Source organism: Croceivirga sp. JEA036 (assembly GCF_011882165.1).
In the GTDB taxonomy this organism is placed as follows: domain Bacteria; phylum Bacteroidota; class Bacteroidia; order Flavobacteriales; family Flavobacteriaceae; genus Croceivirga.
Genome location: NZ_JAATON010000003.1, coordinates 230,685 through 288,355, shown reverse-complemented (window position 1 = coordinate 288,355; position 57,671 = coordinate 230,685). Strand labels below are relative to the sequence as shown.

53 protein-coding genes (2 of these 53 cut by a window edge) are annotated in these 57,671 nt (G+C 36.6%); 33 read left to right on the top strand and 20 right to left on the bottom strand.

Annotated elements, in window-relative coordinates; all coding sequences use genetic code 11:
* Nucleotides 1-870, top strand: partial view of a catalase/peroxidase HPI gene (katG, locus tag HCO57_RS09730; protein WP_167988870.1) — the 3' portion only. Its footprint begins 1,365 nt before the window's first position; the window shows 870 of its 2,235 coding nt (coding positions 1,366-2,235); the start codon falls outside the window, past its left edge; it ends in the stop codon at nt 868-870.
* Between the two features lie 53 nt (nt 871-923).
* Here the strand turns inward: katG and HCO57_RS09725 are convergent, their stop codons facing one another.
* Complete coding sequence (locus HCO57_RS09725; protein ID WP_167988869.1) at nt 924-2,990, bottom strand: TonB-dependent receptor family protein; 2,067 nt, start codon at nt 2,988-2,990, stop codon at nt 924-926.
* A 38-nt stretch (nt 2,991-3,028) separates the two neighbouring features.
* Here HCO57_RS09725 and HCO57_RS09720 point away from each other — a divergent pair, with 38 nt between their 5' ends.
* Nucleotides 3,029-3,790 carry an exodeoxyribonuclease III gene (locus tag HCO57_RS09720; protein ID WP_167988868.1) on the top strand — a complete coding sequence of 254 codons (762 nt, stop codon included), beginning with the start codon at nt 3,029-3,031 and terminating at the stop codon, nt 3,788-3,790.
* Nucleotides 3,791-3,863: 73 nt separating this feature from the next.
* Nucleotides 3,864-4,904 (top strand): aldo/keto reductase, encoded by a 1,041-nt coding sequence (locus HCO57_RS09715; RefSeq protein WP_167988867.1) that lies wholly within the window; start codon nt 3,864-3,866, stop codon nt 4,902-4,904.
* On the opposite strand, the gene HCO57_RS09710 is transcribed toward HCO57_RS09715, so the two are convergent.
* Complete coding sequence (locus HCO57_RS09710; RefSeq protein ID WP_167988866.1) at nt 4,901-5,380, bottom strand: Lrp/AsnC family transcriptional regulator; 480 nt, start codon at nt 5,378-5,380, stop codon at nt 4,901-4,903. The two genes, HCO57_RS09715 and HCO57_RS09710, sit on opposite strands and share 4 nt — an antisense overlap.
* 472 nt (nt 5,381-5,852) lie before the next feature.
* Between HCO57_RS09710 and HCO57_RS09705 the strand changes: the two genes are divergently transcribed.
* Together HCO57_RS09705 and HCO57_RS09700 are read left to right on the top strand one after the other, a co-directional pair.
* A complete protein-coding gene (locus HCO57_RS09705; RefSeq protein ID WP_167988865.1) occupies nt 5,853-8,816 on the top strand; it encodes a TonB-dependent receptor in 2,964 nt (987 codons plus the stop codon).
* A 25-nt stretch (nt 8,817-8,841) separates the two neighbouring features.
* A complete protein-coding gene (locus HCO57_RS09700; RefSeq protein ID WP_167988864.1) occupies nt 8,842-9,345 on the top strand; it encodes a hypothetical protein in 504 nt (167 codons plus the stop codon).
* A 102-nt stretch (nt 9,346-9,447) separates the two neighbouring features.
* Here HCO57_RS09700 and radA read toward each other — a convergent pair whose 3' ends face one another.
* The 5 genes from radA to panC are packed head-to-tail and all read right to left on the bottom strand — an operon-like array spanning nt 9,448 to nt 14,206.
* Nucleotides 9,448-10,809 (bottom strand): DNA repair protein RadA, encoded by a 1,362-nt coding sequence (radA, locus tag HCO57_RS09695; protein ID WP_167988863.1) that lies wholly within the window; start codon nt 10,807-10,809, stop codon nt 9,448-9,450.
* 45 nt (nt 10,810-10,854) lie between these two features.
* Nucleotides 10,855-11,997, bottom strand: a complete 1,143-nt coding sequence (locus HCO57_RS09690; RefSeq protein ID WP_167988862.1) for an alpha/beta hydrolase — start codon at nt 11,995-11,997, stop codon at nt 10,855-10,857.
* Between the two features lie 29 nt (nt 11,998-12,026).
* The gene (locus HCO57_RS09685) at nt 12,027-12,992 is read right to left on the bottom strand and encodes a lysylphosphatidylglycerol synthase transmembrane domain-containing protein (protein ID WP_136950503.1); all 966 of its coding nucleotides are present in this window, start codon (nt 12,990-12,992) and stop codon (nt 12,027-12,029) included.
* A 1-nt stretch (nt 12,993) separates the two neighbouring features.
* Nucleotides 12,994-13,344 (bottom strand): aspartate 1-decarboxylase, encoded by a 351-nt coding sequence (gene panD / locus HCO57_RS09680; RefSeq protein ID WP_136950504.1) that lies wholly within the window; start codon nt 13,342-13,344, stop codon nt 12,994-12,996.
* Between the two features lie 13 nt (nt 13,345-13,357).
* Complete coding sequence (gene panC / locus HCO57_RS09675; protein ID WP_167988861.1) at nt 13,358-14,206, bottom strand: pantoate--beta-alanine ligase; 849 nt, start codon at nt 14,204-14,206, stop codon at nt 13,358-13,360.
* Between the two features lie 102 nt (nt 14,207-14,308).
* On the opposite strand from panC, the gene HCO57_RS09670 reads away from it, so the two are divergent.
* The 6 genes from HCO57_RS09670 (at nt 14,309) to HCO57_RS09645 (ending at nt 24,037) form a co-directional block, all read left to right on the top strand.
* Nucleotides 14,309-15,118, top strand: a complete 810-nt coding sequence (locus HCO57_RS09670) for a glycogen/starch synthase (RefSeq protein ID WP_136950506.1) — start codon at nt 14,309-14,311, stop codon at nt 15,116-15,118.
* 8 nt (nt 15,119-15,126) lie between these two features.
* Entirely contained in the window at nt 15,127-17,031 is a 1,905-nt protein-coding gene (locus HCO57_RS09665; protein ID WP_136950507.1) for a DUF4270 domain-containing protein, read from the top strand.
* A 125-nt stretch (nt 17,032-17,156) separates the two neighbouring features.
* Entirely contained in the window at nt 17,157-19,004 is a 1,848-nt protein-coding gene (gene glmS / locus HCO57_RS09660) for a glutamine--fructose-6-phosphate transaminase (isomerizing) (RefSeq protein ID WP_136950508.1), read from the top strand.
* Nucleotides 19,005-19,206: 202 nt separating this feature from the next.
* Nucleotides 19,207-22,020 (top strand): TonB-dependent receptor, encoded by a 2,814-nt coding sequence (locus HCO57_RS09655; RefSeq protein WP_167988860.1) that lies wholly within the window; start codon nt 19,207-19,209, stop codon nt 22,018-22,020.
* 171 nt (nt 22,021-22,191) lie between these two features.
* Nucleotides 22,192-23,700 carry a F0F1 ATP synthase subunit beta gene (gene atpD, locus HCO57_RS09650; RefSeq protein WP_136950510.1) on the top strand — a complete coding sequence of 503 codons (1,509 nt, stop codon included), beginning with the start codon at nt 22,192-22,194 and terminating at the stop codon, nt 23,698-23,700.
* Between the two features lie 58 nt (nt 23,701-23,758).
* The gene (locus tag HCO57_RS09645; protein WP_136950511.1) at nt 23,759-24,037 is read left to right on the top strand and encodes a F0F1 ATP synthase subunit epsilon; all 279 of its coding nucleotides are present in this window, start codon (nt 23,759-23,761) and stop codon (nt 24,035-24,037) included.
* A 52-nt stretch (nt 24,038-24,089) separates the two neighbouring features.
* On the opposite strand, the gene HCO57_RS09640 is transcribed toward HCO57_RS09645, so the two are convergent.
* Nucleotides 24,090-24,617 (bottom strand): GNAT family N-acetyltransferase, encoded by a 528-nt coding sequence (locus tag HCO57_RS09640; protein ID WP_167988859.1) that lies wholly within the window; start codon nt 24,615-24,617, stop codon nt 24,090-24,092.
* Between the two features lie 27 nt (nt 24,618-24,644).
* On the opposite strand from HCO57_RS09640, the gene HCO57_RS09635 reads away from it, so the two are divergent.
* The 8 genes from HCO57_RS09635 (at nt 24,645) to HCO57_RS09600 (ending at nt 32,349) form a co-directional block, all read left to right on the top strand.
* Complete coding sequence (locus tag HCO57_RS09635; RefSeq protein WP_167988858.1) at nt 24,645-25,772, top strand: aminotransferase class I/II-fold pyridoxal phosphate-dependent enzyme; 1,128 nt, start codon at nt 24,645-24,647, stop codon at nt 25,770-25,772.
* A complete protein-coding gene (locus HCO57_RS09630) occupies nt 25,765-26,151 on the top strand; it encodes a DUF2007 domain-containing protein (RefSeq protein WP_136950514.1) in 387 nt (128 codons plus the stop codon). Before HCO57_RS09635 ends, HCO57_RS09630 begins: the two co-directional genes overlap by 8 nt.
* Nucleotides 26,148-26,762 carry a dethiobiotin synthase gene (gene bioD / locus HCO57_RS09625; RefSeq protein WP_167988857.1) on the top strand — a complete coding sequence of 205 codons (615 nt, stop codon included), beginning with the start codon at nt 26,148-26,150 and terminating at the stop codon, nt 26,760-26,762. The genes HCO57_RS09630 and bioD overlap by 4 nt, the downstream gene beginning before the upstream one ends.
* Nucleotides 26,762-27,742: a glycosyl transferase family 90 gene (locus tag HCO57_RS09620; RefSeq protein ID WP_167988856.1), complete on the top strand. Its 981-nt coding sequence runs from the start codon at nt 26,762-26,764 to the stop codon at nt 27,740-27,742. The genes bioD and HCO57_RS09620 overlap by 1 nt, the downstream gene beginning before the upstream one ends.
* Before the next feature lie 74 nt (nt 27,743-27,816).
* Complete coding sequence (gene bioA, locus HCO57_RS09615; protein WP_167988855.1) at nt 27,817-29,082, top strand: adenosylmethionine--8-amino-7-oxononanoate transaminase; 1,266 nt, start codon at nt 27,817-27,819, stop codon at nt 29,080-29,082.
* A 3-nt stretch (nt 29,083-29,085) separates the two neighbouring features.
* Nucleotides 29,086-30,240 carry a beta-ketoacyl synthase N-terminal-like domain-containing protein gene (locus HCO57_RS09610; protein WP_167988854.1) on the top strand — a complete coding sequence of 385 codons (1,155 nt, stop codon included), beginning with the start codon at nt 29,086-29,088 and terminating at the stop codon, nt 30,238-30,240.
* Between the two features lie 94 nt (nt 30,241-30,334).
* Nucleotides 30,335-31,435 (top strand): biotin synthase BioB, encoded by a 1,101-nt coding sequence (gene bioB, locus HCO57_RS09605; protein ID WP_167988853.1) that lies wholly within the window; start codon nt 30,335-30,337, stop codon nt 31,433-31,435.
* Nucleotides 31,436-31,491: 56 nt separating this feature from the next.
* Complete coding sequence (locus HCO57_RS09600; protein ID WP_167988852.1) at nt 31,492-32,349, top strand: cupin-like domain-containing protein; 858 nt, start codon at nt 31,492-31,494, stop codon at nt 32,347-32,349.
* Nucleotides 32,350-32,367: 18 nt separating this feature from the next.
* Here HCO57_RS09600 and HCO57_RS09595 read toward each other — a convergent pair whose 3' ends face one another.
* The 3 genes from HCO57_RS09595 to HCO57_RS09585 are packed head-to-tail and all read right to left on the bottom strand — an operon-like array spanning nt 32,368 to nt 36,822.
* Nucleotides 32,368-34,800, bottom strand: a complete 2,433-nt coding sequence (locus HCO57_RS09595; protein WP_167988851.1) for an ABC transporter permease — start codon at nt 34,798-34,800, stop codon at nt 32,368-32,370.
* A 24-nt stretch (nt 34,801-34,824) separates the two neighbouring features.
* Nucleotides 34,825-35,520, bottom strand: coding sequence for an ABC transporter ATP-binding protein (locus HCO57_RS09590; RefSeq protein ID WP_167988850.1), 696 nt, complete (start codon nt 35,518-35,520; stop codon nt 34,825-34,827).
* A 54-nt stretch (nt 35,521-35,574) separates the two neighbouring features.
* Nucleotides 35,575-36,822: an efflux RND transporter periplasmic adaptor subunit gene (locus HCO57_RS09585; RefSeq protein ID WP_167988849.1), complete on the bottom strand. Its 1,248-nt coding sequence runs from the start codon at nt 36,820-36,822 to the stop codon at nt 35,575-35,577.
* Nucleotides 36,823-36,980: 158 nt separating this feature from the next.
* Between HCO57_RS09585 and HCO57_RS09580 the strand changes: the two genes are divergently transcribed.
* Nucleotides 36,981-38,339 (top strand): sigma-54-dependent transcriptional regulator, encoded by a 1,359-nt coding sequence (locus HCO57_RS09580; protein WP_136950523.1) that lies wholly within the window; start codon nt 36,981-36,983, stop codon nt 38,337-38,339.
* A gap of 7 nt (nt 38,340-38,346) precedes the next feature.
* On the top strand, nt 38,347-39,678 hold the full coding sequence (locus HCO57_RS09575; RefSeq protein WP_136950524.1) for a sensor histidine kinase: 1,332 nt from the start codon (nt 38,347-38,349) through the stop codon (nt 39,676-39,678).
* Here the strand turns inward: HCO57_RS09575 and HCO57_RS09570 are convergent.
* From HCO57_RS09570 to HCO57_RS09560, 3 genes are all read right to left on the bottom strand, one after another.
* The gene (locus tag HCO57_RS09570) at nt 39,659-40,129 is read right to left on the bottom strand and encodes a regulatory protein RecX (protein WP_167988848.1); all 471 of its coding nucleotides are present in this window, start codon (nt 40,127-40,129) and stop codon (nt 39,659-39,661) included. The two genes, HCO57_RS09575 and HCO57_RS09570, sit on opposite strands and share 20 nt — an antisense overlap.
* A 57-nt stretch (nt 40,130-40,186) precedes the next feature.
* Complete coding sequence (locus tag HCO57_RS09565; RefSeq protein ID WP_136950526.1) at nt 40,187-41,734, bottom strand: ribonuclease E/G; 1,548 nt, start codon at nt 41,732-41,734, stop codon at nt 40,187-40,189.
* A 254-nt stretch (nt 41,735-41,988) separates the two neighbouring features.
* Nucleotides 41,989-42,279 carry an HU family DNA-binding protein gene (locus HCO57_RS09560; protein ID WP_136950527.1) on the bottom strand — a complete coding sequence of 97 codons (291 nt, stop codon included), beginning with the start codon at nt 42,277-42,279 and terminating at the stop codon, nt 41,989-41,991.
* Nucleotides 42,280-42,398: 119 nt separating this feature from the next.
* Between HCO57_RS09560 and mutY the strand changes: the two genes are divergently transcribed.
* From mutY to gldD, 4 genes are read left to right on the top strand one after another with little or no spacing between them, the layout of a single operon-like run.
* Nucleotides 42,399-43,430, top strand: a complete 1,032-nt coding sequence (gene mutY / locus HCO57_RS09555) for an A/G-specific adenine glycosylase (protein ID WP_167988847.1) — start codon at nt 42,399-42,401, stop codon at nt 43,428-43,430.
* 14 nt (nt 43,431-43,444) lie between these two features.
* A complete protein-coding gene (locus HCO57_RS09550) occupies nt 43,445-43,915 on the top strand; it encodes a single-stranded DNA-binding protein (protein WP_136950529.1) in 471 nt (156 codons plus the stop codon).
* Between the two features lie 10 nt (nt 43,916-43,925).
* Nucleotides 43,926-45,260 (top strand): gliding motility-associated protein GldE, encoded by a 1,335-nt coding sequence (locus HCO57_RS09545; protein WP_167988846.1) that lies wholly within the window; start codon nt 43,926-43,928, stop codon nt 45,258-45,260.
* Nucleotides 45,250-45,801: a gliding motility lipoprotein GldD gene (gldD, locus tag HCO57_RS09540; protein ID WP_136950531.1), complete on the top strand. Its 552-nt coding sequence runs from the start codon at nt 45,250-45,252 to the stop codon at nt 45,799-45,801. The genes HCO57_RS09545 and gldD overlap by 11 nt, the downstream gene beginning before the upstream one ends.
* Before the next feature lie 2 nt (nt 45,802-45,803).
* Here gldD and HCO57_RS09535 read toward each other — a convergent pair whose 3' ends face one another.
* The 4 genes from HCO57_RS09535 to HCO57_RS09520 form a co-directional block, all read right to left on the bottom strand.
* Complete coding sequence (locus tag HCO57_RS09535) at nt 45,804-46,226, bottom strand: hypothetical protein (protein WP_167988845.1); 423 nt, start codon at nt 46,224-46,226, stop codon at nt 45,804-45,806.
* 193 nt (nt 46,227-46,419) lie between these two features.
* Nucleotides 46,420-47,073 (bottom strand): NAD(P)-dependent oxidoreductase, encoded by a 654-nt coding sequence (locus tag HCO57_RS09530; protein WP_167988844.1) that lies wholly within the window; start codon nt 47,071-47,073, stop codon nt 46,420-46,422.
* A gap of 66 nt (nt 47,074-47,139) precedes the next feature.
* A complete protein-coding gene (locus HCO57_RS09525; protein ID WP_167988843.1) occupies nt 47,140-49,212 on the bottom strand; it encodes a M16 family metallopeptidase in 2,073 nt (690 codons plus the stop codon).
* A gap of 7 nt (nt 49,213-49,219) precedes the next feature.
* Complete coding sequence (locus HCO57_RS09520; RefSeq protein ID WP_136950536.1) at nt 49,220-50,542, bottom strand: M16 family metallopeptidase; 1,323 nt, start codon at nt 50,540-50,542, stop codon at nt 49,220-49,222.
* A 134-nt stretch (nt 50,543-50,676) separates the two neighbouring features.
* On the opposite strand from HCO57_RS09520, the gene HCO57_RS09515 reads away from it, so the two are divergent.
* The 3 genes from HCO57_RS09515 to rpmA all read left to right on the top strand — a co-directional run bounded on the left by HCO57_RS09515 (nt 50,677) and on the right by rpmA (nt 52,169).
* Complete coding sequence (locus HCO57_RS09515; RefSeq protein WP_167988842.1) at nt 50,677-51,129, top strand: DUF4199 domain-containing protein; 453 nt, start codon at nt 50,677-50,679, stop codon at nt 51,127-51,129.
* Between the two features lie 97 nt (nt 51,130-51,226).
* Nucleotides 51,227-51,865: a 50S ribosomal protein L21 gene (gene rplU / locus HCO57_RS09510; RefSeq protein WP_167988841.1), complete on the top strand. Its 639-nt coding sequence runs from the start codon at nt 51,227-51,229 to the stop codon at nt 51,863-51,865.
* 43 nt (nt 51,866-51,908) lie between these two features.
* A complete protein-coding gene (gene rpmA / locus HCO57_RS09505) occupies nt 51,909-52,169 on the top strand; it encodes a 50S ribosomal protein L27 (protein WP_136950539.1) in 261 nt (86 codons plus the stop codon).
* A 119-nt stretch (nt 52,170-52,288) separates the two neighbouring features.
* Here the strand turns inward: rpmA and HCO57_RS09500 are convergent, their stop codons facing one another.
* Both HCO57_RS09500 and ahcY read right to left on the bottom strand, forming a co-directional pair.
* The gene (locus HCO57_RS09500) at nt 52,289-53,392 is read right to left on the bottom strand and encodes an SDR family oxidoreductase (protein WP_167988840.1); all 1,104 of its coding nucleotides are present in this window, start codon (nt 53,390-53,392) and stop codon (nt 52,289-52,291) included.
* Between the two features lie 75 nt (nt 53,393-53,467).
* Nucleotides 53,468-54,784 (bottom strand): adenosylhomocysteinase, encoded by a 1,317-nt coding sequence (ahcY, locus tag HCO57_RS09495; protein WP_010516405.1) that lies wholly within the window; start codon nt 54,782-54,784, stop codon nt 53,468-53,470.
* 64 nt (nt 54,785-54,848) lie between these two features.
* Between ahcY and HCO57_RS09490 the strand changes: the two genes are divergently transcribed.
* The 5 genes in view from HCO57_RS09490 to HCO57_RS09470 are tightly spaced (at most 38 nt apart) and all read left to right on the top strand, a layout consistent with a single transcriptional unit that may run on beyond the window.
* Nucleotides 54,849-55,490 (top strand): 4'-phosphopantetheinyl transferase family protein, encoded by a 642-nt coding sequence (locus HCO57_RS09490; RefSeq protein ID WP_167989107.1) that lies wholly within the window; start codon nt 54,849-54,851, stop codon nt 55,488-55,490.
* A gap of 38 nt (nt 55,491-55,528) precedes the next feature.
* On the top strand, nt 55,529-55,789 hold the full coding sequence (locus tag HCO57_RS09485) for a YkoF family thiamine/hydroxymethylpyrimidine-binding protein (RefSeq protein WP_136950541.1): 261 nt from the start codon (nt 55,529-55,531) through the stop codon (nt 55,787-55,789).
* Entirely contained in the window at nt 55,773-56,405 is a 633-nt protein-coding gene (gene pnuC / locus HCO57_RS09480) for a nicotinamide riboside transporter PnuC (protein WP_209066130.1), read from the top strand. Before HCO57_RS09485 ends, pnuC begins: the two co-directional genes overlap by 17 nt.
* Complete coding sequence (locus HCO57_RS09475; protein WP_167988839.1) at nt 56,366-56,929, top strand: AAA family ATPase; 564 nt, start codon at nt 56,366-56,368, stop codon at nt 56,927-56,929. The genes pnuC and HCO57_RS09475 overlap by 40 nt, the downstream gene beginning before the upstream one ends.
* Nucleotides 56,926-57,671, top strand: the start of a protein-coding gene (locus tag HCO57_RS09470) for a DUF4301 family protein (protein WP_167988838.1). It continues 796 nt past the right edge of the window; 746 of the gene's 1,542 nt are visible here — the first part of the coding sequence; the start codon lies at nt 56,926-56,928; its stop codon lies off the right edge, out of view. The genes HCO57_RS09475 and HCO57_RS09470 overlap by 4 nt, the downstream gene beginning before the upstream one ends.

Here is a 57,671-nt window from a genome sequence, read left to right as displayed (position 1 = left end):
AATGGTGATGATGTAGCACAGTTAAAAAAGAATATTCTAGCCTCTGAACTTTCTGTATCAGAATTAGTGAGCACGGCTTGGGCTTCTGCAAGTACATTCCGTGGTTCTGATAAGCGTGGAGGAGCAAATGGTGCACGCATCCGTTTTGAGCCACAAAAAAGTTGGAAAGCGAATAACCCAGAGCAGTTAAGTAAAGTCTTGGAGGTTTTAAGTAAAATTCAGTCTGACTTTAATGATGCTCAATCTGGTGATAAGAAAGTATCTTTAGCAGACCTTATTGTTTTGGGTGGTGCAGCAGGTGTAGAACAGGCGGCAAAAGATGCAGGCTATGCTATAGAAGTGCCATTTAAGCCAGGAAGAATGGATGCTCTAGAAGAACAAACAGATTCGGAATCTTTTGAGGCCTTAGAGCCAATTGCTGATGGTTTTAGAAACTATTACAATCCTAAATTTGATGCAGCTCCTGAAGAATTATTAGTAGATAAAGCACAATTACTAACCTTAACTGCTCCAGAAATGACAGTTTTAGTAGGTGGTATGCGTAGCATGAATGCCAATTTTGATGGTTCTAATCACGGAGTGTTCACAGACCAGCCTGGTACGCTAAGTAATGATTTCTTTGTTAATCTTTTAGACATGGCAACCACATGGAGTGCGGCAGATGACAGCGAGCAGGTGTTCCATGGTAAAGATAGAAGAACTGGAGATGTTAAATGGACAGGTACTAGAGCGGATTTGATATTTGGTTCTAATTCTGAGTTAAGAGCATTGGCAGAGGTGTATGCTACAGATGATGCTAAAGAAAAGTTTGTTCACGATTTTGTTGCAGCGTGGAACAAAGTCATGAATTTAGACAGATTTAAGGCCTAAGAATTTTTAGGTATTTAAAATTAAAAGCGACCTGTTAATCTAGGTCGCTTTTTTTATAAGCTATACTTGACATGTAAGCCAATATAAAAATTGCGACCATTGCCTGGATAAAAATACCTGGGCTGATTGCCACCAAAACCAACGGCATTAATTAACACAGATTGGGCATAATTGGTGTCAAAAATATTATTTATACCAACGTTAAATTGGGTTTCTAAAATAGGACTTAGTTTGGGGGTAAAGTAAATTTTAGTGTGGAAGATGTTATAAGCATCACTATAAACGGTATTTGCATCGTCTAAAGGTATTTCTGCCACGTAATTGTGATTTAGATACCATCCAAACTTATGTAAATGTTGTAAGCTAAAACCTGTGTTTAGTCGGTGTTTGGGTACGCCTGTTAGGGCGTTTCCATTATAATTAATACCATCATTCACAAATTCGTTAAACTGATGTAGACTTAGGGTGTAGTTGGCATACGGCTGTAAGTCCCACTTTGGTGCTAATGTTAAATTGGATTTAAGGTCTAGTTCTATGCCCTTATGCGTCGTTTTCCCTGCGTTTTTACCAATAAATTGGTCTTCTCCTACCCGTTCTGCTACTAAAAGATTCTCCACTTTCATAAGATAGGCATTGGCGGACAGATGAATTCTTTTCTTTAAAAGCGATTGTTGCAATCCAATTTCATAGTTCCAACCAGTTTCTTGAGCAATATCCGGATTTATCACTCCATCTGGGGTTAAAGTTTCTTCTAAGTTTGGATTAGAAAACCCACGGCTTACATTGGCAAAAATTGAACCATTCGTCAAAGTATATTGCAAGCCAAAACTTGGATTAAATATGGGGTCAAATTTGCGCTCCGCAGAGCTATTTGTACCATCGGTTACAAAGCGGTCGTTAAAATCGTAAGACGTGATGTTAACGGATAATCCTACTTGTGCCGTTAATTTATCAGATAGCGGATAATTATAGTTTGCAAAGCCAAACCATTGCGTTCTAAACTCTTTATTTTCACTTAGTTTATCGCCTTGTAAACTGCCGTTATCGTTGTTCTCCCGGTATAAATTTTCAAAGGTTTCCCAAAAATATTCGTCCTTATAAAGTTCAGTTCCAAAACTAAAGTTACCCCCTAAGGCTTTCCCTTTAAAAACGGAACGTAAACCAAATCCGCTAGTAAATTCATCTAAAATATTAAAAGGTCTTGGCTCAAAATGGTCTAAATACGTATAAAAAATACTGGTGCTATTAGTTAGCATAGGGTTAAAACTATAGGTGTAGTTTACTCCCGCTAAAGTATATTTGTTAGCCTCAAAGCCCTGAGCAGCATTCCAGTTGGCAGCTGCAATTTCAGGATTATTTTCAAAATCCGTTTTATTTATGGAGCTAGGAATCTGGGCTACATAGTCTATGTAATTCACCAAAACATCTAGTTTGCTCTTTTTATTAAGTAAAACGCCAAGGTTTACTAAAATACCATCACGGTCAAAAGAATTATTCTGTCTATATCCGTTGGTGCCAATACTATTGTAGCTCACATTTAGGTGCAATTTATCGGTTTGCTGGCTTAAACTTATATTTTCTTTTAATAATTGATAAGAACCTAAAGTAGTGCTGCTTTTAAGTTCAGAATTACCAGCATTTGGAGCTTTACTATTTAAAATTATAGCGCCACCTAAATTAGCGCCATAACTGCCACCTTTGGGTCCTTTTATAACTTCAATATGGCCTAAGGTTGCTAAATCATAAGCTTCTATAGAAGAAAACCCACTACCATTTGTTACAGGAATATTGTTATAGTACAACCGTAATTTATCCGTCCCATATAGTGTTCTAGCGCCAATTCCCCGCATGGTAATGCGGTTAGTATTCAAAGCTCCAGAAAGTACATGGACCCCGGGAATCTGATTTAATACTTGCGGAGCGTCTAAAGGGCCAAAAGCATCAATTTGTGCTGAGGTTATGCTGCTAGAGGGGGTAATACCATAAGCATTTTTAATGGTGAGCGATTTAGATAAAATAACTTCGTCTAAAAAGGTGATAGAATCTTGTTGAGCGCTAAGTTGTTGCCCAGTGAAAAGCAATACAACTATCGGTAATATCCATGGAAAATAAACTTTCATCGGTATAAAAATGGCTATTTTTAAAGCAAATTTAGAGGATGAAGATAGTATCTTATAACGTAAACGGCATACGTGCAGCATTAAATAAAGGTTTTTTAGATTGGTTGGCAACGGTAGACCCAGATGTGGTATGCTTGCAAGAGACTAAAGCCATGAAAGAGCAATTAGACCTGGGCTTGTTTGCAGAGGCGGGTTATGAGCATAACTATTGGTTTAGCGCCCAAAAAAAAGGGTATAGCGGTGTGGCTTTACTCTGTAAAAAACAACCAGACCACATAGAGTACGGCACAGGTATAGACTATATGGATTTTGAAGGTAGAAACATAAGAGCAGATTTTGGAGATATTTCTGTTATGAGTATGTACTTACCTTCCGGAACCAATATAGCACGCTTAGATCATAAATTAATGTACATGGCAGATTTTCAAAAGTATGCAGATACACTTAGGAAAACACATCCTAATTTAGTGGTTTGTGGGGATTACAATATTTGTCACCAACCAATTGATATTCATGACCCAGTGCGTAACAAAAATGTTTCTGGATTTTTACCTGTAGAAAGGGAGTGGATAGGAGATTTTATAGCAAGCGGTTTTATAGATAGTTTTAGAGAATTTAACCCAGAGCCAGATAATTATACCTGGTGGAGCTACCGAGCAAACGCTAGGGCTAATAACAAAGGCTGGAGATTAGATTACGGAATGGTGAACGATTCTTTAAAAGACAGACTAAAGCGTTCTGTAATTTTATCAGAAGCTAAACACAGTGACCATTGCCCTATTTTATTAGAAATAGATTAGAAATAACAATGTTTTAAAAGGTTTTAGGGCGATGTTGTCCTAATTTTACCCATTTAGAATTTATTAGACCAAGATGAAGTATACCAGATTACCCAATACCAATATTAGAGTAAGTAAAATTTGTTTAGGGACTATGACCTGGGGCAGGCAAAATTCTGAAGAAGAAGGTCACGCCCAAATGGATTTTGCATTAGATAAGGGGGTCAATTTTTTTGATACGGCAGAACTATATCCAGTGCCAGCCAAAAAAGAGTTGTATGCGGTTACAGAAGAAATAATCGGTAGATGGTTTGTGAAAACAGGCAATAGGGAAAAGGTAGTACTGGCAACTAAAATTGCGGGAAATGGGGATTATACAAAATTCATTAGAACTACAGGTTTTGCTAAAGACGCTTTAATTACGGCGGTTGAAGGCAGTTTAAAGCGCTTGCAAACAGATTATATAGATTTATATCAATTACATTGGCCAGAACGCGATACCAACTATTTTGGTAAACGTGGTTATGATGCAGACCAGCACGATTTTTGGGAGGACAATATTCATCAAGTATTAGAAACGTTGAGGGATTTGGTACGACAAGGTAAAATTAGAGAAGTTGGTATCTCTAATGAAACGCCTTGGGGCGCCATGCGTTACTTAGAAGAGAGTAAGGTGCATCAGGATTTACCGCGCATGCAAACCATACAGAATCCGTACAATTTACTTAACCGATTGTTTGAAGTTGGTCTATCAGAAGTTGCCATGAGAGAACGTATAGGGCTTTTGGCATACTCACCTTTGGGTTTTGGTACCCTAAGTGGTAAATATCTAGGAGAAGTGCCACCAAGAAAGGGACGGGTAACTTTATTTCCGCAATACAATAGATATAGCAATGAGAATGCTGTTGCGGCTACCAGAAAATATGCTGCTTTAGCAGAAGAACATGGGTTGTCTTTAGCGCAAATGGCATTAGCTTTTGTGAACACAAGACCGTTCTTAACCAGTAATATTATTGGTGCAACATCTTTAGAACAGCTAGATGAAAACATAGCTTCTATTAACATAACCCTACCCAATACCGTTTTAGAGGGGATAGAAGAAATACACAATACAATTCCAAACCCTTCGCCTTAAGAAAATAATGCGTTGTCAGGGGAAAAAGAGATATGTCTAGACAGTTTCTCTTCCAAGGAAAGAAAGGAATCTATTTTTTTAATGCCTTTTATAGTGAGAATTTCTTGCTGATAAACGTTTCTAAAATGGATGTTGTCTTGCGTATGTACCTTTACCAAAACATCATACTTGCCATTAATATGATGAATTTTAACTACTTCTTTTATGGTGGCTAATTGGTCTATCACTTTAATATAATCTACAGGGTTGTTTAGATGGAGCATTAAAAAAGTGGTCATTTTGCAATTTATAGCAGCATAATCTAGTTCTAGTGTTGCTCCTTTTATAAAGCCCATCTCAGTCATTTTTTTTACCCGAGCATGTACTGTGCCAGATGAAATGATAAGTTTTTTAGCAATTTCTGTATAAGGCATTTGCGCATTTTTTGTAAGGAAGTCAACTATTTGGTAGTCTATGTGGTCCATTTTCTGTTTCATATGGCGTAATAGGTTGATGATTAATGTGCTAGGCTATTAAAGATACGCGCCTTTGTAATAAAATGACAGATGCAACTATTAAAAATCAACGGTATAAATTAACACATCGTTAATAAAAAACCGTTTAAATCTCATATTCATAAAAAAGCCATTTTTAATAATAAATACCAGTATTGCAATTTGTTGACAGGTATTCTCTAAATCATTTTAAAATTTGCAGAAATAACTGTAAAAACTAAAAATATAGTAGTTTTTTACATTGTTGCTAAGGTTAAAAAAGGCACTAGATAAATATGTTAATTTTTTAATATTCAAAACGCTAACTAAATTGGCACTAATCAGTTATGCGATTGTATGATTGAGGTTTTGAGTTTCCGGAACTTGAATTCAATGAAGAATTTCCCCCTTGATTAAAAGAGTAATCAGATAGGGAGTATGGCTTCATGAAATAACCTTAAAAATCCGAAAACTTATGAAACAACTTCTCTATTTCTTAACTATCTTATTATTCAATTTTACGGCGCAAGCGCAAGAAATTACCGTTTCTGGGCGTGTGGTAGATGATACAGGTCTTCCTGTGCCAGGGGCAAATGTTATTTTAAAAGGAACCACACAAGGGACAACTACAGACTTTGAAGGTAACTATAGTATTGGGGTGCCAGCAACTGGAGTCCTAGTTTTTTCTGGGCTAGGTTTTGAAACCAAAAGTGTCCCCATTGCTAATAAAAAAACCATAAATGTAACGCTTGCAACTAGTGCCCAACAATTGGCAGAGGCAATAGTGGTGGGCACTAGAGGACAGGCAAGAACAAAATTAGAAACTACAGCACCCGTAGATGTCATCAGTATCAGCAAACAACAAATTAATATGCCACAGTTAGATGTAGCTCAGATGCTTGTGGCCTCTGCTCCGTCTTTTACAGCGGTTCGTTCACAAGGAGGAGATTTGAGTACAGCTGTAAATCCGCCACAGTTAAGAGGGCTAGGACCCAATCAACTATTGGTGTTAGTAAACGGTAAAAGAAGGCATAGTGGGGCGCAGTTAATTGGTTCTGCTACTGGTTCTGCAGCCAATTCTGTAGATATGGATTTTATACCTACCGATGCTATAGACCGTATAGAGGTTTTAAGAGATGGAGCATCAGCACAATATGGTTCTGATGCTATTGCTGGGGTTATTAACCTAGTTACTAAAAAGGGAACTAATAAGTTTACTGCAAATTATTCATTAGGTTTTTACACCAATAATAATCCAGATTTGAGCGATTCTAATTTAAGTGAATCTGACCAAGCTTTGTTAGAAGATACAGATGGTTTAGATGGATTTACACATCAGTTAGGGGCCAATTATGGTATAGGCTTTGAAAATGGAGGTTATTTTAACATAACTGGTTTATATCGTCAAAACGAAGCGGCAATAAGGCCAAACATTAGTGGGGCAACACCTTATGGTTCTTCTTATTTAAATAATGAAAGAACAGATGCCCAAGGCAATATTATCATTACGAATCCAGAATTACTGGCCGCTCAAGCTGCTGGAAACGATGCTTTAGCAGCGGAACTAAGAACGGACGCTGGTTTATTAGCAGCAAGAGGGTTAACCGCAAGAGATATATCTACATTTGCTGGTTTATCTGCTTCGGTTTTGGGTACAGTAGCGTACAACCTAGAGATTCCACTTTCTAGTACATCAGAATCTAACTTTTATTCTTTTGGGGATTTTGGGTACAAGAACACAGATGGTTTTGGCTGTTTCTACAGAAGGTCTGCACAAACAGACCGGTTTAGTTATGATTTATATCCTAATGGCTTTAGACCACAGATGATTATAACACAAACTAACTTAGGATTAACGGCTGGGGTAGATGGTAAACTGGGCGATTGGGATTTTGATTTTAGCAACACTTTTGGTACAAACAAGCAAAACTATGGGCAATTTAATACGTTCAATGCTAGTTTGGGAGCAGAGTCACCAACAGAGATGGATTTAGGTACGCACTCATTTACCCAGAACACCTTAAATTTTGACTTGTCTCGATATTTTCCTGAGTTTTTAGCAGGTCTTAATATTGCGATGGGAGCAGAGGTTAGGATAGAAAATTACGTGATTGAAAGAGGGCAGCCAGAAAGTTTTGCTGCTGGCGATGAAGGTGTGTTTTATGCAGCAGAAGACGACCAGTTGCTTATAGGTCCAGATGGCTTTCCGCTAGAAGATTTGAGCGGCAATCCCATTGTAGATGAAAACGGAAATCCTTTAGTTTTGTCCACGGCAGATGCTAGTTCTTATCCGGTTTTACAATACAGTCCAAACTGTCAGTGTTTTAGAGGTTTTGCTCCAGAAAATGAGGCTAATGAATTTAGGTCGGTAACGGGTTTGTATTTTGATGCAGAATTAGATGTTACGGACAATTGGCTTTTAAGTGGTGCATTACGTACTGAACAATATTCAGATTTTGGTGGAGTGTTTACAGGTAAATTGGCTACCCGTTATTCTATCACGGATGATTTGGCAATAAGAGGTTCTTTTAGTAATGGTTTTAGGGCTCCTTCGCTTCAAGAGTTAAACTACTCGCACACCTTTACATTCTTTGTGGACTTAGACCCTTTTGATGGTACACTTTATCCTAATAATAGTGCGGTAGCAAAAGCTATTGGTATTGGCCAATTAGAAGAAGAAAGGTCTACCAATGTTTCCCTAGGTATAACAGCTAAACTATTTAAAAAGTTAGATTTGAGTATAGACGCTTATTCAATAAGTATTAAAGACCGTTTATTTTCAACAGGTAACTTTAGTGCGGCAGATGCTCCTGTATTAGAACCTTTGATTGGTTCTGGTTTGGCTAGTTTTAGAATTAATGGAGGGGACGTAAGTACAAAAGGAGTAGAAATTGTAGCCAATTATAATGATCGTTTAGGAGAAGGAATGTTGAACCTAAATCTTTCTGCCATATTTTCTGAGCGTACATTTGATGGTGCTAATGTTCCCGATTTAAATACCAATTTATCAGACCAAGAATTAGAAGATTTATACATTGACCGTGCTGTAATTGGCTCTTTTGAAAAAGGAGTGCCTAACACCAATTTTATAGCAACGGCTACATATAGTTTTGGTAAGTGGTCTGCCATGTTAAGAGGTAACTATATAGGAGAAATCTCTAGATTGGATGATGGTTTAGGTACTTTAACAGATGTTAATTTCCCTAATGTCGGAGAACAAGGGTATTCTGATCAAACTTTTTCTGCACAATTTACCACAGATTTAGGAATCACTTTTGCAGCTTCAAAGAATTTATCCTTTACACTAACAGGTCAAAACATTTTTAACAATTATCCTGATTTATACAGAGCAGAAGAGCGTGGTTTCTATTTGTATGGTAATGGACAGCAAGGTTCTCTAGGCGCTAACTACTTAGTTAGGGCGACATTGAGTTTATAATTGATACAACTAAAAGAATAACAACATGAAACAATCATATATAAAAAAAATAATCGCGTTAATAATTCTAATTGCAGCGTTTATATCCTGTGACTTGGAGCGTCTAGAGCCAGCTTTGAAAACTGCAGATGGCGGTGGTACAGTAGAAACTTTTATGGCGTATACTATTGAGGCAACAGACCCAGAGGGTTCTAATGTATATGGAAGAGTCGTTTTTTGGAAAACGGATTTAGACCAAACTTTGGTACAAATTTCTTTATATAACACAATAGATGAGATGTTGCATCCGGCGGTGTTGGTAGAAGGTGCCGTGGGTATGGGAACTACGAGCCTTTTACCATTAGACAATGTAAATGGTAGTACAGGTGAACTAGCAGAGAATAAATTTTTCCTGATTGCGGATACGTCTTTTTACGATTCAATTTCTGGGTTAGATGCCCATGTAAGTATAGCGCTTAGTCCTACAGACACAACCATTGTGGCGGCTGGGGATATTGGTATAAATGCAGATCCAGTAGCATCTAATTAAAAAAGAAACCAAACTAAACCAAGTTTTTAAGACTGACTAGGATTTTTGAGTTAGTTTAAGAGTCGGGTTGATTAGCGGTAGCTATAAACTCGACTCTTTGTATTAAAATAGCTCCTTAACTAATTCTTCTATTTTAGAAATTAGTCGTACAGTAACCTTGGTGTTTTTTAAACTTATTTTATTGGCTTTAGAAACAAAAATAGTAGTGAACCCAAGTTTTTCTGCTTCTAAAATTCGTTGGTCTACGCGCTGCACGGGGCGTATTTCCCCCGCTAAACCAACTTCTGCCGCAAAACATACCCCTTGTGCTATTGCAATATCTGCATTGCTAGATAAAATGGATGCAATCACCGCTAAATCTATAGCAGGGTCATCAACAGAAATGCCGCCAGTAATGTTTAAAAATACATCTTTAGCGGCGAGTTTAAAGCCAGCTCTTTTTTCTAAAACAGCCAACAACATGTTCAATCGTTTTACATTAAAGCCTGTTGCAGAACGTTGTGGCGTTCCGTATACGGCACTGCTCACTAAGGCCTGTATTTCTATGAGTAAGGGGCGCATGCCCTCTACGGTGGCGGCAATAGCCGTACCACTCAATTCACCATTAGTATTAGAAATTAAAATTTCTGAGGGGTTATTTACTTCACGTAGGCCGCTGCCTTGCATTTCATAAATACCTAATTCTGCTGTGGAGCCAAACCGATTTTTTAAGGAACGTAGAATTCTGTACACGTAATTTCTATCGCCTTCAAACTGCAAAACAGTATCTACCATATGTTCTAGAATCTTTGGTCCTGCTATAGTTCCGTCTTTTGTAATATGGCCAACAAGTAATACCGGGGTGCTACTTTCTTTAGCAAATTTTATGAGTTCTGCGGTGCATTCTCTAATTTGAGATATGCTCCCAGCGGCAGATTCTATATAGTCTGTATGCAAAGTTTGTATAGAGTCTATAATGACTAAATCTGGCTCAACCGCAGCTATTTGTTGAAATATATGCTGTGTTTTAGTTTCTGTTAGTATAAAGCAGTTTTCCGCTTGTTTATTTATGCGGTCCGCACGCATTTTTATCTGTTTCTGGCTTTCTTCACCAGAAACGTATAGCACCTTGTAATTTAATTGCAGGGCAACTTGTAGTAGCAAGGTACTTTTGCCAATGCCGGGCTCTCCCCCTAAAAGGGTTAAAGATCCAGGAACTAGTCCGCCACCTAAAACTCGGTTAAATTCTTTATCCTTGGTGTCTAAGCGTACTTCTTTTTCGTTGCTAATTTCTGTAACCCGTAGCGGTCTAGCTGTTTTTTGTAGGGTCGTAGATGTGCCGGATTTCCAACTGGGCTTGCTTTCTTTTTGTACAACTTCTTCTACAACAGTATTCCATTCTTTGCAAGAAGTACATTGACCAATCCATTTTGCGAATTGGGCACCACAATTTTGGCAGAAATAAGCGGTTTTGGTCTTAGCCATTAGCTGTTCTAAAGTTAATTGTAGCTAAGATACGCCTAATGCTTTTTAATAGCCAAAATCGGCTTTAATCGCATCTATTTTTTCTAAAGCCATGTCCTTGGTAAGGAAATCAATTTCGTTCATTAAAAACGATTTTTCAAAAGCCTTCATGGCTTTTTTGGGTTCGCCTTTAAGTTCTAATGCTTCTCCCTCCATATAAAAACCTAGCATAGTCTCTGGATATTGGTCTTTTGCAATTTTAGATAAAGCTTCTAACGACTCAAAGTCGTCTTTTTTAAGTGATGCGGCATATATCGCCATGATATCATTCAATTCGTAATCCCTTTGGTAACCTAACAGTTTTTCTATTAGCTCGTACTTGTTGGTAAGATAGTTTATGGCTGGGTCTTCAGATTTTAATATTTGCTCTTTATATTCTTTAGGGGTTATAGGTCTAAAAGTTTTAAAAGTAGTATCAAAAGCTTCTGCTAGACCATAAGAAACAATAGATACATGGTCTGCATCTTCATACTCTGCAAAGGAATAATGTAAACTTTCTTTGTCTATGGAAGCTACGGCATTGTTTAATTGAAGCAAGCGGTTACGGTCATCTGTCTTTTCCTTTTCTAAAATAAGATGATAGAATAATTCTTGGTCTAATGCTGACAGTCTGGCGGGTACTCTACTTTCCATTTCTGTTGCGAGGACAGGAGAAATGATGGTGTAAGAATTAAATAGGGAGCGGTCCTTAAATAAAAAATAATTGCCAAAATTTGCTGTGATATCATAACCCATAAACATTTTGAATGGAGCTATGCTGTACGAATTTTCTAAATATGGAATAAGCTCCGTTCCTAAAAATTCATAAAATTGTTTGCCTTTATCTGTGGGTAGACCCGAACTTTGATCAAAGTCACAATCTTCCCAGCGAATATCATTTTCTGATTGATGTACGCCTACCACAATACTTTGGGGCATACGGTGTTGATTACTGTAAAATTTGGTGTTGGCAACAACCAAATCAAACAAATAATCAGCGTCCAAGACCACAATTAAAGGGTATTTTTTGTCTTCGGTGTAATCTTCAGGGAAGTAATAAGACACATCTCTGCGTTCTTGTAGTTTAAATGATTCAAAAATTTCCTTTTTTACTTGTGCATTTGTAGCCATACAAAAAAGAAGAAAAAGCGTAAGTAGTGATTTGGACATGGTAAACAGCTTCTGATAACTGCAATTAGCTATCTATTTCTGTTCAATAACGGCAATAGCACAAAGGATATTGCACCAAAAACAACTACCATTAAAGTTTGGGCTATCCACATAATCCATCCAAAGGTATTCCCAGCTATTGCGCTTACTCCAAATAGGCTTAAGGAGCCACTTACAGCAATTGGGTAAAGGCCAATGCCTCCGTTGGTGGTAGACATCGCAAACGCGCCTCCAACAAAAGCGACAAGTAATTGAGATATACTAAGGTCAGCAGTTTCTAAAACAGTAAATTTTATGACCCAAAACATGGCTACGTAGCAGAACCAAATAAGAAAGGTGTAGAAAATAAATAACCACTTATTTTCCATTTTTAAGATACTTGTGATTCCATCTAAAAGCCCATTTAAGAATCCATTTATTTTCTTTGCAAAAGGGGAACTAGATTTTTTTAAAATTCTAATTACTATTACTAAACTAACTATACCTAGGACTAATACTGCAAGCCCAATGATTATGCCCATACCACTTTGGTTTAAGTAGCCAAGTATAATATTGGTTTGTAATAAAAGGGCAGTAAAAATTACCAGAAGAAGCATAATTAAATCAATTACGCGCTCGGTAACAATAGTGCCAAAACCTTTTTCAAAAGGAACATTTTCATAGGTGGTGAGCGCTGTGGCCCGTAAAACCTCTCCAGACCTTGGAATGCCTAAATTGGCAAAGTAAGATAAGAATACAATTAAAACATTGTTGTATAGCTTAGGTTGGTAGCCTAGTGGTTTTAAAAGGTAATTCCAGCGAATAGCCCTAGCTATATGGCTAATAATTCCTATTAAAATAGAAACGCCAATCCAGAATGGATTTGCATTGGTAATACTAGTAACAATAGTTTTGCGGTCCTCTAAAGATGTACTTTGGTAGGAGTACCAAACCAAAAATAGTCCCAAGGCAATTGGGACTATTAGTTTCAATGTTTTTTTTAATTGTGGAGACAAACTAATTCAATAGGTTGTTTGCTTCATTAGGGAACACCAAAGACGGATTAAAAGTTTTAGCTTCTTCTATATCCATCCAAGAATAGGTTATTAAAATCAGAATATCGCCTTGTGCTACTTTTCTGGCAGCGGCACCGTTGAGCGTTATTTCACCAGAACCCCTAGGCCCTGGAATGGCATAGGTTTCTAGTCTTTCTCCATTATTGTTATTTACAATTTGTACCTTTTCTCCACGAATAATATTAGCGGCATCCATAAGGTCTTCATCAATAGTTATACTACCAATATAGTTTAGGTCTGCACCAGTTACTTTTACTCTGTGGATTTTAGATTTAACAACTTCTACTTGCATGGGGCAAAATTACTTAATTTAGGGCCAGATTATCTATAAGTCTAACCTCCTCCGCATAAACGGCAATAAAGGCCCTATATTTTGTGTTTTCTTGTATTTTTTTAATTGGGGTTAACGTGTCTTCATCTGTAATTTCAAAATACTCTAATGTAAAATCGGAGTTGTTTTCATAAAGATTAGTGACACTTTCCTTTATTTCTTGTACACTTTTCGTGCCAAATTTAGATTTGGCAGTTATTAGACTGTTGTATATAAAGTTTGCTTTTTCTCTAGTCGCTTTTGTCAGTCTTTCATTTCTGGAGCTTCTGGCAAGACCGTGTAATTCTCTAGAAATGGGGCAAGGAATAATTTTTACAGGTAATTCTTTAAGGGCAACTAATTTTTTAATGATTTGGAGTTGCTGAAAATCTTTTTCTCCAAAATAGGCCTTGTTAGGTTCAACGGTACGTAGTAAAAGCTCTACTATTGTTGCTACACCGTTAAAGTGCCCAGACCTAAAAGCACCTTCCATTACCTTTTCAAGACCATTAAACTCATACGTTTTAGAGGTAATGTCTCCATCATAAATATTTTCTCTAGTAGGCGTGAATAAAATTATGTCCGCAGATAATGAAGCAAGCAGTTCAATATCTTTTTCAAGGGTTCTTGGATATTTTTCTAAATCTGTGAGATTATCAAACTGGGTAGGATTAACAAAGATGCTAACCACGGTAATGTCATTGTCTTTAAGAGACTCGGCTACTAAGGATAAATGACCTTCATGCAACGCCCCCATGGTAGGTACAAAGCCAATTGTTTGTTGGTCTTCCTTATATTTTTTTAACTGTGCAGAAAGCACATTTTTATCTTGTATTACCTGCATTTTTAATATTAAAAGCGGCCAAAAATACTACAAATACAGCTATTTTGCATAAATTTTGTACTTTTGCAGCTACGTTTTGTCAGATGAACCAAAATTCAATTTATGACCGGTAAAAAGATATTATTCGTATCTTCAGAATTAATACCCTATCTTCCAGAGAATCAAGTTTCAAAAATGTCTTATGAGGCACCTAGAATGGTTAACAGTAATGGTGGCCAGATTAGGATATTCATGCCAAGGTATGGAAACATTAATGAAAGAAGGCATCAATTACACGAAGTAATTAGGCTTTCTGGGATGAACTTGGTAATCAACGATATGGATATGCCTTTAATAATTAAGGTAGCATCCATCCCAAAAGAAAGAATACAAGTTTACTTTATAGATAACGACGAGTATTTCAAAAGAAAAGCTACGTTTAAAGACAAAGAAGGGAACTTATTTCCCGATAACGATGAGCGCGCTATTTTCTTTGCAAAAGGAGTCGTGGAGACAGTTAAGAAACTAAACTGGTCACCAGATATTATTCATGTTCACGGTTGGATGGCCTCTCTACTGCCTTTATACCTTAAAGAATATTACGCAGACGAGCCTATTTTTATGGATAGCAAAATTGTAACTTCTGTTTACGAACAAGGCTATGAGGGCGCTTTGGATGCTCAAATGATAGATAAGGTTGCTTTTGATGGGATAGATAAAAGTAAGATTGAAGCTATTTCTGAACCCGTCTATAATAATTTGTTAAAGGTAGCAGTGGATTATTCTGATGCAGTTATTTTAGCCTCAGAAGCTGTTCCAGAGACATTAACGGAGCATATTTCTAAACTAGATAAGCCTGTATTGCCATACGTTTCTTTCCAAGAAACAGAAGAGGCGTACGCGGATTTCTATAACAATCAAGTGCTAAAATAAAACCGTATATGGGTTTGCAGAAAAAGGGTTTCCTGGCGATAGCTGGGTTGTTTTTTATGTTTGTATTTGTTGCTTCTTGTGAAGAAGAAATAGATACCATTGGTGAAGGTGTTGTTGCGGGTGAGCCATTTACAACAGGCAAGGTGAGTTTTGATGTTTTTGCCAAGAATAGAAAAATAACGGCAGTACAAACTAATAAACTTCCCGTATATCAAGCTGGTGTGTATAAAGACCCTTTGTTTGGGGAAAGACAAGCGGTAATCACTTCTCAAGTGTCACTGTCTACTACAAACCCTACTTTTGGTACTGTTGTTCAAAGTTCTGAAGCCCTTACAGATTTATCTGGGAATAGAGATACTATTGCAGAAGCGGAAGAAGTTACCTCTGTTTATTTGTACTTGCCTTATTTGCAAGTTCCAGCATTAACAAATGACAGGGATGGTGATGGGGTGCCAGATGAATTGGATGAGGACCCAACGGACCCGAACAGTAATAGTGATGACGACGAAGTTTCGGATATTCAAGAACGTGCCAATGGCACAAATCCGTTGGATAGTGATACGGACGGTGATGGTATCTTGGATGGGGTAGATGAGGACATCATCAGTAATAATTTTCAGAATGAGTATGCTTTGGATAGTATTTTCACCAATGAATTTAAGACTTGGGAAAACAGCAAACAATTAGTTGGTAAGAAGTTTAACTTAAAGGTGGAACGTTCTAGCTTCTTTTTAAGAGATTTGGATCCTAATGCCAATTTTGAAGAAGCACAACCGTACTATAGCAATACAGATATTACTTCTTTTGTAGAAGGGGCAGCTTTATTTGATGGAGAAGTGACTATAGATAATAAAGAGATTATAACTGCATTTGAAGACGATAATCCAGAAACTACAGAGGTAGATGAAAGTAAACAAATAGCTTCTCGTTTAAATCCAGGAGTTTACGTGGAGCTGGATAAGGATTTCTTTCAAACTAATATTATAGACAAAGAGGGGAGTTCAGAGCTTTCTAATCAGGCTAATTTTAGAGACTTTTTGCGTGGATTGCACTTTACAGTAACGCCATCTAGTGATACAGAAGACATGTTGTTGCTTTTTGATATGACTCAAGCTAACATCACCATTAATTATGATTACCAAGATTACGATACAGAATCAGAAACGGAAATTACCTCTAGTAGTAGTTATGTGATAAATTTTTTACAGAATGCTAACGGAATTATTTCTGGCAACGCGGTAAACACTTTTGTAGATCAGCCGTTAGAAGCAGATGTGGCTACACATTTAGATGCATCTGTAGAGAATGCAGAAAGATTGGTGCTTAAAGGTGGTTCCGGTGCTTTTTCTCAAATTCGCTTATTTGGTAATCAGGTAGATGAGGCTACAGGAAAAGTGACTAATGGAGAGGAATTCATAAACCAGATAAAAGCTAATAATTGGATTATTAATGAGGCTAATTTGGTTTTTTATGTTGACCAAAACACGATAAATCAAAAGGGAGGCATCATAAATCCACCTCGTTTATATGTGTACAATTCTGTAACAAACCAGCCTATACATGATTTAACAGATGCTGCTACATCTCAATCTAATTTAGGAAGGTATCCAAATTATGATGGTGTTTTAGAGCAGGATGCTGTTGGGAACGGAATAAAATATACGGTAAAGATTACAGACCATATAAATGATATAATCGTGAGAGACTCTGCAAATGTAGTATTGAATGTTGCATTAACTTCAGATTTATCAATCACGGGGGTAAGAGAAGATATTGTAGAGGGTGAATCTGTAGATTTGCCTGTTATGTCTGCTATAAATCCATTAGGAACTATCCTATACGGCAGCAACGTTCCTGCGCAAGATGAAGCTAAAAAATTAAAGTTAGAAGTCTTTTATACTACAGCGAATTAAGTAAGGTTGGCATACCATTGCTCCGATTTTAGCGTTAAATCATCTAAAAACACTAAGTAAACGCCTAAGGTGCATTACTTTTGGGGTGAAACACTAATCATTATATTAATTAACAGACTACAGTTATGTGTGGAATTGTTGGGTATATTGGGCATAGAGAAGCCTATCCAATTATCATTAAAGGATTACAACGACTAGAATATAGAGGCTATGATAGTGCCGGGATTGTGCTTTATGATGAAGCTGGAACTAAATTAGCTAAAACAAAAGGTAAAGTAGAGGATCTTAAGAAAAAGGCAGAAGATACTATTTCTACTACCGGTAAATTAGGTTTAGGCCATACAAGATGGGCAACACATGGTGTCCCAAATGATACCAATTCTCACCCGCATTATTCTAATTCTGGCAATCTTTGTATCATTCATAATGGAATCATAGAGAACTATGAGTCTATCAAAAAGGAATTAATTAAAAGGGGATACACCTTTACATCTGATACGGACACTGAGGTTTTAGTAAATCTTATAGAGGAAGTTAAAAAAACAGAAGATGTAAAGCTTGGAAAAGCAGTACAGATTGCCCTTAATCAAGTGGTTGGAGCTTATGCTATTGCGGTCTTTGATGTAAATAAGCCAGATGAAATTGTTGTAGCTAAATTAGGAAGTCCTTTAGCTATTGGTATTGGCGAAAACGAATATTTCGTAGCTTCTGATGCAAGTCCATTTATAGAGTATACTAATAACGCTGTGTATTTAGAAGATGAGGAAATGGCTATTATTAGATTGGGCAAAGAAATTAAGCTAAGAAAAATTAAAGATGATGCAATTGCATATCCTAATATTCTAGAACTTCAATTAAATATAGAAGAAATAGAAAAAGGAGGTTACGACCATTTTATGCTTAAGGAAATTTATGAACAACCGAGAGCCATCCAAGACACATACAGGGGTAGGCTTTTGGCGGACCAAGGCATAATAAGAATGGCTGGTATTGACCAGAATTTAGAGAAATTCCTGAAGGCTGATAGAATTATTATTGTTGCTTGTGGAACCTCTTGGCATGCTGGTTTGGTTGCAGAGTATATTTTTGAAGATTTGGCGCGTATACCAGTAGAGGTAGAGTATGCTTCAGAATTTAGATATAGAAATCCTGTTATCACGGAGAAAGACGTGTTAATTGCTATTTCTCAATCTGGAGAAACCGCAGATACATTGGCGGCAATTAAAATGGCAAAAGAGCGTGGAGCTTTTGTATTTGGGGTGTGTAATGTGGTTGGTTCCTCAATCGCAAGGGAAACACACGCAGGTGCGTATACCCATGCAGGGCCAGAAATAGGAGTGGCATCTACTAAGGCGTTTACTACACAAATAACCATATTGTCTCTAATAGCCCTAAAATTAGCGAAAGAGAAAGGTGTAATGTCAGACTCTAAATTTCATGAATATCTTACACAGTTAGAGAACGTTCCTGCAAAAGTTGAGCGTGCGCTAAAATCTAATGATGCTATTGAAGAAATTGCTGCAGTTTATAAGGATAGCCCAAATTGCCTGTATTTAGGACGGGGTTTTAATTTTCCAGTGGCTTTAGAGGGCGCTTTAAAGCTTAAAGAAATTAGTTATATACATGCAGAAGGTTACCCGGCAGCAGAAATGAAGCACGGTCCTATTGCTTTGATTGATGAACAAATGCCAGTAGTTGTAATTGCTACGAAGCAGGGGCATTATGAGAAAGTAGTAAGTAATATTCAAGAGATAAAATCTAGAAAAGGGAAGATAATAGCTGTTGTTTTTGAAGGAGATAAAGTAGTTAAAGAAATTGCAGACCACGTGATTGAAGTTCCGGAGACAGAGGAGTTCTTGTCGCCCCTGTTAACTACAATTCCATTGCAATTGCTTTCTTATCATATTGCTTTAATGAGAGGTTGTAATGTGGATCAACCCAGAAACTTAGCAAAATCCGTTACGGTAGAGTAATAAGGAATAAATGTTAAAATTATAGAGCCGCCAATTTTGGCGGCTTTTTTTATGGATTTACCACTATAACCTGTGAATATTTAGCAAATAAGTATTATGCATGCATAATTTTTTGGAATTTTCATTGTAGGGAAATCAAAAAAATGTATCTTCCATCCGATAAATTAACTTTTTATTAAAATTTAACTCAAATACTAGACGAATGAGAAAAATCCTATTCGCATTAGCAATGCTCATTGGTGGGGTAGTATCCGCACAGACTACTGTGACGGGTACTGTTGTAGACCAAAATAATGAGCCTGTTCCCGGAGCTAATATTGTTGTCGTAGGAAAAGCAGAAGGAGCTGTTACTGATTTTGACGGTAACTTTACGTTGAATGCCTCTATTAATCCGCCATTTCAACTTAAAATTACCAGCGTCGGTTTTACTGATGCTACAACTCAAGTAACGCAAAACAACCAAAACCTAACCATTACCATTAATGAGAGTTCTACTTTGTTAGACGAGATTGTAATTTCCGCATCTAGAACTCCAGAAAGAATTTTTGAATCCCCAGTATCTGTAGAACGGTTCGGATTAAAAGAAATTAAGAATACCACCGCAGAATCCTTTTATGGAGGCTTGCAAAATTTAAAAGGGGTAGATATCAATACGAATAGTTTAACCTTTCAATCTGTAAACACAAGAGGTTTTGCCACGTTTGCAAATAACCGTTTTTTACAATTAGTAGATGGTATGGATAACACTGCACCAGGTTTAAACTTTGTATTAGGTAACCTTACAGGAATGTCAGAATTAGATGTTCAAAGTGTAGAGATATTACCAGGTGCATCATCCGCATTGTACGGAGCAGGTGCATTCAACGGTATCTTATTTATGAGAAGTAAGAATCCGTTCGATTTTCAAGGTATTAGTGCATATATAAAAACTGGGATTACCTCTCAGGAAGCAGCAGGTGATAATGAATACTATGACATAGGTATCCGTGCAGCACACGCTTTTAGTGATAAGGTGGCAGTAAAGGCTAACATCTCTTTTTTACAAGGAGAAGATTGGCATGCGAACAATTATATCGATTTAAATAACCCGGGTGCTGACCGTTCAAACCCAGCCTATGATGGTCTAAATGTTTACGGCGACGAAGTTGGAGACACCTTTAACTTAGATAGGATAGCAGATTTACCTAGTGGCACTTTAGGCTCAGTATCTGTAACAAGAACTGGTTATGAAGAGCGTGATTTGGCCAACTATAACGCGCAAAGTGTTAAGTCTGATTTTGCAGTTCATTTAAGGCCTTGGGCAAATGACTTTGAAATTATTTTAAATAGCAGAATTGGTAGGGGTACTACAATCTATCAAGGAGCTAACAGATATTCTGTTGCAGGGTTTAAAATGCAGCAGCATAAAATCGAATTAAAAAATGATAACTTCTTTTTAAGAGGATACATTGTTTCTGAGAACTCAGGCGATGCCTATGATACTCGATTTGCTGCAATTAACATAAATAGAAGGTGGAAATCTGATGAAGATTGGTTTAGGCAATATCTAAATACCTTTATCGGAGCAAAATTAGGAATTGGTACGGGGGTGCAGTTGTCTGATGAGGTGGCGCATGCCGCGGCAAGAGCTGCTGCAGATACTGGTCGTTTAATTCCTGGCACTCCTGAGTTTCAAAGTGCTTTCAATGCGGTTACCAATGACGGAGATTTAACCACTGGGGCTAAGTTTATAGATAATACTAAATTTCGCCATGTTAATGGTAACTACAATTTTGCACATTTAATCAATGATTGGGCAGACATCCAAGTTGGTGGTTCATTTAGAGAGTATGAATTAAGTTCTAATGGAACCATTTTTACGGATTTCGATGGACCTATTACGTATAATGAATTTGGAGCTTATGCGCAATTGCAAAAGAAAATGGCAGACGAGCGTATTAAGTTGACCTTGTCTGCAAGGTATGATAAGAACGAATTTTTTGACGGATTTTTATCGCCAAGAGCAGGTATATCAGCTACCTTAGGTGAAAATAGAAACCATAATATTAGAGCATCTATTCAACAAGGTTTCCGTAATCCAACAACTCAGGATTTATTCATTGGCTTAGATGCGGGTAGAGCAATTTTAGTGGGTTCTGCTCCAAATAATTTAGATCGTGATGTAAGAACATACACGCTAGATCCAAATAACAGTGGGGCATTATTAACTGGTTCTCCAACGGTTACAATTTCTGGACGTTCGGCATACGAAAACTCTTTTACTGCAAGTTCTGTTCTGCGTTTTGCTGAAACTCAAAATCCTTTAGATTTAGAAATAGCAAATCCCGAAATTATTAAACCAGAAGAGATTACAGCCATAGAATTAGGTTACAGAACCCAATTGGGTAAATTTACCATTGATTTAAGTGGTTATTATAATAGCTATAAAAACTTCATATCCAATGTAAATACAGTGGTTCCTTTTTATGGAGATGTAGCATTAACACAAACAATACCTGAAAGTATAGATTCAAATAAAACACCTTTAGCAATTGCGGCTATTGCAAATAATGATTGGCAAGTATATCAAACCTATACAAACTCAGATGTAGATATTAATTCTTGGGGAGCTACTATCGGTGTTGATACTAAGATTTTTGGGAATTATGATTTAGGAGTAAATTATACCTATGCAGATTTAGATTTTGATAAAGCTGCTAATCCAGATTTTAGAACAAACTTTAACACACCAGAACACAAGTTTAAAGCTTCTTTTGGAAATACAGAGTTGTTCAAAAACTTTGGATTTGGTATTAACTACAGATGGAGTGATTCTTTTTTCTGGGAAGCTAGTTTTGCTGACGGAGAGGTGCCTTCTTATTCTGTGTTAGATGCACAAATTAATTACAGTGTTCCTTCTATAAAATCTGTTTTTAAAGCAGGTGGTAGTAACATTTTAGGTGAAGAATATTTTACGGCTTTTGGTAGTGGTAACATAGGTTCTATTTTCTATGTTTCTTGGACCATAAACCCATAATTATAATAACACTAACTAAATATTTATAAGGGCATCTGTAATGATGCCCTTTTTTGTTTGCAAAAAAGGAATTGGAAGTTTCTATATAAGAACGGAATACCATATCTTTGCGCCCGAAAAAAATACCGTTCTTCTTCATTAAGAAGATGAATTAATTGAAATACTGAAGTAATGTCTAAAGTTACAGGAAAAGTTGCCCAGATTATTGGCCCGGTTATCGATGTAGAGTTTGAGTCCGGAACAGAAATCCCAAAAATCTACGATTCATTAGAGGTAAAGAAGCCAGATGGATCACTTTTGGTGTTGGAAGTACAATCTCATATCGGTGAAAATACTGTTAGAACCATCTCTATGGATTCTACAGATGGTTTAAGCCGTGGTGTAGATGTGGTTGCTACAGGTAGTGCCATTCAAATGCCAATAGGTGAGGATGTATATGGTCGACTATTTAATGTGATTGGAGATCCTATTGATGGTCTTCAAGAGTTGCCAAAAAGTGGTGATAACGGGCTTCCTATTCACCGTGAGGCTCCTAAGTTTGAAGATTTATCAACTTCCACTGAAGTTTTATTTACAGGAATCAAAGTAATCGACTTAATTGAGCCATACGCAAAGGGTGGTAAAATTGGTTTGTTCGGTGGTGCTGGTGTTGGTAAAACAGTATTGATTCAGGAATTAATTAATAACATTGCTAAAGGTCACGGTGGTCTTTCTGTATTTGCTGGTGTAGGCGAGCGTACAAGAGAGGGTAACGACCTTTTAAGAGAGATGTTAGAGTCTGGTATTATTAAATACGGTGATGATTTCTTGCACTCTATGGAAGAAGGCGGATGGGATTTAGCCAAAGTAGATAAGGAAGCAATGAAAGAATCTAAGGCTACCTTCGTATTTGGTCAGATGAACGAACCACCTGGTGCACGTGCACGTGTGGCACTTTCTGGTCTTACTATTGCGGAGTATTTCCGTGATGGAGCTGGTGACGGTCAAGGAAAAGACGTACTATTCTTTGTTGATAATATTTTCCGTTTTACACAAGCGGGTTCAGAGGTATCTGCACTTTTAGGTAGGATGCCTTCTGCAGTAGGTTACCAACCAACTTTGGCTACAGAGATGGGTGCTATGCAAGAGCGTATTACTTCTACCAAAAGAGGTTCTATTACATCTGTACAAGCGGTTTACGTACCTGCGGATGATTTAACGGATCCTGCACCTGCAACAACATTTGCTCACTTAGATGCTACTACAGTACTTTCTAGAAAGATTGCAGAGTTGGGTATTTATCCTGCGGTAGACCCATTAGATTCTACATCTAGAATTCTTACGCCAGAAATTTTAGGTAAAGACCATTACGGTTGTGCACAACGTGTAAAAGAGTTGTTGCAACGTTATAAAGAGTTACAAGACATAATTGCTATTCTTGGTATGGAAGAACTTTCAGAAGAGGATAAACTGGCAGTAGGTAGAGCTAGACGTGTACAACGTTTCTTATCTCAGCCTTTCCACGTAGCAGAGCAGTTTACTGGTATTCCTGGAGTGTTAGTAGATATCAAGGAAACCATAAAAGGATTTAACATGATTATGGACGGTGAACTAGACCATTTGCCAGAATCAGCGTTTAACTTAAAGGGTACCATAGAAGAAGCTATTGAGGCTGGCGAGAAAATGTTAGCAGAGGCTTAATATTTGGTTTAGATTATAGTGCTAACTAAAATAACGCCCAACTTTTAATATAATTAAGATGTATTTAGAAATAGTTTCTCCAGAAGCAACCTTATTTTCAGGTGACGTAACATCCGTTACTGTACCAGGCATAAATGGCGAGTTTCAAATGTTAGCAAACCACGCCCCTATAGTTTCTCTATTGCAAGAAGGCGATGTTAAAATACAAGGGAATGTTGAGATTGTTAATGAGTTTAAGGATAAGTTCTTAAAAGGGAGTAATGGAGACATGGTTTTGCCGATTAAAAGTGGAACTATTGAAATGAAGGATAATAAAGTGATTGTATTAGCAGATTAAGGCTATATAATTCCTTAAAATAAAAAAGCCCAACTTTAATGGTTGGGCTTTTTTATTTAAGCATAATCAAGGACCATTTTTTCCCATCTGCACTGTATCTTAATAGTTCTTTAAACCCAATAGTTTTATGAGCCTGCATAGAGCGCTTATTTGTACAATCTACTTCTGTAATAATGGATTCTATTGTTTCTGGGAGGTAGTGCTTCATTGCTTTATAAAGACCTCTAAACAAACCTTGACCTCTGTGCGATTTAGCAATACAAATCTGCCCCATAGCCATGAAGTTTACAGGAATTTTGAGTTTTTCTATTTCCGCGAACATCGGTTTTAATACAGGTATAGTATCTTTAAATGTGGGATGCATAGACAGTGCATAGCCTACAACCATATTCTTATCTTTTGCAATAGTGTGCGGATGTTTTTTATTTAGCAATCTTAAAATATCAAAATCATGTTCCACAGTTACAAATCCCTGATGAATGACTTCTTCTGGAACCAAATTTTTGGCCAAATTTAATTGTTGCAGGGCTAATATTTGATGAAGTTCTTCATCGCTAGAAACTTGTGTATAGTGCACCATCAAACTAAAGATACTATTTTTACGCAGATGCAAAATGTTCCCAAAAAGTTAAAAAACAGACTAGAAGAAAGAGCTAGAACCAATAGCCTGCGAAAGCTATCTGTACCAAATAGCTTGGTAGATTTCTCATCCAATGATTATTTAGGTTTCGGCAAAACTTCTGGGTTAGAAAGTTTACAACAAAAGAGTAACGGTGCTGGTGGTAGTAGGTTGCTATCAGGAAATCATGAGGGATATATCGCTTTAGAATCGTATTTATCCTTGCTGTATAACCAAGAAGCTGCCCTAGTTTTTAATTCTGGTTATGACGCTAACTTAGGTTTTTTTGCTGCAGTACCACAAAAAGGCGATGTAGTGCTATATGATGCGCTTTCTCACGCTAGTATAAGGGATGGCATTTTGCTTAGTAATGCGCAAGCATTCAAGTTTCGCCATAACGATTTAAATCACCTAAAAGAACGTTTAGAGCATTTTAGGAAAGATAATTTGGCAGATGAAATATATGTGGTAACGGAGTCTGTCTTTTCTATGGACGGAGATAGTCCAGATTTAGTGTCCTTATGTGCTATTTGTAATAAATTTAATGCGCTAGTAATTGTGGATGAAGCACATGCAGTAGGTGTCTTTGGTTTAGGATTACTACAGCAATTAGGCATATCCAAAAAAGTATTTGCGCAAATTATCACTTTTGGTAAAGCTTTGGGGAGTCATGGTGCAGCTATTCTAGGAAGTACGGATCTTAAAAGTTACTTAGTAAATTTTTGTAGAAGTCTTATATACACTACCGCATTATCCGAACATGCTACGAATGTTATTTTACAGAATTTTAAATATTTACGTTCAGCTAAAGGTGAAAATTGTAGAAAAAAATTACTATATAATATTGCATATTTTAAAACTAAGATGGCAGAATTAGAATTGACTAAAAAATTTATTACTAGCGATTCTGCCATACAAGCATTGGTGTTGGGTAACTTGGATAAAGCGAAAACAGCATCAGAAAATCTTAGAGTTGCAGGTTTTGATGTGCGTCCTATTTTAGCGCCTACAGTTCCTAAGGGAGCAGAACGTCTTCGTTTTTGTATCCATAGTTATAATAGTAAGGAGGAAATAAAGGCTATTTTTACAATAATCAAAAAAACAATAGATGACTAAAGAGTTGGTGACTTTAGGGAGTTTTGAGTTTTTGTCCGATGTGCAGGTGATAAAAGGAAAATTGGAATCTGAAGGCATATCGGTTTTCCTTAAAGATGCAAATACCGTAGGTATTGAGCCATTCGCTTCTAATGCTATTGGGGGTATAAAATTACAAGTACATCCTGTAGATGAGGATAGAGCTAGAGCTATCTATGATGAAGTTAGGACCTATGCCCAAGATACCAACGGTGAGTTTGTAAAATGTCCAAACTGTAAGAGGCAAAAATCAGAGGTTTACTATTCTAGAAACACCTTACTTTACAAACTCTTTCCTTTTTTAGAACCTAAAAAGTACCGTTGTTTGCATTGTAAATTTATAAGAAGAGCGGAATCATGAAGTTGTTTATTACTGGAATTTCCACAGAAGTTGGTAAAACTGTTGTAGCTGGTATAGTTACCGAGGCATTGCAAGCAGATTATTGGAAACCAATACAGGCTGGAGATTTAGATAATTCTGATAGTCATAAAATTAAGAATTACATAACCAATACTAAAACCGTAATACATACTAATAGTTATGCCCTGCAAACCCCAATGAGTCCACATGCTGCCGCGGCTATTGATGGGGTAACTATAGATTTAAATAAAATTATAGAGCCAACAACAGATAATAATTTGGTAGTAGAAGGGGCAGGTGGATTGTTAGTGCCTTTGAATGATAAGGACACCATTTTAGATTTAATACAGCCAGAATATAAGGTTATTGTGGTGTCTAGACATTATTTGGGAAGCATAAACCACACCCTATTAACTATAAATGCCTTACAAGAAAAGGGTTGCCAAGTAGGTGTTGTATTTAGTGGCAATGAACACCCTACAACAGAAAACATTATTCTAAAAAAAACAAAGGCAAAGTTTATCGGTAGAGTAAATGAAGAACCTGAATTTAATAAAGATGTGATTCTAAAATACGCAGTATCTTTTCAAAAGCAATTGGTTAACTGGTAATGTACAGAAATAGATATACGCATAAGAATATTAAGCTTCTTTATTATTTAAAAGGAGTATATCTAGAGGTGCTTACCAATACTAACATGCAATTCTCTATAGCTAAAGAATTAGCTGCCTTAACTACAAAGGAGTTAGAAACCGTAAAAACTAGGTTAAAGTATTATTGCAATATAGACCAAGAATTCAGTTTAACAGATTGCACTATACCTATACATCAACTAAAAAGACCTAAAAGAACAACTACCTATTATTTTGATTTAATTGAGTACACTCGCTATTTCAACACCAATTTAAAATTGAAGTATCTTTTTGGAGATATTGTAGAAATACCAGAATTGCCAACTTTGGTAAAGAGCAGGCCCATATTAGGACCCAATGAGAATTCAATCCTATTTAAATTTAATAAAATTAGACACTTTACATTTACGGATGATAGAAAGGGTTGGGCTACAAAAAAGGATGCTCTTATTGGTAGAGCAAATGTTAAACAAGAGCATAGAAGGGCATTTTACAGAAAATATTTTGAACATCCATTGTGCGATCTAGGCCAGATTAATAAAAACACAACGCACGACCAATGGTGTAAACCTAAAATTACGATTAAGGACCATCTTAAATACAAGTTTATTCTGTGTTTAGAAGGTAATGATGTAGCAAGTAATTTAAAGTGGGTAATGTCTTCTAATTCGTTAGCGGTGATGCCAAAACCAAAATTTGAAACCTGGTTTATGGAAGGGCACCTAAAACCCAACGAACATTATGTAGCTATAAAAGATGATTATTCTGATTTGGAGGAACGTTTAGAATACTATTTAAGCAAGCCGCAAGCCGCAATTGAACTTACCCAACATGCCAATGCATATGTAAGGAGTTTTAGAAATGCTAAAATTGAAAATGCGCTGTGCTATTTGGTGCTAGAAAAGTATTTTGTAAAAAGTGGACAAATGAAACCCTTAAGTCAAGAATTCTACAATTAGTCTAGCTTTAAAAGTATCCCTTTAAACGTATATATGAGTATTTTTGCTTTCTGAAAATCTAAAATACGTTAAGATTGAATCTTTCAGAAAGAGATAAAAAATACATTTGGCATCCACTTACCCAGCACAAGTTACATCCTAACACATTGGCGATAACTAGGGCGCAAGGGGTGTATTTGTATGATGAAGCAGGAAAAAGTTATATCGATGGTATTTCTTCATGGTACACTGCCGTTTACGGGCATTGTAACCCAATAATTACGAACCAAGTAGCGGCCCAAATGAAAACCTTAGACCAAATAGTGTTTAGTGGTTTTACCCATGAGCCTGCTGTAAAACTTTCCGAAGCGTTAATTGCCATATTACCAGATAATCAACAAAAATTATTTTTTAATGATAATGGTTCCACAGCAACAGAAGTGGGCATAAAAATGGCATTACAATATCATTTTAACCAAAAAAAACCTAGAAATAAGATTTTAGCTTTTGAAGAAGGGTTTCATGGTGATACTTTTGGAGCCATGTCTGCTTCTGGATTATCCGTTTACAATGGCCCTTTTGAAGAGCATTTTATAGCCGTAGAACGTATTCCCGTGCCTACAAAAGCAAATGTGGAAGAGGTTTTAGAGCACTTACAAAGCCTGTTGCAAACAGGAGATTTTGCAGGCTTTATCTATGAGCCTTTGGTACAAGGTGCTGCAGCAATGAAAATGCACGATGCAGAGGGTTTAGATAGTGTGTTGCGTCTGTGTAAAAAATTTGGAACTCTGACCATTGCAGATGAAGTAATGACCGGCTTTGGTAAAACAGGGACCATTTTTGCCTCGGACCAGCTAGAGACCAAACCAGATATTATTTGTCTATCAAAAGCGTTATCGGCTGGTTTGGTGCCCATGGCAATTACTAGTTGTTCTCAAGAAGTTTTTGATAAGTTTTATTCTGATGATATTGGTAAAGGCTTGTTTCACGGGCATACGTATTCTGGCAACCCTTTAGCGTGCACGGCAGCATTAGCAGCTATTAATCTATTACAGACAAAAGAAATTCAAGACGGAATTTCAAATGTAATTAAATGGCATAGCAACTTTGCACAAGAGATGGCATTGCATCCAAAAGTGGAAAACGTACGCCAGCTTGGTGTTATTTTTGCGCTCGATTTAAAAGTGAAAATGGAGCGTTACGGAAATTTAAGGGATATGCTTTTTAAACACTTTATGGACCAAGGTGTTTTTTTAAGACCCTTGGGGAATACTATTTATATTCTAGCGCCATACATCATAAAAGAAGAGGAAATGCAGCATATTTATGCAGCTATTAGAAAAGCACTAGATTTATTTTAAGTTATGTTTAAAAATCCAGTGTACATTACAGCATTAGGGTCTATTTCGGCCTTAGGACACACGGCAAGTCAGATTAAAGAAGCTTACAAAGAGGAACACCATTACTTGAGCGAGATTCCGTTTAATACTACTAGCGTATGGGGAGCAAAATTAAATAAGACATCAGCCTTAGAAATTCAAAAACTTAAGGAAAGTGATTCTAAGTACAAATCATTAGACAATTCCGTTTTATACGCGCTATTTGCTGCTAGAAACGCGTTTAAAGCCTCGGGATGGGATGCTGCTGCAGATTTTGGCATCAATATAGGCTCTTCGCGTGGCGCTACGGCGCTTTTTGAGGGGTATCATAAAGAATTTTTAAAGGATGGAAAAACGGCAACATTAGCTTCTCCTACAACAACCTTAGGAAATATTTCTAGTTGGATTGCGCATGACTTAGGTACAAAAGGCCCAACAATCTCCCACTCTATTACCTGTAGTACTGCATTGCACGCCATGTTAAATGGCATAGTTTGGTTACAAAGCGGAATGGCAGAAAAATTTATGGTAGGCGGTAGCGAAGCTCCGTTAACCCCATTTACCATTGCACAAATGAAAGCTTTAAAAGTGTATTCTAAAGAAAGTGGAGTCTATCCTTGCAGAGCAATGGATTTAAAGAAAGAAACGAACACTATGGTGCTTGGAGAAGGTGCGGCTGTTGCATGTTTAGAAACGGGTAACCCCAAAAATTACAGGGCTAAGATATTGGGAATAGGCTATGCAACTGAGCGGTTAAAACATAATGTCTCTATTTCTTCTGACGCGCAATGTTTTCAAGATGCTATGCAAATGGCCTTGCAAAATGCGGAGCTTTCCAGTGTAGATGCCATAGTTATGCATGCACCAGGAACTATTAAAGGAGATACTTCAGAATATAACGCTATTCATAAAGTTTTTGGAGAAAACAGGCCCTTTTTAACGACCAATAAGTGGAAAATTGGGCACACCTTTGGAGCTTCAGGAATGTTAAGTTTAGAACTAGGATTGCTACTGTTAGAGCAACAGCAAGGTATTTCTTCGCCTTTTTATCAAAATATAAATAAGGAATCTTTCAAATCTGTGCTCATAAATGCAGTAGGTTTTGGCGGCAATGCAGTATCGGTAATCCTATCAAAATAAATTCTACTTAAAAATGTTGATACTACAACAAAACTAATTTTTATTAGAATATCATTCGTAATACCTATTTTTGACCATCCAAAATAATGGAACTATGACAGAGACGAGACATAATTGGACCAAAGAAGAGATATTGGAAATTTATAACAAGCCAATGATGGATTTGTTGTTTGAAGCTGCTAATATACATAGACAGTATCACGACCCCAATACGGTTCAGGTGTCTACTTTGTTATCTATTAAAACCGGTGGTTGCCCAGAAGATTGTGGTTATTGCCCACAGGCTGCAAGATACCATACAGATATAGAAGGCAACGACCTAATGAGTGTAAACCAAGTTAAAGCGCAAGCACTCAGAGCAAAAGCCTCTGGTAGCTCAAGGGTATGTATGGGAGCTGCCTGGCGTAATGTAAAAGACGGCCCAGAATTTGACCAAGTACTAGAGATGGTGCGTACTATTAATAAGCTAGACATGGAGGTTTGTTGTACCTTGGGTATGCTTACAGAAAACCAAGCCCAACGTTTAGCAGAAGCAGGTTTATATGCCTATAATCATAACTTAGATACATCAGAAGAATATTACAAAGAAGTAATATCTACTCGTGGATTTGAAGACCGTTTAGAAACTATTGACAACGTAAGGAAAACCAATGTTACTGTTTGTTCTGGCGGAATCATTGGTATGGGAGAAAAAGTAGAAGACCGTGCAGGAATGTTAGTCGCACTTTCTACTCTTGACCCACAACCAGAATCTGTGCCAATTAATGCCCTAGTTTCCGTAGATGGAACTCCTATGGAAAATGAGAAGCCTGTAGAAATTTGGGAAATGATACGTATGGTAGCTACTACGCGTATTGTGATGCCAAAAACCCAGGTTCGTTTATCTGCTGGTAGAACAAGTATGAGCAGAGAGGGGCAGGCCATGTGTTTCTTTGCTGGTGCCAATAGCATATTTGCAGGAGATAAACTTTTAACTACACCAAATCCGGATGTTAATGAGGATATGGAAATGTTTAAAACCTTAGGTTTAATTCCGCAGAAACCCTTTGTAAAAGGAGCGCAGCCTAAGACAGTAGCGGCAGAAGATTCACAATTTGAAGCCATGGGCGAAAAACCTAAATGGAGCAGACCAGGGCATAAAATTGACCGTAATGAAGCCGCAAAGGAGAAAGCAAAAGTCCTTACTAAAAGTTAAGAAAAGGTTACCTACCCCATCATTTTACTATTTTTGTAGATTAAATTAGTTCAAGATTGAAATTGAATCTACAGCAAATTCCAAGAGTAAAAACCTTGACAAAGGAGGCTTTTCTACGCGATTATTTTAAACCGCAAAAACCTGTGGTTATAGAAGAAATGATTGCAGATTGGCCAGCCTACAGTAAATGGAATTTGGACTACATGAAAAAAGTAGCAGGGGATATTGAAGTTCCTTTGTATGATGATAGACCCGTAAAGCACGATGAAGGTTTTAATGAACCGCATGCGAAAATGAAAATGGCCGCTTATGTGGATTTACTGAAAAAAGAACCTACCAAATACCGAATTTTTCTGTGGAATATTCTTAAAGAAGTACCGCAACTGCAAAAAGATTTTAGTTTTCCGGACTTTGGAATTAGATTAATGAAAGGCCTGCCCATGCTTTTTTTCGGTGGAAAGGACTCGTATACCTTTATGCATTACGATATTGATTTGGCCAATATTTTTCATTTTCATTTTGAAGGTAAAAAAGAGTGTATACTTTTTTCGCAGTCCGAAACCAAACATTTGTACAAGGTGCCCCACTCTTTAATTACTAGAGAGGATATAGATTTTTCCAATCCAGATGTTAGCCAATGGCCAGCATTAAAAAACGCAAAGGGCTATATTACCCAATTAGAACATGGCAATGTACTGTACATTCCAGAAGGCTACTGGCACTACATGCGGTATATTACGCCAGGTTTTAGCATGAGTTTAAGGGCTATTGCCAGAAAACCTAAAAATTTTGCAAAAGCCCTTTATAATATTTTTCTGATGCGTCATTTTGATAATGCCATGCGTAAATGGAAGGGCCAAGCTTGGATAGACTATAAAAACCAACAGGCAGTGGTAAGAACCAATGCCCGTTAGTTCTGGGTTGGTCTGTGGTTATTCGTATTTTAAATGTGCTACTAAATCTATCTTTAGTGCCTTTAGTGCTTGTATTAAAATTACGGCTAAGGTTAGGGTTAACATAAGTACCATGGTAATTGCAAAAGGTGCTAAGGGCACATTAATTCGGTAGGCAAAATCTTCTAGCCACCTATCTGCCAACAAATAAGAAATAGGTAAGGCAATGCTCAATGCTATTACTGCAATTAATATAAACTCTTTTATCAAGCTTAAAATCAAAGTTTTTTCAGATGCTCCCAATGTTTTACGGATGGCCACTTCTTTGTAGCGTTGTTGCACACTATGAGATGCAATAGCAAACAACCCTAAAAGCGAAATGAATATCATTAAGAATGATAAAATGGTCACCAAGGTTTCTAAGCGTTTTTGTTTTGCGAATGTCTTGGCAAAATTTTGGTCTAAAAACTCGTATTTAAATGGAAATCTAGGTTCAATACTTTGGGTCCAAAAATCCTCAATGCTTGCTACGGTTTCGGTAATGGCAGTGCCATTTAATCTTACCATTAAATGGGTAGGTTTACCCCAATCTCCGGTTTCCCCTTTTAAATAGGGCATATACAAGGCAGGGTATGCTCCTTGGTCAAAACCCTTGGCAATGTAATTGTCTACAACGCCAATGATAGTGCCTTTATACCCCCAATATTCTACTTGTTTTCCTATGGGGTTTTTAAATTGAAAGTTAGAAACTAACTTTTGGTTTACAATTATCTCATTGGCGTAAATGGTATCCCCATCATTATCCAAGAATACTTGAGAGGTGTCAACATCCATCCAATCTTTGGTAAAGTTTTTACCTTTATTCAGTTTTATGCCCATGGTAGGTATAAAGTCAGCATCAATAAAATGCATATCTGCTTGGAAACTCAGTTCTTGATAATCCACGTTAGAATTGGAGCCAAAACTAGCATAGGTGCCAGGAGGTCTGGTGCCAGTAGCCACCGCGGCAACACCGTCTATCTTTTTAAGTTCTTGTTTAAAAGTAGCTAACTTATTATGGGTCTCTCCTGCATTTCTAATGTTTATAATTAACATCTGTTCTTTGGTAAAACCCAAATCCCTGTTATTCATGTAATGCAATTGCGATTTGATTACAAATGCAGAAATAAGAAAGATGCCAGAAATGCAAAACTGAAATACAATCATGCCTCGCTTTAACTTTTGGCCACTTTTAGACCTACTAAAATTGCCTTTCAAAACTTTTACTGGATTAAATTGACTTAGGTAAATGCCTGGAAATAATCCGGAAATTAAAATTAAGATGGTGATTATACCAAAGCCCCACCACCATTTGTTGTATGCACTTAGCAACTCCAAATCAGTGCCCATTAAGGTGTTAAAAGGAGGCAATACAATTTCTATTAAAGCCAAGGATACCAACAAAGCAAGAGCACATTGCAGGGCAACCTCAAAAATAAATTGGGCTATAACTTTTAGTTTAGACGTTCCTAATGTTTTTCTAATGGCAACTTCTTTGGCACGTTTAGTGGCTCCAGAAATGCTTAAATTGATAAAATTGATGGCAGAAATAACCAAAATAAGCAACGCAAAAACAGCTAGAATGTAAAGCGTGTTGGCACCTTTTCCCATTAAAGCCTTACCAAAGAGGTGTCTATCGGCAAGGTTTTCTATATACATGGCTTCTTCTTTTTGCTCCAAATATTGCTCGTAGGTTATACCCCAGGATTCGTAGGTATTTTGGTCGTAGAATTCATCAAATTTTTTATTAAATGCGGACACATCTACTCCCTTATGCAACATAAAATAAGCATCGTAGTTAAAATTGCCCCAGTGGTCATTGTTATCGGCTTTTAAGTCCATTAAACGTAATACGGAATGTTTTTCATCACTCGGAAAACCATCGGTGCTGTATACTGCGGCAATAGTAAAATTGTAGGGTTCGTTGCGGTATAAAGACGCTATGGTTTCTCCAACAGGATTTACATCACCAAATAATTCCTTAGAGAATTCTTCGCTTAATACCAATTGGCTATCGTCCTTAAAAAGATTTGTAGTATCCCCATATTTTATGGGATAGGGAAAAAATTTAAAGAAATTGGCTGTGGTGCGTTTGGCGCTAGAGATAACTTTTTTGCCGTCTTTATTAAACAAGATGCCACTATCATAATTCATCAATAACGCATCTTCTAGTTCTGGGAGTTGTTCAAGAGCAGTTTTAACCATAATGCGTGGTGCACTTTCCCAAACTTCACCATTGTCAAAAAGGCGTATAGGACGGTAAATACGGTCTAGGTTAGGATTCCATTTTTCATAACTCAGCTCTTTACTTACAAAAAGAAGTATAAGAACAAATGTGGTAACCCCAAGAACCAACCCTAAGGTATTGATGATAGGGTATAACGGACTTTTCTTAACATGTCTAGTGAAAATTTTTAACCAGGAATAGATCATGATTGTTCGTTTTTTGATGGATGATTAAACTATGGCTACTTGTCTTTGGTTTTCTTTTTCCATTAAGATATTACCATCTTTTAGGGTTACGATTCGGTTGCTAAAACTGGCGTCATAACTAGAATGGGTTACCATTAAAATGGTAGAACCTTGGTGGTTAAGCTCAGACAACAACTCCATTACCTCATTACCATTGGTGCTGTCTAGATTACCGGTAGGTTCATCTGCCAAAATTATTTTTGGGGCGGTCACCAATGCACGGGCAACGGCAACGCGTTGTTGTTGCCCACCAGAGAGCTGTTGTGGATAATGTTTATTTCTATGTGCAATATTTAAACGCTCCATAACGGCGATTACTCGTTCTTTGCGTTCTTTTTTAGCAATATTGTTGTAAACAAGTGGTAATTCTATATTCTCATAGACATTAAGCTCGTCTATTAAATTAAAGTTCTGAAAAATGAAACCGATGTTTTCTTTCCGTACTTGGGCTCTGTCTTTTTCTTTTAGACCATGCATTTCTTGTCCTAAAAATTGATAACTGCCGTTATCAAAAGAATCTAACAAGCCTATAACGTTAAGTAAAGTAGATTTGCCGCACCCAGACGGTCCCATAATGGCCATAAAATCGCCTTGGTTTACCTGTAAAGAAATTTGGTTCAAAGCAGTAGTTTCTACTTCTTCAGTACTATAGGTTTTTAAAAGTTGCTGTATAGTAATCATGCTAAAACGTTTAAAATTAGATTGATGATGAATTTTATTAACTGTATCATGGTTTTAATCTTCTAAGTATAAAATGTCTTTGTCTTTGTAATCGTTGTAAGAAGATGTAATTACCCTGTCTCCCGCTTGTAGGCCATCTAAAACCTCATAAAAGTGTGCATTGACTTTACCAATGGTTATACTGCGTTTTACTGCTTTACTATCACTGGTAAGCACAAAAACAAATTGGCCGCCGCTCGAGATATAAAAAGTGCCTTTTGGTAATAATAAAGCCGATTTTTCCTCTTTAGAAAGGTATAGTTTAACAGGTACGGTCATTCCTTGGTTTATACTCTTGGGCGCTTTTTCTTTAAAATTCAATTCTACTTGAAATTTGCCATTGACCACCTCTGCCACTACATTTTTTATGAATAAAGGGTATAGACTGTCATTCATTTCCAAATGTGCCTCTTGCCCTTTGGCTACGTCATTAAAATAATACTCATCTGCTGCTAAAACTAACTTATAGCCATCTTGCATGTCTAATTTGCCAATAAGCTCACTTTTGTTATACGATTTTCCAAGGATGGGATTAAAAGAAGAAAGCAGCCCAGATGCCGGTGCCTTAACAATGAAATTTTCTTTGTTCTGTCTTAATTGTTCTAGACTTTCTTCCATTTTGGTAATGGATGCGTTTATCAAATGCAACTGATTGGCCCGGTCCTGTTGCTCCTTTTTAACATGTACCTTAATATTTTGCTGTTGTTTGGATTGAAAGCTATAGGTTTCTTGCGATTTTAAGTAGTCATTTTTACTAATAACACCTTTTCTATATAATGTGGTATCCATGCTATATTGGCGTTCTGCATTGTTGTAATTGTAAGTCATTTCAATTAAATCTCGATCCAATAGCATTTGCTGATTTTTTATGGCGATTCTGGTATTTCTTAGGTTGTTTATTTGTTCTATTATGGCTGTTTCTTGGGTAAGGTAACCCAATTCTGCATTAGGGTTGTATAGCTCTAAAAGTAATTGCCCTTCTGTAACTATATCGCCATTTTGTGCAAAGATTTTTTTTACAGAACCGCTTTCTATGGTATTTATTTGTAAGGTATTTAGTGGATGCACTTGTGCGTTGAATAATGCCATATCTTCAAAAAGACCTTTGGTTACCGTTTTAATACGTAACCGCTCTTTTTTAATCCTAACTTTTTGGTTAGCATCAAAAGCAGACCATAGTGCAAAACCCAATAGCAAAAGAGGTAAGGCTATTAGGGCAATCTTTTTAGTAGGATTCTTCTTTTTTTCTATTTTTTGGTCCATGCTATTCATTTTCAGTGGTATGTAAGCTTATATCGTGCCATTAAAAAAAACATCTGTAAGTAACTGATAATCAATGAAAAATAATATTGAATAAATTTTAAACTGTTCATTATCGAACACTTACTTGTTCATTATCGTACAACTTGCTAACATTGGGTATGGCAAAGCAAGAGGCAACCGTACTAATTCTAGATGATGATAAAGACATTCTTTTTTCCATGGAGGTGTTTTTAAAAAGACATTTTAGCAAAGTACTTACAACAACCAATCCTAAAGAATTGGTAACCATGCTTAACAAAACAGTCTTGCATTTGGTGGTAATGGATATGAATTTTAGGGCAGGAGACCAGAGTGGTAAAGAAGGTTTGTATTGGCTTAAGTTAATAAAAGAACGTTCTCAAGAAACCATGGTGGTGTTAATGACGGCATATGCCAATGTAGATTTAGCGGTGGAAAGTTTAAAAAAAGGGGCTTTCGATTTTGTTTTAAAGCCTTGGGACAATGATAAGCTTTTGGCAACCTTGCAAAAGGGACTTTCTATGGTTAGGTCCAACACGCAGCAAAGCAAACTACAAAGCTTAACTAAAAACGGTTTAGTACCACAAGAGCATGTTTTGGGTAAGTCCCAAGCATTTAAAGAGGTGTTGCATTTGGTAGAAAAAGTGGCAGATACGCAAGCCAATGTGCTCCTATTAGGAGAAAATGGTACCGGTAAATATGTAATAGCGAAAATGCTACATCAAAATTCTGCCAGAAAAGACAACATATTTGTGCATGTAGATTTGGGTTCCTTAAATGAAAACTTGTTTGAGAGCGAATTGTTCGGTCATGCAAAAGGGGCGTTTACAGATGCTAAGGAAGATAGTTTAGGACGATTTGAGTTAGCAGATGAGGGAACTTTGTTTTTGGATGAAATAGGAAACTTGCCAATGCATTTACAGAGCAAATTGTTAACGGTACTGCAAACCAAAAAAGTTGTTCGTCTTGGCGAATCAAAAGAAAGAACGGTGAATGTGAGGATTATATGTGCTACCAATATGGATTTGCATCAGATGGTTGTGGAGCAGCGATTTAGACAAGATTTACTGTACCGTATCAATACCATGGAAATCGTATTGCCTGCATTACGGGAGCGTTCTGGCGATGTAGCGTTATTGGCACATCATTTTTTAGAAAAGAACAAGCGTAAATACCAAAAAGGCCGCTTGCAATTTTCTATTGAAGCGTTAAACGCTATGGAAAAGTATCATTGGCCCGGTAATATTAGAGAATTAGAACACATTGTAGAGCGCGCGGTTATTTTAAGTGAAGAAAATGAAATTCAAGAATCTGATTTACGATTTGGTCCAGCGGTCACCCCAAAAGAAACGGTTAAAAATTTAAATTTAGAGGCTACCGAAAAACATTTGATACAATTGGCTTTAAAGAAGCATACGGGTAATGTAAGTAAGGCCGCAAAAGAATTGGGTATTACAAGAGCCGCTTTGTATAGGCGAATGGAAAAACATAATTTGTGAGTATATCATGCGCTACTTTAATACTTTCTTTTGGTTTTGTCTTGTGCTGATTGCCATAGGTATTTCTGCAGCCGTCTATTATGGTTTGCAGGGATTTCTCTTTCTGCCACTTTTTTTAGTCGTGCTTTGCATTGGTATAGGGGGCATGCTTTTGTGGCGTATTAAAAATGGCTATTTAAGAACCACCCAAGTAATACAAGCATTAGTACAAGAAGACTATGCGTTTAAAGTGCCAGAAAATCAATTGCCAGCTGCATTAGCTTCGCCCTTGCAAATATTATATGGTAACTTAAAATCGGCCAAAAAGAATGCAGATGCCCAAAAAATAGTGTATGAGGGTATTATAGAAGCTATGGATACGGGCATCCTTATTTTAAGAAAGGGGGACGATAAGCTTTTTTTTGCTAACAGAGCGTTTTTTCAACTTTTACAAATGCCTAGGTATAACAAATGGCAAAATGCTTCACGCGAATTAAAAGCCTTTGATGCGTATTTTCAGGAAGAAAATTGGAAGAATACAAAGGATGTAATAACCCTGAATATTAATGGTAAAGAAAGTGATTTTTCTTTGCGAACCTTTATTTCTTACATCCATAATCAGGCTTATTTGGTAGTAAATTTAGATGCCATACAGAGTTTAATAGAAAAAAAAGAGAAAGAAGCTTGGTTCAATTTGATGAAGGTGATGAGTCATGAAATAATCAATACCATGGCGCCCATACAGCCCTTAGCTAATAATTTAGAATTTCTATTAGCAGAACATAAATCTAGCTTAGGCGATAGTTACACCGATGTAAGCCAAAGTGTAGAAACCATTCAAAAGCGCTCCAAACATTTATTGGATTTTATAGATACATACCGACTGTTAACAGAACTGCCCACACCTAAATTAGAGTGGGTTACGGTTACTAATTTATTAGAAGGTAGTCTGTCTTTGTTAAGGGGTATGTTGCAAGAAAAAGGTATTGAGGTCAATGTAACTATACCTAATGATAAATTGCGGGTATACGTAGATGCCAAACAGATAGAACAGGTACTCATAAACCTGCTTACTAATTGTGTGTATGCATTAGATGGCATAAGCAACCCTAAAATTGGCTTTACTGCGGAAGAACAGGAGCAAAAAGTGGTTTTTACCATTGCGGACAATGGTAAAGGCATAGCTGCTAGTTTAAAACGAGATGTATTTGTACCCTTCTTTACAACCCGTAAAAACGGTTCGGGAATTGGATTAAGTTTAAGTAGAAATATTATGAATGCCCACAACGGTAGCATACATTTTACAAGTAAAGCTGGTACTACCCAATTTCACCTTGGTTTTAAGATGCCAAATCATTGATTTTCTCGTAAATAAGGTGGCTTTCCCAACCTCGATATAACAAATAATCTAACAGTTTTTTTTTACGTTTCTGAGGCGGTAAACCTTGGGTCTGTTCCCATTTTTTATCTGCCAATTCATGAAAAACAGTGTAATAATCTCCTTCTATTTCTTTTAAGGCTGTTTTTATATTGTAGTGCGATATTTGCCTTAGCTTAAGTTCTGTCGTGATACGATTTCTACCCCATTTTTTGTACTTAAATTTTCCTCTAGCATAGCTTTGAGCAAAGCGTTCCTCATTTAGATAATTTTCTTGAATCAAGTGAGCAATTATATGGTCAATAGCCTGCGGAATCATGCGCATACCCTTTAATTTGTCTACCACTTCTTTGTGGCAGCGGTCTTGGTAAGCGCAATATGCTTCTAATTTTCTTGTGGCTTCTTCTACTGTAAAACTTGGGGTATTTTGCATGCTATAAATGTATAAAAACAAAAAAAGCGACTCCAAATAAATGAAGTCGCTTTTAACTTAATTCAGTTCTTTGCCGTCCTTATTTTTAAACTTGTATTCTAGATACGTATAGGCATCCCTTGGTTGTATTTTAATCCATTTTTTATGGTCTAAAAACCATTTAGTTCTTATGGAAGGAAAACCCTTGGTTAGGTATGCAGCAATAAAGGGATGTATGTTTAACTCAATTCCTTTACTGTCCTTATTCTGTTTTAAAATACGTTCTAGATGAGCGTTTATCTTGTCAATTAAAACAATAGGAGCTTCTACCTCCTCACCAGTACCATTAGGATTGGCTTCACTAGTTTTAATATTCATTTCTGGACGTACACGTTGCCTCGTAATTTGTACTAAACCAAATTTGCTAGGCGGTAATATTTTATGTTTTGCCCGGTCGTCCTTCATTTCTTCCCTAAGATGATCATAAAGTTTTCTTCTATGTTCACCTTTGGTCATATCTATAAAGTCGACGACGATGATGCCACCCATATCTCGTAAACGCAATTGGCGCGCAATTTCTGTTGCTGCTAAAAGATTTACTTCTAATGCGGTGTCTTCTTGATTTTTGGCTTTATTAGAGCGGTTACCACTGTTTACATCTATAACATGCAAAGCTTCTGTGTGCTCAATAACCAAATAGGCACCTCTACTCATAGAGGCTGTTTTACCAAAAGAGGTTTTTATCTGCCGTTCTATTCCAAATTTTTCATAGATAGGGGCATTACCATTGTAGTGCTTTACAATAGATTCCTTTTCTGGTGCTATTTCGTGCAAGTAATCTCTTATATTATCATAAAGCGTTTCATCATCTACATGTATTCCTGTAAAAGTATCATTGAATACGTCTCTTAATATGGAAGAAGCTCTATTAAGTTCTACCAATACCTTAGATGGATGATTTGCATTGTGTAGAGATTTGCACATTGCTGTCCATTTAGACAACAAATTTTGAAGGTCTTTATCTAATTCTGCGACTTTCTTGTCTTTTGCCACGGTGCGTATTATAACACCAAACCCTTTGGGTTTTATACTGGTTACCAATCTTTTTAAACGCTCTTTCTCTTCTCTGCTCTCAATTTTTTGAGATACAGAAACGCGTTCAGAAAAGGGTACCATAACCAAGTAACGCCCGGCAATGGAAAGTTCCGAGCTAATTCTTGGACCCTTGGTAGAAATTGGTTCTTTTACAATTTGTACCAAGATAGATTGATTGGCTTTAACAACATCGTTGATACTGCCATTCTTGTCAATGTCTTTTTCAAATGGAAAATTTTTTAATGAAAAGTCTCTGAGCTTACCAGTTTTGGCCTGTTTAACAAACTTCAACATGGAAGAAAGTTGCGGTCCTAAGTCATGGTAGTGCAAAAAGGCATCTTTTTCATAACCTACATTTACAAAGGCGGCGTTTAAACCTGTAACAGGTTTTCTGATTTTGGCCAAAAATATATCGCCAACAGAAAAACTATTATTGTCCTCTTCTTTATGTAGTTCTGTAAGTTTTCCATCTTTTAATAGGGCAAAATCCACGGCGTCAGAACTAGATCTTACGATTAATTCTCTATTCACCTTTTTAAATTTTTACCTACACCCAATAGTGGGTACAGATGATTAAACAATTATGTGTGTCGATTAGCTAATCGAATTATAATTATTGTCTGGTCCGTAATGTCAATGAACGTATTCTTTTAAAAAGAAAAAGTAGTCTATCGACTACTTTTTCTTGTGTCTGTTGGCTCTTCTACGCTTTTTTCTCTTGTGCGTAGCCACCTTATGTCTTTTTCTTTTTTTACCACTCGGCATACAGCGTTGCTTTTATATTATTACTTAACTTGAACATTACTCTTAACTCCCTCAACAAATACTTTTGCAGGTTTAAATGCAGGTATATTGTGTGCAGGAATTTTTATTGTTGTATTTTTTGAAATATTTCTTCCGGTCTTTTCTGCCCTTGTTTTGATAATGAAACTTCCAAAACCTCTTAGGTACACATTATCACCATTCTCCAAAGAAGATTTAACCTCTTCCATAAACGACTCTACAGTCGCTTGTACATCACCTTTCTCAATACCCAGTTTCTCTGAGATTTTAGAAACAATATCCGCTTTCGTCATTTTCCGTTATTATTATTAATAGGTTTTTTAAATTGGCTTGCAAATATATAAATGTTTTATATAACGCCCTAAATTTTAAGTATATAAACTGATAAGGGCTTTGGATAGTATTTTCTTACATGGATTTTTCAGAAATAATTTTGCGTTGGTACCAGGAAAACAAAAGGGATTTGCCGTGGCGTAGCACCCGTGAACCCTATAAAATTTGGCTATCAGAAGTGATGTTGCAACAAACAAGAGTTGCACAAGGATTGCCTTATTACCAGAAATTTGTGGAAGAATTTCCGACAGTTTTTGACATGGCTAAAGCGCCAGAAGAACAAATTTTAAAATTATGGCAAGGGCTAGGTTACTACTCACGCGCTAGAAATATGCATGCTACCGCAAAAATGGTGGTTAATGAATTGGGGGGTAACTTTCCTACAACACATAAAGAATTATTAAAACTGAAAGGAGTGGGGGATTATACCGCTAGTGCTATAGCTTCTATTTGTTTTAATGAACCAGCACCCGTAGTAGATGGTAATGTATATCGTGTGTTAGCCCGTTATTTTGGAATTGATATACCTATTAATAGCACAGATGGAATAAAATACTTTAAAGGCTTAGCCAAAAAACTAATGGCAACCACCAATGTGCGTGATTATAATCAAGGTATTATGGAATTTGGCGCCATACAATGTGCGCCAAAAAGCCCTAATTGTAAATTATGTCCTTTACAAAGTAGTTGTGTGGCTTTCGCAGAAAATAGAATTACAGAATTGCCTGTGAAATTAAAAAAGACCAAAGTAAAACACAGGTATTTTAATTATATGGTTTTTGTGGACGACGCTAAAAAAACAGCTTTGGAAAAGCGGGAAGGGAAGGGTATTTGGCAGCATCTTTATCAATTTCCTTTAATAGAGGCAGAAGAGCCTTTAAACATTCAACAAATAGAAGATAGGTTAAAACTAAAAGGACAATTATATAAAAAGGTATATCTGTTTAATTCAGAAAACATAGTTCATAAATTATCCCATCAACACATACATACTAAATTTTGGATTGTAGCGGTAACAAAAATTAAAGAGAATGCTGTATCTTTTGCTAAAGCAAAAGAATTTCCTGTGCCAGTTTTAATTGCACAGTTTATGGAGCGCTTTAAATTTTAGTATTTTTGTCGATTATGAGTGGAACATTAAATAAAGTAATGCTGATAGGGCATTTAGGAGATGAGATTAAGATGCATTATTTTGATGGTGGCGGGTGCATTGGTAGATTCCCACTAGCAACTAATGAGACGTATACCAATAGGCAAACTGGCGAGCGTGTTACTAATACAGACTGGCATAATATTGTTGTGCGTAATAAGGCAGCCGAGGTTTGCGAAAAATACCTAAAAAAAGGAGACAAAGTTTATATTGAAGGTAGACTTAAAAATAGACAGTGGCAAGGAGAAGATGGAAACACCCGCTATGCAACGGAAGTACACGTGCAAGATTTTACCTTTTTAACTAATAAAAATGAGAGTATGCAGGGGAATAATCAACAGAATGTTGGTCAAAATTCTTCTGCTAACAATACTTCTCAAGGATACAGCGTTCCAGAACAGAAAGCTCCTATGCAGGAAGCAGAAGATGACGATTTACCGTTTTAATTCTATTTAATTGGACCCAGAGCCCTATAGTTCGGTATTATTATTTGTTGCCCCAGATGGCGTTTTAGTAGCACAACTGGTTGTGCTTTTACTTTTGTTGATTTGTTCTGCTTTAATTTCTGGGGCAGAGGTAGCTTTATTTGGACTATCTCAAACCGAACTGAATGCTATTGAGGAGGCCCAAACCAGCAAGGGGAATTTAATTCTTAAATTACTAGAGAAACCCAAAAAGTTGTTAGCAACAATATTAATAGCCAATAACGCGATTAATATTGGAGTTGTTTTGCTTTTTAGCGAAATCGGTGACATTCTGTTTTCAGAAATGGATCAGACCCTATTTGGGGTCATATCGGTACGTTTTATTTTAGAAGTAGTGGTGGCTACCTTTCTTATTCTAATGTTCGGTGAAATTTTGCCTAAAATATATGCCAATCGTAATAAGTCGCAATTTGCTCATTTTATGGCTTTACCACTTAAGGGGTTAGACTTTTTATTTACCCCAATGAGTATGCCTATGCGTTCTGCCACTATTTTTTTACAAGATAAACTAGGTAAGCAGAAAGCAAATATTAGTGTAGATCAATTATCACAGGCATTAGAGCTTACCTCAGAAGGAGATACTACTAAAGAGGAGCAGAAAATATTAGAAGGAATTGTATCTTTTGGTAATACAGACACCAAGCAAGTAATGCGGCCACGAATAGATATTTTTGCCCTGAATGCTGAGCTCAAATTTACAGAGGTAATAGAAGAAATTAAAAAGAATGGATTTTCTAGAATTCCTGTTTTTACAGAGAATATGGATAACGTATCTGGTGTGCTTTATGTAAAAGATTTGTTGCCGTATTTAGATAGAAAAACATTTAATTGGCATACCCTCTTGCGCGAGCCATATTTTGTGCCAGAAAATAAAAAACTAGATGATTTGTTGCTAGAGTTCCAAGAGCAGAAAAAGCATTTAGCTATAGTAGTAGATGAATACGGTGGCACTTCTGGTATTGTAACTTTAGAAGATATTATAGAAGAGATTGTTGGGGATATTAGTGATGAGTTTGATGATGAAGATTTGATATATTCCAAACTAGATGAGCATACCTACGTTTTTGAAGGTAAAACAAATCTTAAAGATTTTTATAGGGTTATTAAAATTGATGACGAATCCGAAGAGCAGTTTGAGCTCAATAAAGGTGAATCAGAAACCATTGCAGGGTTTGTGCTGGAAACCTCTGGGAGTTTCCCTAAAAAAGGCGAAAGTGTAGTTTTTAACAACTATAAATTTACCATTGAAAGTTTAGATACTAAGCGTTTAAAACAAATTAAAGTTAGTTTACCACATGATGTATAGGTTAGCATTTGTAATAGTTTGTTGTATTCTATTGTTTTCTTGTAAAGAAGAGGCTATTCCAAAGCCAAAAGCAATGCTAAGATTAGATTACCCAACACCAGCGTATCAAAACTATACATCTGCTAAATTCAAATTCAATAAAAACAAGGAGGCTAAAATTAAATCTGAAAATAAAGACGGATTAGTATTGGATTATCCTAAAATGAAAGGGTCTGTTTACTTAACCTATAAGCAAGTAAATAATAACATTAATCAACTGTTAACAGATGCTCAAAAATTATCTTATGAGCATGTAGTTAAGGCGGATAATATTATAGAACAACCTTTTATCAATACGGAAAAAGGTGTTTATGGCATGTTTTACGAGGTAACGGGTAATGCGGCCAGTCAATCACAATTTTATGTAACTGATAGTGTCAATCATTTTGTGACGGGTTCGCTCTATTTTTATGCCAAGCCAAATTATGATTCTATTTATCCTGCTGCCATATATTTACAACAAGACATCCGCACCATAATGGAAAGCTTGGACTGGAATTAGGCCTATTTCTCTGGCTCTGCTAAAAGCTTCTCTGCATTTGCAATGCTAGTGTTAATCTGCTCTTTCAGTGCTTTAACTTTTACCTCTTCCTCGTCTAACCAAGCTTGTTTTTCTGGAGTAAGTTCTTTGCCATTTAAAATTTCGTCAGAATCAAAGCGGTCGCCAAAACCTTTCATCCAATCCATCATAGCGCTATTGGATTTTTGCAAGTCTTTCATTGCTTGTTGATACTGTTTTCCCGTAGCAGTAGTATCTACCTTATCTTTAAGTTGACTTACAAGTTTGCCTAAAGTGCCCATTTTAGGCATTACTTCATCATGAATGGCCATTACCTTTTGCATTTGGGAATTTCCTTCTTCATGTTTTTTATTTCCTTGACAACTACATATAATCACTACTATAAGTAAAAGAACTATTCGCTTCATGCTTTTAATCTATTTATTCTGTTTTAGAAAATTCAAGTTAAGAAATACAAAGTAAAGGTAGAAATCGCGAATACTATCAATATACATAAAATAGTTTCTTCAGTCTACAGGAAATAAATGGTGGTTAAAATAATTTTATCACCTAAACTAAGGTAGAACAAGTCAGACTAGTGTGGTTATAACGCTTTAAAAGTTATGATTTAGAAATAACTACGGTTTTACGGTTTAAATCTGTTCTAGTGATGCTATTTACCAAACACCGTGCAACGCTATCTCTGCTAACTAAAAGGTTTGGTTTGGGTTGATTGTTCCACGATTCTTGGATTGATGCTTTTTGTGACGAATTAGTCAGACCTACAGGCCTAACAATGGTCCAATTCAATTCAGAAGAATAAAGAATTTTTTCCTGCTTTTCATGGTCTTTGTATGCAAAACCAATGTTGCTATACTCTATAATCCATCTAAACCAAAAAGGGAGGTTTTTATTGGTCTCTGCAACTCCCCAAGCAGAACATATGACTATCTTATTTATAGACTCTTGCTGTGCAATAGTAGTTAGCTTATGCATTACATTAGAAAGGTATGTCTTTGGTGTTTTTAGTGGTGCCCATGGAAAGTCTGATGTTCTAGAAATATTGAGAACGCTAATTATGGCATCACATCCATTTAGAGCCTTTTGTAAATCTTGAATGTCATTAGCATCACCCTCAATAACGGTTAATTTTTGTTGAGGTTTTATACGATTTGAGTTTCTTGCTAAGCAATGTACTTCAAAACCATCTGCTAAAGCACGCTTGAGAACCAATTTCCCCGTTCTTCCTGTGGCACCAAGTACTAAGATTTTCATTTATCTTTTGCTTTAAAAAAAAAGACCGGATAAAACCCGGTCTTTAAATATATAATCAAACTAGTGCTATTCAAAATCAGCAGGAGAAACTCCTTCATTCACCTTAATTTCTTTAACTATAAAGTCAAAGCTTTGTGGTCCCATGGTTTGGGTCATTTTAAAAGGAAATTTAATTCCAGATATTTCTCTATAATCGTCTAAAATTAAAGTCTGTGTCATTTGCTGTCCTTGCATTTCTTGGACGTTCACTTCTTGGACCTTTAATCCAGTTTCTAGGTCATAGTAAACGGTTTTATTATCCGTTACTTTAATTTTGTAGGCTTTTTTGCCATTTACCATTTCTACGCCTTCTAAAGTTAAGCCACCTGCTGCCAAATAGTTTAATTCTGGAAAAGGTGCAGACTCTTCCTTAATTTTATTAATCTCATCTTCGTTAAGGTCCTTGCGTTGACCTTGCATGGTCATGTAACCTTTATTGCCGTCTAATACTTGTTTACTCATGGAATTACCCATAACCTTTACATCTTGCATAAACTGTTCCTTAGAAGTTTTTTTCATCTCTAATTCCAGCTTCATTCCTTGCATTTCTGCTTCTGCAGATAATGCGTAAGATTCTACGTTTTCTAAAGCTTCTTTTCCGCCCACAGAAGCAAGGTATTTTTCTATTACAGTGTTAGCATCTACGCCCTCTGGGGTAGCAACATCATAATTAGGTTTTTCTGTTTTGTTAGCGTTCTTATCAAAATATTTAACAGGAACAGCTTTACCATTAAAAGTTACTTTCTCAAGGTTTTCTAATACTTCGCTACCTTTACCTACAACTACTACGCGAGCATTATCCATTGAGAAATATTTATTGGCGGCAGCTTGTACATCTGCAATAGATACTGCATTTAATCGCTCTAAGTAATTCTCGTAAAAGTCTTTAGGTAAACCTTCTTTTTCAATGTTTAAGGCGTAGTTGGCTACAGTTTCAGGATTTTCTAAAGCCATAACAAATCTACCAGCATATTTAGCTTTAGTATTTTCCAACTCTTCTTTAGTGATAGGCTCCTTACGGATGCGTTCAATTTCTTTTAAAATCTCTACTACCGAGCTATCTGTAACCTGATTTCTTACCTGTGCAGTAGCGGTAAACCTAGTTTTAGAGTGTTTGTTGTCTCTTAATGAAGAGTAAGAGCCATAGGTATATCCTTTGTCTTCTCTTAGATTTAAGAAAAGTCTACCTTCACCTCCGCCACCAAGTACTTGGTTGGCAATCAAAGCCGCTAGGTAGTCTTTGTCTTTCATTTTTAGGTCTACCAAATTTTCTACCACAACTTGGGATTGTACAGCATTAGGAAGGTCTACAAAATTAATTTGTGTATACTGAACGTCCTTAGGCTCTGAATAGCTCAAAGATGGTGGCACGGCCTTGGTCCAAGGTGTAAATGCTTCGGTAACGAGTTTTTTGGCATCATTAAAGGTTATGTCTCCTATAACAATTAAATAAGCATTGGCTGGGACAAAGTAAGAACGGTAAAATTCTTCTACATCTGCCAAGGTAACATTGTTAACTGTTTCTTCTGTAGTGATTTCTCCGTAAGGATGGTTTTTACCGTATGCTAAAGCAGATTGTACATTAGAGGCAATGGTAGAAGCATCTTTCTCGCCCGATTTTAAACCTGTAATTAATTTACTTTTCTCCTTTTCAAACTCTTCTGCTGTAAAGTTAGGGTTAATGGCAGCATCTGCCATTAATTCCAGTATTCTAGGGAAATATTTAGAAAGAGAAGAGGCAAAAGCACTTTGTGAACCAAAAGATATACGGGCTCCCAAATAATCTACTTCTTCATTAAAAGCATCTTTTGCTATATTTTTTGAACCATTACCCAGCATGCTAGACATTAAGCTAGATACCCCTGCTTTATTGCCTTCTGCAATGGGCGGATTATCTATTTCTAGCTGTATGCGTACTCTTGGTAGTTTATTGTTTTCTACCACCATAACGGTTAAGCCATTATTAAGCTTAAAGGTATTGGGTTTGCTAAGGTTAATTTTTGGAGCAGGGCCAGATTCTGGTTGTTTACTCCTATCTATTTGTGCATTAGTGGTAAGGGCAACAAGTACCAATACCAGGGTAGTTATAATCTTTTTCATTTGAATATTATTGCGCATTAGCTGTTTCTGGTAAGTACTCTAACTCTAATCTTTGGTTGGCGTTCAAATATTTTTTTGCAACTTCCATAATTTCCTCTCTAGTAATAGAGCGGTATATATCTATCTGCGTGTTGATAAGATTAACATCATCAAACAACATATAATAGGTAGCTAAAGAACTAGCGATACCCTCTACGCTACTGTTAGAATTAACAAAGTTGTTTTCAAACTTATTAATCAGCTTTTGGTGGTCTTTTTCAGAAATTAATTCGGTTTTTATTTTTTCTATTTCCTCATCAATTTCTTTTTGTAAATCTTCCAAGCTTGTTTCGCCTACAGGTAGTGCCCCAACTATATAATTGCTGTACTCCTCCTGGGTTACATTAAATGCTAGAACTTGTAACGCCATTTTTTTATCATCTACCATTTTCTTGTATAGCTTTGAGCTTTTGCCATCACTTAGATAGGTAGAAATCATGTCTAATACATAGGCATCACGCTCTGTCTGTGCAGGCGTTCTGTAAGCCATTAAAACCAAAGGAATCTGTATGTTAGGGTCGTAAAATTTAGCTTTAATAGTACTCTGTATAGGGTCTTCTTTGATAACTGTACGCTCAATTGGAGCACCTTTTGGAATAGGACCAAAGTAATCCTTCACCATTTTTTTAGTTTCTGCAATATCAATATCGCCAGCAACTACCAAAACCGCGTTGTTAGGTACGTAATAAATCTGATTAAATTTTTTAAAATCGTCTAAAGAGGCGCTAGCTAAATGCTCTAAAGAACCAATAGTGGTCCATCTGTACGGGTGCTTTTTAAATAAGTTTTTAGAAACTTGTTCAAAAACGCGTCCGTAGGGAGAATTATCTACACGAAGTCTTTTTTCTTCTTGTACAACCTCTTTCTGTGTGTCTACACCAATTTGATTAATAACAGGATGCATTAAACGCTCAGATTCTAACCAAAGTCCTAATTCTAAATTATTAGAAGGGAATACTTCATAGTAGTACGTTCTATCCATGTTGGTATTGGCATTATTTCTGCCGCCATTAGAAGAAACTATTTGAAACCATTTACCGCGCTCAATATTTTTGGTGCCTTCAAATAACAAATGCTCAAAAAAGTGAGCGAAACCCGTTTTTTCTGGGTCTTCATCCTTACCACCAACGTGGTACATTACAGATGTGGTTACTACAGGTGCGCTGTTGTCCTGATGTAAAATTACGTGTAGTCCGTTGTCAAGGTCGTATTCCTCAAAGCTCACGGATTGGGCAGAGAGGCCCATGGTCAGGGCTAATACGCCCATGACAGTTAGTGTAACTCTTTTCATTTTCTATAGTAGTTTAATTGATATACCTATCGGTTGGTCTAAGATAAAGCCAATTTGTTACAAGATAGAATTACTTAAAAAGAAAAACTTTGTATCGACTGTTAATTTTTGTAACTTTTAATAAAACTAAAAGCATGAAAAATAGCACGTTACCTATCAGATTTGGCCTAGTTACCGCAGCGGTATTGGTGGCCTATTTTTTAATTCTTTCTCTGTTTAACAAGCACACCAACATTTTCTATAGCTTGTTTAATGGTGTTATTACTGGTTTTGGAATTTATGAAACCATTAAATACTTAAAGCTTAAAGACGGAGATAAATTTGATTATGGAAGAGGGTTTAAATTTGGGTTAACTACGGGTGTTGTGGCAACCTTACTTTTTACATTCTTTTTTATGGTGTATAGCACTGAGCTGAATCCATTATTTTTGGAGCAATTGTCTGCGGTTTGGGCTAAAGACTATAGCAATTTTACGGCTATAGTATTTTTTACTGTGGCAATAATGGGTATGGCTACCAGCTTAGTGTTGACATTAAGTTTTATGCAATTATTCAAGTCGTCGAAAAACATACTGAGTAAAGCATAAAAAAGACTTTTTTGCCCTTGTGGATTAAGGAATTAGCAGTATATTTGCACCCGCTATTTACGAAAATAGGGATTTAATTCAATTAAAACATTTAAATATGTACGCAATTGTAGAGATGGCAGGGCAGCAATTTAAAGTTGCGAAAGACCAGAAAGTATACGTACACCGTTTAAAAACAGAAGAAGGAGAAAAAGTTACTTTTGACCGTGTTCTTTTGTTAGATGACGCTGGTACAGTTACTGTTGGCGCCCCAGTCATAGAAGGTGCAGCCGTAGAAGCTAAGGTTGTAAAGCATTTGAAAGGCGATAAAGTTATTGTCTTTAAAAAGAAAAGGAGAAAAGGTTACCGTAAGAAAAATGGTCACAGACAATCTTTAACAGAGATTGTAGTTGAGAACATTTTGGCTAGTGGTGCTAAAAAAGCTGCTCCAGCTAAAGCAGAAACTCCTAAAAAAGAGGCTCCTAAAGCCGCCCCTAAAAAGGCAGCCAAAGGTGGAGACGATTTAAAGAAAGTTGAAGGTATTGGTCCAAAAATTGCTCAGACATTGAATGATGCGGGTATCACTACTTTTGCTGAGTTAGCAAAGACAGATGCAGCTAAAATTGCAGAAATCATTGCAGATGTACGTGGTAACCACGTTACTGATACTTGGCCAAAACAAGCAGAACTTGCCGCAGAAGGTAAGTGGGATGAGCTTAAGAAATGGCAAGATGAATTAGATGGTGGTAAAGCTTAAGTTAACCGCTACAGAAAATTAGTAAAGACAAAACCTAGAAAACATGGCACATAAAAAAGGTGTAGGTAGTTCTAAGAACGGTAGAGAATCAGAATCGAAACGATTAGGCGTTAAGATTTTTGGTGGCCAAGCTGCAATTGCTGGTAACATCATTGTACGTCAAAGAGGAACCAAACACAATGCTGGTGAAAATGTATATCTTGGAAAAGACCATACAATTCACGCTAAAGTAGATGGTGTTGTAAAATTTGAGAAGAAAGCAGGAGGTAAATCCTTCGTTTCTATTGAGCCTTTCGAAGCTTAAGAAAACTCAAAATATAGTATTAAAAAGCCCTGTTCGAGTAAATCGGATAGGGCTTTATTATGTCTATTCTCAACTAAATTATACCTAAGCCTAACTGTTTTTTAATGGAACAGTATGGATTACCACCGTTGGTTTCTAAACTTCTGACTTATAGCGTATTCTATATTCGCTTTTAAATATTCTTCTGGATTATAGTTAGGTAGTGGTAAGATAGATTCAAGTAGTTGTGTGTCCCATTTTTGCGGTTTTCCAGTCAAATACGGGGTAAGGTGAACGCCAATGGTTTCATAATAGAATTTTTCCAAAGTAGTTTCGAAACCTCCAACGCTATCTACAATTTCTTGCGTAAGCTGGTAATTGTTAAAATTAACCGCCTCTAAAATTTTTGATATTCCAGTAAGTATATGGGTACCTATAGGATTTACTATATTGAGTTGTTCTACAGGTTGGTCTATTACCTTACAAATTACTTTGGCGGCATAATCTGTTGGTATAATATTTAAGTTGCTATCATTACCAGCTTGTATACGTACGCTACCCTGTTCTGTTTTATGCTGAAAAAATTTAGCGAACAAATAAAACACCATGTATTTGGAGATAAAAAAACGGGGTTTCTCCAAAGCGTTACCACCTAGAACACTAGGTCTCAAAATTTGAATTTCAATAGTACTAGCAGCACATTGTTGTGCTACATATTTTTCCGCGGCATGTTTAGAGGCTTCGTAGTAGTTTCTATATTCTGCAGGGGTATAATTAAGGTAATCATTACCAATAACCCCATCTTGTTTGCCAGCGGCAAAGGCTGTACTGATGTAAACAAACTTTTTTAAGTATGGTTTAAAAGCAGTAAATAGCTGTTTGGTAAAGCTTAGATTCTCTTCAAAAATTTGGGCTTCGTCTTTTGGATTTACAGATAAATTCACAAAGCCAGCAGAATGTATCATGTAATAGCGCTGGTTTGCATCCAAAAAGTTTTCTGGTTGTAATGCTTTGCTTGCTTCTATTACCGTTAACTTATCCTGAATAGCTATTAAGTTCTGGGCAATAAATTTTGGAGCCATTGGACTGGTGAGCATATTTTGTATTCTATCACTAGCATCAACAGACTTCTTATTTCGTACTAAAAGGTGAATACTTTTTAGTTCATTTAACCTTTCTTCTAACAAGCTAAATAGCAGTTGCGAACCTAAAGTTCCTGTTGCTCCAGTTAAAATAATATGCATACTTGGCTATTGGTTACTAAAAAAAACAAACCCCTGCTTCTGCAAGGGTTTATAAAAGATTAACAAAGGTAAAAATTAATACCTGTAATATTCTGGCTTAAAAGGACCTTCTACGGTTACACCAATGTAAGCCGCTTGGTCTTCTTTTAAAGTAGTTAACTCTGCGCCCAATCTAGATAAGTGTAGTTCTGCAACTTTCTCATCTAAATGTTTTGGCAACATATAAACCTCATTATTGTAGTTTTCGCTATTTTTCCAAAGCTCTATTTGCGCTAAAGTTTGGTTAGTAAAACTATTACTCATTACAAAACTTGGGTGTCCTGTAGCACATCCAAGGTTTACCAATCTACCTTCTGCTAAAACAATAATGTCTTTACCGTTAACGGTGTATTTATCTACTTGTGGTTTAATTTCGTCCTTGGTGCTGCCAAAGTTTTCATTTAACCATGCCATGTCTATTTCATTGTCAAAGTGGCCAATGTTACATACAATAGCCTTGTCTTTCATGGCCTCAAAATGTTCCCCACGTACAATGTCCTTGTTACCTGTAGTGGTAATAACAATATCAGAATTACCAACAACGGTTTCTAATTTTTTTACTTCATAACCATCCATGCATGCTTGTAGCGCACAAATAGGATCTATCTCTGTTACGGTAACAATAGCTCCTGCACCACGAAAAGAAGCAGCGGTACCTTTACCTACATCACCATAACCACAAACGGTTACGCGTTTACCGGCCAACATGGTATCTGTTGCTCTACGGATAGCATCCACTGCACTTTCTTTACATCCGTATTTATTATCAAACTTAGACTTGGTAACAGAATCGTTTACGTTTATAGCGGGCATAGGTAAAGTTCCGTTTTTTACACGCTCGTACAAACGGTGTACGCCTGTAGTGGTTTCTTCTGATAAACCCTTTACACCTGCAGCTAGTTCTGGGTATTTATCCAAAACCATGTTAGTAAGGTCACCACCATCATCTAAAATCATATTTAAGGGCTGTCTATCCTCTCCAAAGAATAAGGTTTGTTCAATACACCAATCAAACTCCTCTTCGTTCATACCCTTCCAGGCATAAACCGGAATACCTGCAGCGGCTATGGCAGCAGCAGCGTGGTCTTGGGTAGAGAATATATTACAAGAACTCCAAGTAACATCTGCTCCAAGCGCTACTAAAGTTTCTATAAGTACAGCTGTTTGTATGGTCATGTGCAAACAACCAGCAATACGGGCACCTTTCAAAGGTTGTTCTTCTTTATATTCTTCCCTTAAAGCCATTAAACCGGGCATCTCTGCTTCTGCTAATTCTATCTCTTTTCTACCCCAATCGGCAAGGGCAATATCCTTCACCTTAAAAGGAACGTATGCAATTGTTTTTGTACTCATACTATTTTAATTTATTTTGATAGCAATTTTAGCCGCAAAGGTACAAATTACTTATCTTTTACAAGTGCCCGTTTATAAAACCATAATAGTATCGCCTACCACTAAAGTGTTGCTTTGGAAGGTAGAAGAACCCGAAGCAGTATTAGCTAAAGATGTGCTGCTGACCCCACATTGCCAAAACCGCATGGATGGGATGAAATCTGAAAGCCACCGAAGGGCCTTTCTAAGCATTAGACATTTGATGGCTTTGGAAGGTTATGCAGATAGTGATTTGTATTATGATGAAAATGGAAAGCCCCATTTAAAAGATGGAAAGCATATTAGCATAACCCACTCTTACAATTTTACTGCAATAATACTAAGTGATTCGCATGAGGTAGGTATAGATATAGAAAAGCAGCGCGATAAGATTATAAAAATTGCACATAAATTTACCCCTATAGAAGAGTACCATACGTTGGCCAATGCCGAAGCCATTATTCGTAAACTAACCATTGTCTGGGGTGCCAAGGAATCTCTTTACAAAATTTATGCCCAGCCGGGTCTTAGTTTTTTAAAGCATATAGATGTCCAAGATTTTACCATGGATACTGGAAAAACAACTGCACAAATAGTTTATGGCGATAAAAAATCGGTTTACGAAATAGATTTTTTAGAGTTTGAAGGGTTTACTTGTGTTTATGCTCAGCGTAATCTTGGTAGTTGAGGCTTTTAACAGTAGCTTTATGGGCCTAAACAAAAACCATGAAAATTTCTGTAGAGCTAACCTTGTCGCCTTTACAAGACGATTTTGAACCTATAATCATCAGTTTTATCAAAAAACTCCGTGACTCTGGTCTTACCGTGCAAGAAAACGCATTAAGTACCCATGTTTATGGGGAGTATGATAAGGTCATGGCCTTGTTAACAGAAGAGATTAAAGAAGCCTTGGAATTGATGGAACATGGTTTGCTTTATATGAAAATAGTAAAGTCTGACCGAAGCTCTTATGAACCAAATTTTTGATTTTTTCCTTTCCGCTTATCAAGGAAGAAGTTGGTCTTTAATTTTACTAGAAGCTACCGCCTTTTTCTTTGGTATTGCTTCTGTAATTTATGCCAAGAGAGAAGATATTATGGTGTACCCAACTGGGTTGGTGGCAACAGTGATTACGGTATATCTATTTTATGTAGACCGTTTGTTTGGAGACATGATGATGAATTTCTACTACTCCATAATGAGTATTTATGGTTGGTGGAACTGGTCTAGGACTAAAGAAAAACAGCAAGTTGTAGTTATTTCTAGAACCAACACTAGAGAAAAAGGTATTGGTTTTATCTTCTTTTTATTAACCATGTTTATTACGTATAGTGTTTACCAGTGGTTTGGTAAGGCGTTAGAGATACCTAATTATATAGATATTGTTACCTCTGGTATCTTTTTTACAGCTATGTGGTATATGGCAACAAAAAAGTTAGAAAACTGGACGTTGTGGATTGTGGGCGATTTAATTACGGTACCTTTATATGCCTATAGAGGATGGGGAATGTTTGCATTGCAATATTTTATATTTACCCTATTGGCTATTCAAGGATACAAACAATGGAAGAACAGCTTAAACAACAGCCCAGCAACCTCCTAAAAGTTGTGCTTTTTGGGCCAGAGTCTACTGGTAAAACAACCTTATCCAAAGCACTTGCTGCGCATTATAACACCAAATGGGTTCCAGAATACGCCCGTGAATATTTACAAAACAAATGGGATAGAGAGCAAAAAGTCTGTGAGCCAGAAGACTTGCTACCCATAGCGGCGGGACAAATGCAATTAGAGAATCAACTTTCTAAAACAGCAAAAAATATATTGATTTGCGATACCGATTTATTAGAAACTAAAGTGTACTCAGAAGCGTATTATCTAGGGTATTGTGATCCATTGCTAGAAAAGTATGCGCTAGAAAATAATTATCAGTTGTATTTGCTTACCTATATAGATGTACCGTGGGAAAAGGATGATTTAAGGGACAAACCGACTCAAAGAGAAGAAATGTTTGCTTATTTCCACAAAACCTTAAAGAAGTATGATAAGAATTTTGTTATTTTAAAAGGTAGTCGTGAAGAACGATTACAAACAGCTATAAACATCATCAATAAACTACTGTCAGCATGATAAAACTATCTACCGAAGACCAAAATCAACTAAGTAAAAAAGGCATTTCAGAGGAAAAAGTACAACAACAAATAGCCACATTTAAAGAAGGTATTCCGTTTGTAACTTTAGATAAAGCCGCAGTGGTAGGCGATGGTATTGTAAAACTATCAGAACAAGAAGAAAAAGAACTTACTGCTTTATTTGATTCAAAAAAGAACCAACTACACTTATTAAAGTTTGTACCTGCTTCTGGAGCCGCTTCTAGAATGTTCAAGGCTATTTTTAATTTTGTAGATGCTTACAATCCAAAGCAAGGAAGTCTAGATGCCTATATAGATAAAACCGGAGATAAGGCGGTAAAAAAATTTAGAGACGGTATGCCTAACTTTCCTTTTTATATGGCACTTATGCAAAAAATTGAAGGTGCTTATAACTCAGAAGATGAGAAAGTACATCTTTTTGCTAAAGAAATGTTGGCAGAGGAAGGGCTCAATTATGGTTTTTATCCTAAAGGGTTGTTACCGTTTCACTTGTATAAAGATGGGAGTGCAACGCCTTTTAAAGAGCATTTAAAAGAAGCTGCTTTGTATGCTACTAGTGAAGGTATGGCAAATTTACATTTTACCATTTCCCCGCAGCATCAAGAAATGTTTACAAAAGAAGAGGCGAAATCTGCACCCGAAATAAACAAGGCAACCGAGACTAATTTTTCTATTACATATTCCAATCAAAAGCCGGCTACAGATACCATAGCTGTAAA

Bases quoted from the DNA above. Each gene is read 5' to 3' on its own strand.
- HCO57_RS09720 (WP_167988868.1), top strand. From the start codon at position 3,029: ATGAAGATAGTATCTTATAACGTAAACGGCATACGTGCAGCATTAAAT.
- HCO57_RS09610 (WP_167988854.1), top strand. From the start codon at position 29,086: ATGTTTAAAAATCCAGTGTACATTACAGCATTAGGGTCTATTTCGGCC.
- HCO57_RS09725 (WP_167988869.1), bottom strand. From the start codon at position 2,990: ATGAAAGTTTATTTTCCATGGATATTACCGATAGTTGTATTGCTTTTC.
- HCO57_RS09705 (WP_167988865.1), top strand. From the start codon at position 5,853: ATGAAACAACTTCTCTATTTCTTAACTATCTTATTATTCAATTTTACG.
- HCO57_RS09590 (WP_167988850.1), bottom strand. From the start codon at position 35,520: ATGATTACTATACAGCAACTTTTAAAAACCTATAGTACTGAAGAAGTA.
- HCO57_RS09520 (WP_136950536.1), bottom strand. From the start codon at position 50,542: ATGAAAAGAGTTACACTAACTGTCATGGGCGTATTAGCCCTGACCATG.
- radA (WP_167988863.1), bottom strand. From the start codon at position 10,809: ATGGCTAAGACCAAAACCGCTTATTTCTGCCAAAATTGTGGTGCCCAA.
- HCO57_RS09525 (WP_167988843.1), bottom strand. From the start codon at position 49,212: ATGAAAAAGATTATAACTACCCTGGTATTGGTACTTGTTGCCCTTACC.
- HCO57_RS09515 (WP_167988842.1), top strand. From the start codon at position 50,677: ATGAAAAATAGCACGTTACCTATCAGATTTGGCCTAGTTACCGCAGCG.
- bioD (WP_167988857.1), top strand. From the start codon at position 26,148: ATGAAGTTGTTTATTACTGGAATTTCCACAGAAGTTGGTAAAACTGTT.
- HCO57_RS09475 (WP_167988839.1), top strand. From the start codon at position 56,366: ATGGAAGAACAGCTTAAACAACAGCCCAGCAACCTCCTAAAAGTTGTG.
- panD (WP_136950504.1), bottom strand. From the start codon at position 13,344: ATGCAAGTAGAAGTTGTTAAATCTAAAATCCACAGAGTAAAAGTAACT.
- HCO57_RS09560 (WP_136950527.1), bottom strand. From the start codon at position 42,279: ATGACGAAAGCGGATATTGTTTCTAAAATCTCAGAGAAACTGGGTATT.
- HCO57_RS09645 (WP_136950511.1), top strand. From the start codon at position 23,759: ATGTATTTAGAAATAGTTTCTCCAGAAGCAACCTTATTTTCAGGTGAC.
- HCO57_RS09635 (WP_167988858.1), top strand. From the start codon at position 24,645: ATGCAAAATGTTCCCAAAAAGTTAAAAAACAGACTAGAAGAAAGAGCT.
- HCO57_RS09620 (WP_167988856.1), top strand. From the start codon at position 26,762: ATGTACAGAAATAGATATACGCATAAGAATATTAAGCTTCTTTATTAT.
- HCO57_RS09585 (WP_167988849.1), bottom strand. From the start codon at position 36,822: ATGGACCAAAAAATAGAAAAAAAGAAGAATCCTACTAAAAAGATTGCC.
- mutY (WP_167988847.1), top strand. From the start codon at position 42,399: ATGGATTTTTCAGAAATAATTTTGCGTTGGTACCAGGAAAACAAAAGG.
- HCO57_RS09700 (WP_167988864.1), top strand. From the start codon at position 8,842: ATGAAACAATCATATATAAAAAAAATAATCGCGTTAATAATTCTAATT.
- pnuC (WP_209066130.1), top strand. From the start codon at position 55,773: ATGAACCAAATTTTTGATTTTTTCCTTTCCGCTTATCAAGGAAGAAGT.
- HCO57_RS09710 (WP_167988866.1), bottom strand. From the start codon at position 5,380: ATGAAACAGAAAATGGACCACATAGACTACCAAATAGTTGACTTCCTT.
- ahcY (WP_010516405.1), bottom strand. From the start codon at position 54,784: ATGAGTACAAAAACAATTGCATACGTTCCTTTTAAGGTGAAGGATATT.
- HCO57_RS09530 (WP_167988844.1), bottom strand. From the start codon at position 47,073: ATGAAAATCTTAGTACTTGGTGCCACAGGAAGAACGGGGAAATTGGTT.
- rpmA (WP_136950539.1), top strand. From the start codon at position 51,909: ATGGCACATAAAAAAGGTGTAGGTAGTTCTAAGAACGGTAGAGAATCA.
- atpD (WP_136950510.1), top strand. From the start codon at position 22,192: ATGTCTAAAGTTACAGGAAAAGTTGCCCAGATTATTGGCCCGGTTATC.
- HCO57_RS09655 (WP_167988860.1), top strand. From the start codon at position 19,207: ATGAGAAAAATCCTATTCGCATTAGCAATGCTCATTGGTGGGGTAGTA.
- HCO57_RS09715 (WP_167988867.1), top strand. From the start codon at position 3,864: ATGAAGTATACCAGATTACCCAATACCAATATTAGAGTAAGTAAAATT.
- rplU (WP_167988841.1), top strand. From the start codon at position 51,227: ATGTACGCAATTGTAGAGATGGCAGGGCAGCAATTTAAAGTTGCGAAA.
- HCO57_RS09535 (WP_167988845.1), bottom strand. From the start codon at position 46,226: ATGAAGCGAATAGTTCTTTTACTTATAGTAGTGATTATATGTAGTTGT.
- HCO57_RS09670 (WP_136950506.1), top strand. From the start codon at position 14,309: ATGACCGGTAAAAAGATATTATTCGTATCTTCAGAATTAATACCCTAT.
- HCO57_RS09630 (WP_136950514.1), top strand. From the start codon at position 25,765: ATGACTAAAGAGTTGGTGACTTTAGGGAGTTTTGAGTTTTTGTCCGAT.
- HCO57_RS09690 (WP_167988862.1), bottom strand. From the start codon at position 11,997: ATGTCCAAATCACTACTTACGCTTTTTCTTCTTTTTTGTATGGCTACA.
- HCO57_RS09575 (WP_136950524.1), top strand. From the start codon at position 38,347: ATGCGCTACTTTAATACTTTCTTTTGGTTTTGTCTTGTGCTGATTGCC.
- HCO57_RS09570 (WP_167988848.1), bottom strand. From the start codon at position 40,129: ATGCAAAATACCCCAAGTTTTACAGTAGAAGAAGCCACAAGAAAATTA.
- HCO57_RS09640 (WP_167988859.1), bottom strand. From the start codon at position 24,617: ATGGTGCACTATACACAAGTTTCTAGCGATGAAGAACTTCATCAAATA.
- HCO57_RS09665 (WP_136950507.1), top strand. From the start codon at position 15,127: ATGGGTTTGCAGAAAAAGGGTTTCCTGGCGATAGCTGGGTTGTTTTTT.
- HCO57_RS09500 (WP_167988840.1), bottom strand. From the start codon at position 53,392: ATGCATATTATTTTAACTGGAGCAACAGGAACTTTAGGTTCGCAACTG.
- bioB (WP_167988853.1), top strand. From the start codon at position 30,335: ATGACAGAGACGAGACATAATTGGACCAAAGAAGAGATATTGGAAATT.
- HCO57_RS09580 (WP_136950523.1), top strand. From the start codon at position 36,981: ATGGCAAAGCAAGAGGCAACCGTACTAATTCTAGATGATGATAAAGAC.
- gldD (WP_136950531.1), top strand. From the start codon at position 45,250: ATGATGTATAGGTTAGCATTTGTAATAGTTTGTTGTATTCTATTGTTT.
- panC (WP_167988861.1), bottom strand. From the start codon at position 14,206: ATGCAGGTAATACAAGATAAAAATGTGCTTTCTGCACAGTTAAAAAAA.
- HCO57_RS09595 (WP_167988851.1), bottom strand. From the start codon at position 34,800: ATGATCTATTCCTGGTTAAAAATTTTCACTAGACATGTTAAGAAAAGT.
- HCO57_RS09550 (WP_136950529.1), top strand. From the start codon at position 43,445: ATGAGTGGAACATTAAATAAAGTAATGCTGATAGGGCATTTAGGAGAT.
- HCO57_RS09485 (WP_136950541.1), top strand. From the start codon at position 55,529: ATGAAAATTTCTGTAGAGCTAACCTTGTCGCCTTTACAAGACGATTTT.
- glmS (WP_136950508.1), top strand. From the start codon at position 17,157: ATGTGTGGAATTGTTGGGTATATTGGGCATAGAGAAGCCTATCCAATT.